At 38.7% G+C, this 57,671-nt stretch carries 52 protein-coding genes, 3 pseudogenes and 1 riboswitch (1 of these 56 running past the window's edge); of the genes and pseudogenes, 9 read left to right on the top strand and 46 right to left on the bottom strand.

Features of this window, described 5'->3' with window-relative positions:
• Positions 1–46: 46 nt before the first annotated feature.
• The gene (locus BSO02S_RS17090) at positions 47–316 is read right to left on the bottom strand and encodes a YfhJ family protein (protein WP_066070007.1); all 270 of its coding nucleotides are present in this window, start codon (positions 314–316) and stop codon (positions 47–49) included.
• Positions 317–443: 127 nt separating this feature from the next.
• Here BSO02S_RS17090 and BSO02S_RS17095 point away from each other — a divergent pair, with 127 nt between their 5' ends.
• Complete coding sequence (locus BSO02S_RS17095) at positions 444–620, top strand: small, acid-soluble spore protein K (protein WP_066070009.1); 177 nt, start codon at positions 444–446, stop codon at positions 618–620.
• 60 nt (positions 621–680) lie between these two features.
• On the opposite strand, the gene BSO02S_RS17100 is transcribed toward BSO02S_RS17095, so the two are convergent.
• Positions 681–1,004, bottom strand: coding sequence for a YfhH family protein (locus tag BSO02S_RS17100; RefSeq protein ID WP_066070011.1), 324 nt, complete (start codon positions 1,002–1,004; stop codon positions 681–683).
• Between the two features lie 89 nt (positions 1,005–1,093).
• Between BSO02S_RS17100 and BSO02S_RS17105 the strand changes: the two genes are divergently transcribed.
• Positions 1,094–1,771, top strand: a complete 678-nt coding sequence (locus BSO02S_RS17105) for an SDR family NAD(P)-dependent oxidoreductase (RefSeq protein WP_066070013.1) — start codon at positions 1,094–1,096, stop codon at positions 1,769–1,771.
• A gap of 4 nt (positions 1,772–1,775) precedes the next feature.
• Here BSO02S_RS17105 and recX read toward each other — a convergent pair whose 3' ends face one another.
• Positions 1,776–2,594: a recombination regulator RecX gene (recX, locus tag BSO02S_RS17110; RefSeq protein ID WP_066070016.1), complete on the bottom strand. Its 819-nt coding sequence runs from the start codon at positions 2,592–2,594 to the stop codon at positions 1,776–1,778.
• 77 nt (positions 2,595–2,671) lie between these two features.
• On the opposite strand from recX, the gene BSO02S_RS17115 reads away from it, so the two are divergent.
• The 3 genes from BSO02S_RS17115 (at position 2,672) to BSO02S_RS17120 (ending at position 4,155) form a co-directional block, all read left to right on the top strand.
• Complete coding sequence (locus BSO02S_RS17115) at positions 2,672–3,580, top strand: TIGR01777 family oxidoreductase (protein WP_066070020.1); 909 nt, start codon at positions 2,672–2,674, stop codon at positions 3,578–3,580.
• A 126-nt stretch (positions 3,581–3,706) separates the two neighbouring features.
• Positions 3,707–3,841 carry a YfhE family protein gene (locus tag BSO02S_RS26445; RefSeq protein WP_084375066.1) on the top strand — a complete coding sequence of 45 codons (135 nt, stop codon included), beginning with the start codon at positions 3,707–3,709 and terminating at the stop codon, positions 3,839–3,841.
• A gap of 128 nt (positions 3,842–3,969) precedes the next feature.
• A complete protein-coding gene (locus BSO02S_RS17120; protein WP_066070023.1) occupies positions 3,970–4,155 on the top strand; it encodes a YfhD family protein in 186 nt (61 codons plus the stop codon).
• 86 nt (positions 4,156–4,241) lie between these two features.
• Here the strand turns inward: BSO02S_RS17120 and BSO02S_RS17125 are convergent, their stop codons facing one another.
• The 21 genes from BSO02S_RS17125 to BSO02S_RS17225 all read right to left on the bottom strand — a co-directional run bounded on the left by BSO02S_RS17125 (position 4,242) and on the right by BSO02S_RS17225 (position 28,332).
• Positions 4,242–4,715 carry a DoxX family protein gene (locus BSO02S_RS17125; protein WP_066070026.1) on the bottom strand — a complete coding sequence of 158 codons (474 nt, stop codon included), beginning with the start codon at positions 4,713–4,715 and terminating at the stop codon, positions 4,242–4,244.
• A 266-nt stretch (positions 4,716–4,981) separates the two neighbouring features.
• Complete coding sequence (locus BSO02S_RS17130) at positions 4,982–5,665, bottom strand: glycosyltransferase (RefSeq protein WP_066070031.1); 684 nt, start codon at positions 5,663–5,665, stop codon at positions 4,982–4,984.
• 33 nt (positions 5,666–5,698) lie between these two features.
• Complete coding sequence (locus tag BSO02S_RS17135) at positions 5,699–6,919, bottom strand: glycosyltransferase (RefSeq protein WP_066070034.1); 1,221 nt, start codon at positions 6,917–6,919, stop codon at positions 5,699–5,701.
• A gap of 167 nt (positions 6,920–7,086) precedes the next feature.
• Positions 7,087–8,325 (bottom strand): homoserine dehydrogenase, encoded by a 1,239-nt coding sequence (locus BSO02S_RS17140; protein WP_066070036.1) that lies wholly within the window; start codon positions 8,323–8,325, stop codon positions 7,087–7,089.
• 107 nt (positions 8,326–8,432) lie between these two features.
• Positions 8,433–8,549, bottom strand: a riboswitch (SAM riboswitch).
• Positions 8,550–8,635: 86 nt separating this feature from the next.
• The gene (gene argH / locus BSO02S_RS17145; protein WP_066070039.1) at positions 8,636–10,012 is read right to left on the bottom strand and encodes an argininosuccinate lyase; all 1,377 of its coding nucleotides are present in this window, start codon (positions 10,010–10,012) and stop codon (positions 8,636–8,638) included.
• Positions 10,013–10,216: 204 nt separating this feature from the next.
• Positions 10,217–11,428, bottom strand: a complete 1,212-nt coding sequence (locus BSO02S_RS17150) for an argininosuccinate synthase (protein WP_066070041.1) — start codon at positions 11,426–11,428, stop codon at positions 10,217–10,219.
• A gap of 79 nt (positions 11,429–11,507) precedes the next feature.
• Positions 11,508–12,476, bottom strand: a complete 969-nt coding sequence (gene argF, locus BSO02S_RS17155; RefSeq protein WP_066070044.1) for an ornithine carbamoyltransferase — start codon at positions 12,474–12,476, stop codon at positions 11,508–11,510.
• Complete coding sequence (carB, locus tag BSO02S_RS17160; RefSeq protein ID WP_066070048.1) at positions 12,460–15,696, bottom strand: carbamoyl-phosphate synthase (glutamine-hydrolyzing) large subunit; 3,237 nt, start codon at positions 15,694–15,696, stop codon at positions 12,460–12,462. Before carB ends, argF begins: the two co-directional genes overlap by 17 nt.
• Positions 15,683–16,759 (bottom strand): carbamoyl phosphate synthase small subunit, encoded by a 1,077-nt coding sequence (locus tag BSO02S_RS17165; protein ID WP_066070051.1) that lies wholly within the window; start codon positions 16,757–16,759, stop codon positions 15,683–15,685. Before BSO02S_RS17165 ends, carB begins: the two co-directional genes overlap by 14 nt.
• 5 nt (positions 16,760–16,764) lie before the next feature.
• Positions 16,765–17,964: an acetylornithine transaminase gene (argD, locus tag BSO02S_RS17170; protein ID WP_066070054.1), complete on the bottom strand. Its 1,200-nt coding sequence runs from the start codon at positions 17,962–17,964 to the stop codon at positions 16,765–16,767.
• Positions 17,964–18,761: an acetylglutamate kinase gene (gene argB, locus BSO02S_RS17175; RefSeq protein WP_066070057.1), complete on the bottom strand. Its 798-nt coding sequence runs from the start codon at positions 18,759–18,761 to the stop codon at positions 17,964–17,966. The genes argD and argB overlap by 1 nt, the downstream gene beginning before the upstream one ends.
• 13 nt (positions 18,762–18,774) lie before the next feature.
• On the bottom strand, positions 18,775–20,004 hold the full coding sequence (gene argJ, locus BSO02S_RS17180; protein ID WP_066070060.1) for a bifunctional ornithine acetyltransferase/N-acetylglutamate synthase: 1,230 nt from the start codon (positions 20,002–20,004) through the stop codon (positions 18,775–18,777).
• Between the two features lie 51 nt (positions 20,005–20,055).
• Positions 20,056–21,093 (bottom strand): N-acetyl-gamma-glutamyl-phosphate reductase, encoded by a 1,038-nt coding sequence (argC, locus tag BSO02S_RS17185; RefSeq protein WP_084375067.1) that lies wholly within the window; start codon positions 21,091–21,093, stop codon positions 20,056–20,058.
• 209 nt (positions 21,094–21,302) lie between these two features.
• Positions 21,303–21,923: a response regulator transcription factor gene (locus tag BSO02S_RS17190; RefSeq protein ID WP_066070066.1), complete on the bottom strand. Its 621-nt coding sequence runs from the start codon at positions 21,921–21,923 to the stop codon at positions 21,303–21,305.
• Entirely contained in the window at positions 21,904–22,998 is a 1,095-nt protein-coding gene (locus BSO02S_RS17195) for a sensor histidine kinase (protein WP_066070069.1), read from the bottom strand. The genes BSO02S_RS17190 and BSO02S_RS17195 overlap by 20 nt, the downstream gene beginning before the upstream one ends.
• Positions 22,999–23,035: 37 nt before the next feature.
• Entirely contained in the window at positions 23,036–24,133 is a 1,098-nt protein-coding gene (locus tag BSO02S_RS17200; protein ID WP_066070072.1) for an ABC transporter permease, read from the bottom strand.
• Complete coding sequence (locus BSO02S_RS17205) at positions 24,130–25,248, bottom strand: ABC transporter permease (protein WP_066070074.1); 1,119 nt, start codon at positions 25,246–25,248, stop codon at positions 24,130–24,132. The genes BSO02S_RS17200 and BSO02S_RS17205 overlap by 4 nt, the downstream gene beginning before the upstream one ends.
• A 21-nt stretch (positions 25,249–25,269) precedes the next feature.
• The gene (locus BSO02S_RS17210; RefSeq protein ID WP_066070077.1) at positions 25,270–26,202 is read right to left on the bottom strand and encodes an ABC transporter ATP-binding protein; all 933 of its coding nucleotides are present in this window, start codon (positions 26,200–26,202) and stop codon (positions 25,270–25,272) included.
• Positions 26,203–26,454: 252 nt separating this feature from the next.
• Positions 26,455–26,880 (bottom strand): DUF4395 domain-containing protein, encoded by a 426-nt coding sequence (locus BSO02S_RS17215; protein WP_066070080.1) that lies wholly within the window; start codon positions 26,878–26,880, stop codon positions 26,455–26,457.
• A 135-nt stretch (positions 26,881–27,015) separates the two neighbouring features.
• A complete protein-coding gene (gene aroD, locus BSO02S_RS17220; RefSeq protein ID WP_066070083.1) occupies positions 27,016–27,780 on the bottom strand; it encodes a type I 3-dehydroquinate dehydratase in 765 nt (254 codons plus the stop codon).
• A gap of 15 nt (positions 27,781–27,795) precedes the next feature.
• Positions 27,796–28,332 carry a shikimate kinase gene (locus BSO02S_RS17225; RefSeq protein WP_066070086.1) on the bottom strand — a complete coding sequence of 179 codons (537 nt, stop codon included), beginning with the start codon at positions 28,330–28,332 and terminating at the stop codon, positions 27,796–27,798.
• Positions 28,333–28,724: 392 nt separating this feature from the next.
• On the opposite strand from BSO02S_RS17225, the gene BSO02S_RS17230 reads away from it, so the two are divergent.
• Complete coding sequence (locus tag BSO02S_RS17230) at positions 28,725–29,621, top strand: peptidylprolyl isomerase (RefSeq protein ID WP_066070091.1); 897 nt, start codon at positions 28,725–28,727, stop codon at positions 29,619–29,621.
• A gap of 168 nt (positions 29,622–29,789) precedes the next feature.
• Here BSO02S_RS17230 and sipW read toward each other — a convergent pair whose 3' ends face one another.
• The 16 genes and pseudogenes from sipW to BSO02S_RS17305 form a co-directional block, all read right to left on the bottom strand.
• On the bottom strand, positions 29,790–30,368 hold the full coding sequence (gene sipW / locus BSO02S_RS17235) for a signal peptidase I SipW (protein ID WP_066070094.1): 579 nt from the start codon (positions 30,366–30,368) through the stop codon (positions 29,790–29,792).
• 77 nt (positions 30,369–30,445) lie between these two features.
• Positions 30,446–31,135: an amyloid fiber anchoring/assembly protein TapA gene (gene tapA / locus BSO02S_RS26450; RefSeq protein ID WP_084375068.1), complete on the bottom strand. Its 690-nt coding sequence runs from the start codon at positions 31,133–31,135 to the stop codon at positions 30,446–30,448.
• A gap of 335 nt (positions 31,136–31,470) precedes the next feature.
• Entirely contained in the window at positions 31,471–33,084 is a 1,614-nt protein-coding gene (locus BSO02S_RS17245; RefSeq protein ID WP_066070102.1) for a M4 family metallopeptidase, read from the bottom strand.
• A gap of 135 nt (positions 33,085–33,219) precedes the next feature.
• On the bottom strand, positions 33,220–34,827 hold the full coding sequence (locus BSO02S_RS17250) for a M4 family metallopeptidase (RefSeq protein ID WP_174524258.1): 1,608 nt from the start codon (positions 34,825–34,827) through the stop codon (positions 33,220–33,222).
• Positions 34,828–34,944: 117 nt separating this feature from the next.
• Positions 34,945–35,538 (bottom strand): CalY family protein, encoded by a 594-nt coding sequence (locus tag BSO02S_RS17255; RefSeq protein WP_066070106.1) that lies wholly within the window; start codon positions 35,536–35,538, stop codon positions 34,945–34,947.
• 359 nt (positions 35,539–35,897) lie between these two features.
• The gene (locus tag BSO02S_RS17260) at positions 35,898–36,455 is read right to left on the bottom strand and encodes a PepSY domain-containing protein (RefSeq protein ID WP_066070109.1); all 558 of its coding nucleotides are present in this window, start codon (positions 36,453–36,455) and stop codon (positions 35,898–35,900) included.
• Positions 36,448–36,645, bottom strand: a complete 198-nt coding sequence (locus tag BSO02S_RS17265) for a hypothetical protein (protein ID WP_066070112.1) — start codon at positions 36,643–36,645, stop codon at positions 36,448–36,450. Before BSO02S_RS17265 ends, BSO02S_RS17260 begins: the two co-directional genes overlap by 8 nt.
• A gap of 204 nt (positions 36,646–36,849) precedes the next feature.
• Positions 36,850–38,574: pseudogene (locus BSO02S_RS28675) on the bottom strand (Xaa-Pro dipeptidyl-peptidase); the annotation flags it as partial.
• 6 nt (positions 38,575–38,580) lie between these two features.
• Positions 38,581–40,185 (bottom strand): annotated as a pseudogene (locus BSO02S_RS28680) (M4 family metallopeptidase); the annotation flags it as partial.
• A gap of 494 nt (positions 40,186–40,679) precedes the next feature.
• Complete coding sequence (gene nikC / locus BSO02S_RS17275; protein ID WP_066070115.1) at positions 40,680–41,579, bottom strand: nickel transporter permease; 900 nt, start codon at positions 41,577–41,579, stop codon at positions 40,680–40,682.
• 14 nt (positions 41,580–41,593) lie between these two features.
• Positions 41,594–42,601 (bottom strand): ABC transporter permease, encoded by a 1,008-nt coding sequence (locus BSO02S_RS17280; RefSeq protein ID WP_066070118.1) that lies wholly within the window; start codon positions 42,599–42,601, stop codon positions 41,594–41,596.
• 86 nt (positions 42,602–42,687) lie between these two features.
• Positions 42,688–44,313, bottom strand: coding sequence for an ABC transporter substrate-binding protein (locus tag BSO02S_RS17285; protein ID WP_066070121.1), 1,626 nt, complete (start codon positions 44,311–44,313; stop codon positions 42,688–42,690).
• 54 nt (positions 44,314–44,367) lie between these two features.
• Entirely contained in the window at positions 44,368–45,336 is a 969-nt protein-coding gene (locus tag BSO02S_RS17290) for an ABC transporter ATP-binding protein (protein WP_066070124.1), read from the bottom strand.
• Complete coding sequence (locus BSO02S_RS17295) at positions 45,317–46,330, bottom strand: ABC transporter ATP-binding protein (protein WP_066070127.1); 1,014 nt, start codon at positions 46,328–46,330, stop codon at positions 45,317–45,319. Before BSO02S_RS17295 ends, BSO02S_RS17290 begins: the two co-directional genes overlap by 20 nt.
• A gap of 267 nt (positions 46,331–46,597) precedes the next feature.
• Positions 46,598–48,211 (bottom strand): acyl-CoA dehydrogenase family protein, encoded by a 1,614-nt coding sequence (locus BSO02S_RS17300; RefSeq protein WP_066070130.1) that lies wholly within the window; start codon positions 48,209–48,211, stop codon positions 46,598–46,600.
• 177 nt (positions 48,212–48,388) lie between these two features.
• Positions 48,389–49,153: a MerR family transcriptional regulator gene (locus BSO02S_RS17305; protein WP_066070133.1), complete on the bottom strand. Its 765-nt coding sequence runs from the start codon at positions 49,151–49,153 to the stop codon at positions 48,389–48,391.
• 431 nt (positions 49,154–49,584) lie between these two features.
• Here BSO02S_RS17305 and BSO02S_RS17310 point away from each other — a divergent pair, with 431 nt between their 5' ends.
• Together BSO02S_RS17310 and BSO02S_RS17315 are read left to right on the top strand one after the other, a co-directional pair.
• On the top strand, positions 49,585–49,920 hold the full coding sequence (locus tag BSO02S_RS17310) for a DoxX family protein (RefSeq protein ID WP_244906742.1): 336 nt from the start codon (positions 49,585–49,587) through the stop codon (positions 49,918–49,920).
• A gap of 277 nt (positions 49,921–50,197) precedes the next feature.
• Positions 50,198–51,688 (top strand): peptide MFS transporter, encoded by a 1,491-nt coding sequence (locus BSO02S_RS17315; RefSeq protein ID WP_066070138.1) that lies wholly within the window; start codon positions 50,198–50,200, stop codon positions 51,686–51,688.
• Positions 51,689–51,777: 89 nt separating this feature from the next.
• Here the strand turns inward: BSO02S_RS17315 and BSO02S_RS28320 are convergent.
• Positions 51,778–51,930, bottom strand: a pseudogene (locus BSO02S_RS28320) (nitrous oxide-stimulated promoter family protein); the annotation flags it as partial.
• A 370-nt stretch (positions 51,931–52,300) separates the two neighbouring features.
• Between BSO02S_RS28320 and BSO02S_RS17320 the strand changes: the two are divergent.
• Positions 52,301–53,119 carry a PRD domain-containing protein gene (locus BSO02S_RS17320; protein ID WP_066070141.1) on the top strand — a complete coding sequence of 273 codons (819 nt, stop codon included), beginning with the start codon at positions 52,301–52,303 and terminating at the stop codon, positions 53,117–53,119.
• 51 nt (positions 53,120–53,170) lie between these two features.
• On the opposite strand, the gene nagE is transcribed toward BSO02S_RS17320, so the two are convergent.
• The 5 genes from nagE to BSO02S_RS17345 form a co-directional block, all read right to left on the bottom strand.
• The gene (gene nagE, locus BSO02S_RS17325) at positions 53,171–54,616 is read right to left on the bottom strand and encodes an N-acetylglucosamine-specific PTS transporter subunit IIBC (RefSeq protein ID WP_066070143.1); all 1,446 of its coding nucleotides are present in this window, start codon (positions 54,614–54,616) and stop codon (positions 53,171–53,173) included.
• 302 nt (positions 54,617–54,918) lie between these two features.
• Positions 54,919–55,410 carry a PTS sugar transporter subunit IIA gene (locus BSO02S_RS17330; protein ID WP_066070145.1) on the bottom strand — a complete coding sequence of 164 codons (492 nt, stop codon included), beginning with the start codon at positions 55,408–55,410 and terminating at the stop codon, positions 54,919–54,921.
• 367 nt (positions 55,411–55,777) lie between these two features.
• Positions 55,778–56,383, bottom strand: coding sequence for a methyltransferase domain-containing protein (locus tag BSO02S_RS17335; protein ID WP_066070148.1), 606 nt, complete (start codon positions 56,381–56,383; stop codon positions 55,778–55,780).
• Between the two features lie 225 nt (positions 56,384–56,608).
• Positions 56,609–57,265 carry an SH3 domain-containing protein gene (locus BSO02S_RS17340; protein WP_066070150.1) on the bottom strand — a complete coding sequence of 219 codons (657 nt, stop codon included), beginning with the start codon at positions 57,263–57,265 and terminating at the stop codon, positions 56,609–56,611.
• Between the two features lie 176 nt (positions 57,266–57,441).
• A protein-coding gene (locus BSO02S_RS17345; protein ID WP_066070153.1) for an MFS transporter crosses the window boundary here: on the bottom strand, positions 57,442–57,671 show its 3' portion. It continues 1,072 nt past the right edge of the window; only the last 230 of its 1,302 coding nucleotides appear in the window; the start codon falls outside the window, past its right edge; it ends in the stop codon at positions 57,442–57,444.

Below are 57,671 nucleotides of genomic sequence, written 5' to 3' on the forward strand. Positions count from 1 at the left end.
CAGTTTTCTTTGATAGTAAGTATTTAAGGGATATTCACTCACTTTTTTAATTTGATTTATTCTTTTCCTGATTTAAATATTGCTTATATTTAGGATTTTTAGCGGCAAATTCATGTAGCTTATCCCCGTAGCTTTCAATCCATTGCTTTACAATTCTTTCTGCTATTTCACTGCCCTTGTACTCTCTGCCAGCTTTTGCATAGGTGGTTTCAAAATCCTCCCAGAGAAGCTCCACCCAAGTTCGTGCCTGGCTATAGGATAGTTGATTATTTTTACTCAATAGCTGTTTTGTTAATCTTTCATGATAATCGTTCACGTCATCACCTCTTTACCATTTATTTTTATCATAACCCTTCAGTAAAAGGCGATACTAACGGTACGTGGAAAGCATTGAGAATGCTTTGCTTTGCACGTGTTTCTCATTCCCAAAATGGAGGTATATCATGAGAAATAAAGCAACGAATTTCCCTAATCAAAATAATAACAAGCTCGAGGGAGAACCGCGGGCGAAAGCTGAATATGCGTCTACAAGGGCAGACGGCACAATCAATACACATCCGCAAGAGCGGATGCGTGCATCTGGTGAGCGTGATGATGAATCGCCTCAGGTTTATAAATAAAAAGCGGCAGCACTCTAAAAAAGAGGCAATCCAGAGAATGATTCTCTGGTTTGTCTCTGATTATTTCAACCATTTTAATAGCGATATTGGTAAAGCCTCTTCTTTTCCATCACCCTTAAGCCGGTAACCCCATGCAAAAACGCCATTCATATAATCAATTTTAAAATATTGTCCAGGATCGCCTTCTAATTCGTAAATCTCCCCAGGTTTAAACGAATCAGGATTTATCAAGTATGCTTTGGCCATTTGTACCTTTCTTTCGAGCACTGCAAACTCATTAACCATCCCCATTTGTTCTGCCTTTCGTGCTTTTTCTTGAACCATAGCAATTTCCTGCCTTAACTCATGTTCGGTCATTTCACTGTAGCGTTTCTCCTGCTGCATCTTTTTCACTCCCATTTATCTCTTTATTTTAGTATAGTTATATTTATAAAATAAAGAAAGAAAGAACAAATGATAAAGGAGGCTTTTCAATGAAAACAATTATCGTAACTGGGGCCGGTTCTGGTTTAGGAAAGGAATTGGCTCGGCTTTACTCACAACAGGGCTATCACCTATTATTAACCGGAAGAACGATTGAAAAATTAATCAAGGCTAAACAGGAAATTGAAGTAGATGGCGGAAAAGCTGATATTCTTCAATTAGATATTCGAAATGCTCAGGAAGTTTCGAAAATGGCAGAACAAATTAGCCATTTATATGTGATTTACGGATTGATAAATAATGCTGGTGTTGGCCATTTCGGACCATTTTTGGAAATGAATGAACAACAAATAACTGAAATGTTAACTGCGAATGTTTTAGGGACGATTTTAATGACAAAGGCATTCTTGCCGTATATTCTGAAAAATAACGAAGGACGAATTATGAATATTATATCCACCGCTGGTTTGCGTGGGAAAGTAAATGAAGCGGTTTATGTTGCGAGCAAATTTGCCGTAAGGGGATTTACCGAAAGCCTGCAGAAAGAATACGAAGGAAGCAAAATTAAATTTAATGCAGTTTATATGGGCGGTATGGACACCCCTTTTTGGGATGAAAGCGACCATATTAAAGACAAATCACGCCTTAGCTCTGCAAAGGAAGTCGCAGAAACTATTATCCAACAAATGGATCAAGACACGATTATTATTGATACGAAAAAATCATGACGCTTTAGTCATGATTTTCTATTTCTAAGAGGAACTTTTCAATCAGGTCCATCGAAAAACCTTTCCGATATAATGCTTGCTTCATCTTCTGCTCATACTCATAGCCACTGAATTTATTATACTTCCGGGCGGCCTTTTCACCCTGAAATCTGATAGCCTCCATTCCCTCATCATTATCTTTATTCACTTCGGTTTCATTAACGGCAATATTAATGACTTCATAAGAAAATCCTTTTCTAAGTAGCAAATTCTCAAGTTTTTGCTTTTGAATTTTCAGCGATTCCTTTGCATTCTTTTGAAAAAACTTTTCGCTTATCTTGGTTGCCTTTTCAATCTGCTGTTCTAACGGAAATTCCTTTAAAGCTTTGACAAGGATTCTTTCTTCAATTTCCTTTTCCTTTAACTCCCTTTTTACTGCATTAGGGCCTTTATAGGTTGTATTGGCTTGCGTTCTAACATAAGCGAAAGCATATTCCTCATCATTTATGTACTTCTGAGCGATTAATCTATGCAGAATTTCATTAATAATCGGTTCATCAATTTCCTTTTGAATGAGATAATCTTTTATTTCCTTCTCCGCTCTCATCCTCCTAGCCAAGTAATTGATGGCTAAGTTATATGCCTTGCGAATATCATCTTGATACTGGATTTCCAAAAAGGAAAAATCGTCAAGCTCCATTCCCTTTTTCAATTGAAATTTGATTAAAACTTCAATATCGACACTAAAGGCATATTCCTCACCCTTACCCTTGCCGTAATCCATAAAAATATTAAAACGGTCTTGATTTTTCCGCTGTGTGGTGATTTTTGTAATAATGGCCATGTCATTCACCTCAAGATTACTTTACCATATTCTTCATTATTTATTGTACTATTAAGGTAAATAGGGGGCGGTAAAAAATGAAAATTGCCATCGCAGGCGGCACAGGTTTTGTTGGAAAGGCGCTAGTAAAAGAATTGGTGGAAAATAATCATCAGGTTGTTATTTTAACAAGAAATGTGGTATCCGTAAAAGGCAGCAGCAAAGTACGCTATCTGCAGTGGCTGAACGACAAGGCAAACCCACTCAATGATCTTCAAGATACAGATATCTTTATCAACCTTGCCGGTGAATCGATTAATAGTGGTCATTGGACAGAAAATAGAAAAGGTAAGATATTAAACAGTCGTCTAGACGCAGTGAAAGCTTTGTTAAACATAATGAATAAATTAGACCGTAAGCCCAAGGCTTTTATCAATGCAAGTGCGATAGGTATTTACGGAACATCCTTAGAAAAAGTATTTACTGAAAATGAAGAGCATGGATTAGGAAATGACTTCTTGGCAAATACGGTGAAACAATGGGAAAACGAAGCAAACAAGGCTTCTCAGTTAGGAATTCGCACTGTTTTTTGTCGGTTTGGCATTATCCTCGATAAACAGGAAGGAGCCCTTTCAAAAATTGCTTTCCCTTATAAATCATTTATCGGCGGTTCACTTGGAAATGGACAACAGTGGATGTCATGGATTCACATTAATGATGTCGTGAAGGGGATTGGCTATATTATTGAAAATGAGAACATCCATGGTCCAGTTAATTTTACAGCTCCACAGCCTGCCACAATGAATGAATTTGGTCAAACACTTGCATCGGTATTACATCGGCCCCATTGGCTTCCAGTTCCTCGCTTTGCCCTCCGCTTATTGCTTGGCGAAATGAGTACATTGGTTGTTGACGGTCAAAAGGTTTTACCAAATAAGTTATTAGAATTCGGATACCAATTTAAATATCCTGAACTCAATCATGCGTTAAAAAATATATTTTCTTAAAGTTTTTAGTATCATTCCTTCCGTTAAAGGTAAAAATGGAAAATGGTACATAAAGTGCTTTTGACTTTGACTTTTACCACTAAGCTTGATGACGATTAACAAAAAATGTTGAAAGGAATGAGCAAAATGGCGGAAAAGAAGAAAAAGGATAAGGATAGAGGGAAATACACTTTATCAAGTATGCAGGAAGTATCCTATCAACGTGAATTTAAAATGGCAGATCGTGCTGGCGGTTATACTGACAGAAAAACAAGACTTTAGTCAAGTCGGGTGCGTATGAATTAAGTGGAAGCCGTTTTTTTCCATTCATGACAACCTTTCGAATTGTAAAAGCTATAATGGAGAGCAATCAACTCTCTAAAAGCTTTCAATGAAAGGGGTTTTTGGCAATGGGTCGTTCACGCGGACAGAAATCACGGGATAAAAATAAAGGGTCACTTCCACAGGTGCCAAAGAACATGAAGTCGGATGGAATTGATGTAGAATATTCGCAAGAACTAGCTGATCATGCCGACCTTGAGGCGCAGGCACGATCAAATGCAGCTAACCAGCGCGCAAATAACCGTAAAAAATAACATGAAAATGGAAGCAGGTTTTGCCCTGCTTCCTAAAACTAATTTTGCTAATTCTTTTGACTACCGTTGTGCAGCTTTTGCTGCTTTTATATGACCTTTTTGAAATAGCCTTTGATAAATGGAACAGTGTAACGGTCAATTCCGAACAAGTATGCTCCTGCACCGGCGAATAATAGAACCATTGCTGCTGTATAAAGAATTGGGTTAGTGCTAGTTGTTCCTGCAAGCATAAAGTTTAGGTTCATAAAGGCTCCTGCAATTAGGGCTGGAATGGTTGCTAAACCGACGATTAAACCAAGTCCAACAAGTAATTCTCCCCAAGGAATCAAAACGTTGAAGATTTGAACATTTGGAACGGCGAATTGAGTTAAGAAGTCGGCATACCAGCCTTGTACGGCTGGGTGATCACCTGTTGCATTTGCAAGTGCCCCTTTTAAAAATCCTCCTGCATCAAACCCGCCTGTTAATTTATGATAGCCTGCTTCAATCCATTGTAATCCTAGCCAAACTCTTAATACTGTCCAAACAACTGCTGACTGAGGGGTTTTGTACCATCTCATCAGAATCATCTCCCATTAATTTTTTGTGAATTATTTCACAAATTAATATAAATGAATTTTTTCCCCTTTCGATGAGGGGCTTATCAGCTAGCTGTATCTTGTATTGAGGTTTGTGAATTGTTTCACTATCCTCTCTACACTTATAATATACTCTGCCCTTACTGAAATGACAACGACTTTCACAGTTTCTTAACATATTAATGTTAGAAATTTGAACAGAATGTGAAGAGGTGGCATTCAAATCATGATGCCACCTCAATTTAACTTCATTTCTTTTTTGACACAAAGGATTGAAAGTCATCCGTATAAGCAACTACTCTTCCCCATTCCATAAGATTCTCATCGGAAATCTTCCAGGTGTGTTTTTCTGGTTCTTGCCTGATGACCGCAAAATGATGGTGATCCGTGGAGTAGATCTGAAAACCTGCTTTTTTAGATTGTTCAATGAAATAATAATCCTCCGCCCGATTCACCTTTTTAAATCGAACGTTATGGAATACTTCTTTTCTAAACATTAATGTGGCACCGGCAACAGTGTCGGTAATGGAATTTTTTGTCCCTCGAACATGAATCAACGCTCTCTTATTTTTAAAATAAATATAATAGGAGCTTTTACCGACAATCGAAATATTTTTATCCTTAAAAGCATCCATTCCATTAGTAATGTAGTCGGGGCCATAATAGTCGTCGTCATCAAATTTTGCGATAAAAGCATCATTCGATTTCATCACCCCAAAATTTAAGCAATCGCCTAAAGTCGCTTTTTCTGGTAGTTGATATACCTGGATATTACGATAGGTCTCTGCCTTCCTGATCCATCGGTCAATGTCCATTGAATCCTTATTCAAAATAATAATTAGCTCTTTATCCTTCCAAGTTTGCTGCTGGAAATTTTTGAATACATTATCGATACACTCTTCTCGTATCGTACAAGTAATAATAGAAACCACTTTTTCACCCCTTCTAACTAGTAAGAAATGCTTTTAAACGCTCATAATTTTTTCTAAAAAATAGGTTAAATTTTTATACTTATTTATGGCTTTAAGATCATAGATATCATCTTGGAGCTCCTTTCTAGCTTCTGAGTCAAAGCCTGAAGCTCCTAAGATGTTGGTGTGAGGGATATCAACTTCGAGGAAAAGGATGATTGTTTCAAGGATGATGATGAATTTCTCCTGGAACCTTTGAAGCCGTTCATGGTTTGAATTTACGAGTAATTTGTATTCCTTTAATACCTTATTCATCATTAATAGGTTTGTAAGACCGGAAAGCTCCAGGCCAAGAATAAGGACATCGATGTCATGATGTTTGATCGTAAAGAGGCCAAAATTCCCAACTGCTTCTTTCCATTTTCCTTCCCCAACAGGATGCTCTTGGTGGTATGCCTGCACCTCACTAGTCACCATAAATTCGGCGCCCATTTTATATAAGCGGTAGCCTAATTCCCAATCTTCATAACCATAATGGAGAAATCCTCCATCAAACATCCCTGCATGAACAATAAACTCTTTGCGTGTAGAAACATTAGCTGTTATAAATGCCATCCAAGGAAACGCAAACCCTTCCAAATCAGCATCAAAGTTTTTTGTTATCTGCTGAAACCACGGGTATCCTTTTACCGCTAGATCCTTGAAGGTTTTTCTGGCAATATCACGTTTATCTAATAATGGATAGGGCTCATCAAGGGAATATTTAGCATCCTGGTATCGCGTATATATTTCTTGATAATTCTTTGTTATGTCTGAAATGGTGTTTATTTTACGCTTGGAGAAATCGGGGAACAGACATGAATAAAGAACTTTAGTATGCATCGCCCCGGACAAAATTAGGTTAGGTTTGGATTGGTGATACTTATAATGATTTTCGACAAAGTCGGGTTCAGTTATCATTTCCGCATCCAGAAAAATCAGAACGCTCCCCCTTGAGGAACGGATGCCTACATTTCTCACCTGCGCTCTTCCAAGCTTTTCTTTTGTGCGAATGTACTTAAAATGAAAGGGCGGGGAATAGTTTCTTAGATTTTCTTCGGTTTTGTCTGTTGACGCATCATCAAGAAAAATTACCTCCATTTTAGCAGCATTGAAGGTTTGGAGTTCAAGTGAATAAAGAGTAAATAAATTTAGTGGATACTTGTTAAATGATGGAATAATGATACTTACTTCAATATCTTGGTAGTCATTTCTTTCTGTGCTTGAGTCTAACATGATGCACCCTCTTCAATTTTCCTTTTGGTCAAGCTTTTACACAATATGTATACCAATCGAATTTGACTAAACTCTTCCCTAGTTTTGGGGGCAGAAATAATAATAACCATAAAAAAAAGAGCACCGAGATGCTTCTTTTAAATAAATAGCGTTCATTTTGATTTTTCCTATAAGGCTGATAAGGCTTTCGGCTTTAATTTAATTGCTGACTGATATTCCCCTAGGAATGGAAAATAAACAAGGTCTTCCTGTTGATTAGCAAGCTCCACAACATCTTTCTTTTCCGCCCTAATGATAAAGGTGTCCACAGAAGCCTGATCAAGCCATGTGATTAAAGGGTTGATCTTTGTCTTGGTAAGGCCGTGGACTAACCATGTTTCGCTGATTTGCCCCTTTTTCTGTTCAATTGGAACAGCTGCCATTTGTTTGAAACTTCTATCGTGGTAATGATTTTGGCAGACGTAGACCAAATCTTCGATGATTGCACTCGCTGTTGGAAACATCCCTGCCCCCGGTCCCTGCAAGGTAATTCTTCCCACAATATCGGAATGGACATTAACAGCATTCTCTACCCCTTCCACATGATAAAAGGGATGCTCCTTGCCGACAAGTACAGGTTGAACGCTTCCTGTTATTTGACCGCCCTCCCTATTAATACTTGCAACATGTTTAAATCTTAAACCCAGCTTTTCAGCTGCATCGATTAAATCACGAGTTACCGAAGTAATCCCCTCCCGCTCGACATCCTGCCAATTCGGTTCCTCCCCAAAAGCAATTCTGCTTAGGATCATGGTTTTATAAAAGGCATCAAATCCCTCAACATCATTTGTTGGGTCCGCTTCGGCAAAGCCGTTCTTCTGGGCCTGCAGTAAGGCTTGTGCGAATGACTGCTTCTTTTCACGCATTTCGGTTAGGATAAAATTCGATGTCCCGTTTAAAATTCCTTGAACCTGCTGGACGCGGTTAATTTTTAACAACTGCCCTAGCGTTTGAATAACTGGAATTCCGCCTGCTACCGTCGCTTCAAAGCCAACAGAAACTTTATTTTCCTGTGCAAGCTTTAACAGTTCCTTCCCATGATGAGCGAACATTTCTTTATTAGCCGTAATAATGTGACAGCCCCGCTCGATTGCCTTTTTTAAAAATGTTAAGGGCGGTTCTTTACCGACAATAGCTTCAACCACAACATCAAGCTGCGGCAGGCATAGAATTTCTTTAAAATCTGTGGTAACCAAAACATCTTCATTAATGTTTCTATCCTTTTCCTTGTTTCTGATGAGGACCGCAGCAACCTCAACCTTTTTTCCTAAAACAGACGCAAGCTCTTCCTCGTGGGATTGTATCGTCCGATAAACCCCTTCACCAACCGTACCAAAACCAAGGATTGCCACTTTAATGACCGACATGTCTATCCACCCCTTCAATTCGTATTAGACTTAACAAGAGCAATTTGCTTATATTAATATCTTATAAATAGGAAAAACCCTCTTCATAAGAAGAGGGTAGTTTCCTCCCCTTATCTGTCAGGTTAACGAATAACCTGCAGGAATTAGCACCTTTTCAAGGATTAATTACCTTGATGGTTGCCGGGCTTCATCGGGCCTAGTCCCTCCGCCGCTCTGGATAAGAGTTTTATTTATTTTTCATTAAATTTCCAAGTTATAAAAAGAATATTAGCTAAATTTTCTGTCAATGTCAATAGTTTCTTTTATCAGTTTATTTATGAAGTTTCCCTTCAGCCAGCTTAATTTGCTTTATCACCTGCTCTGGTGCTGTTCCGCCAAAGCTGTTCCGAACGGCTACCACATGTTCAGGGGCCAGTACCTTATATATATCATCTTCAAATAATGGACTGAACTCCTGGTATTCTTCGAGACTTAAATCTAGCAAAAATTTATTAGTCTGAATCGCATATAAAACAATTTTTCCAATGATTTCATGGGCCTCACGGAACGGCAAGCCTTTTCTAACTAAGTAATCGGCGATATCTGTGGCGTTGGAAAAGTCATTGTTAATTGCCTTACGCATGACGTCCTTGTTCACGGTCATTGTTTCGATCATCGGTGCCAATAGCATTAATGACCCTTCCAGCGTTTCCACCGTATCAAACATACCTTCTTTATCTTCTTGTAAATCCTTATTATAGGCGAGTGGCAAGCCTTTAAGCACAGTTAGCAATCCAATCAAATTGCCGTATGTGCGGCCAGTTTTTCCTCTCAGCAGCTCTGGGACATCCGGATTTTTCTTTTGCGGCATAATACTTGAACCTGTGCAGAACGAATCATCCAACTCCACAAATTGAAATTCCTGGCTTGACCAAATAACAAGCTCTTCAGAAAGCCTGGAAATATGCGTCATAATAATCGAACCAATCGACAAAAATTCAAGGATAAAATCGCGGTCGCTGACAGCATCCATACTGTTTGGATACACCGTTTCAAAGCCTAGCAGTTCAGCGACACGTTCACGGTTAATTGGAAATGTTGTCCCTGCCAATGCACCTGAACCAAGTGGAAGCCAGTTAACCCGTTTCAAAGAATCTATTAGTCTCTCCTTATCACGTTCAAACATCCAAAAATAGGCCATTAAATGATGGGCAAACGAGACAGGCTGGGCACGTTGCAGATGTGTATAGCCTGGAATCAACGTGTGTACATTTTCTTTCGCTTGCCCGATTAATGCCTGCTGGACATCTTCTAGCAATTTAATCAGTTCGGTCGTTTTTGTTCGTAAATATAGGTGCATATCTGTGGCCACTTGGTCATTTCGGCTGCGTCCGGTATGTAGTTTCCCCCCCACTGAACCAATTTTTTCAATCAAAAGCTTTTCAATATTCATATGAATATCCTCGTCTGCTACTAAAAACTCAACCTCGTTATTTTCTACCATCGTTTTAATAGAAAGAAGTCCACTCTTAATCTGTTGAGCATCTTCCATTGGAATAATGCCGGATTCACCTAGCATTTGCACATGAGCAAGGCTTCCCGCGATATCCTCTTTTGCAAGTTTTTGATCAAAAGAGATAGAAGCAGTGAATTCTTCGACCAATTTATTCGTTTCTTTTGTAAAACGTCCGCCCCATAGCTTAGACATGTGTTTTTCTCCCTTCGAACTGGGCTTTTTTTGTGTATTTTCGCATGAAAAAATTTTTATTTGCGATTATCGGCCTTTTATTTGCGAATCGGCAGGTTTTATTTGCGAATTCAGCCTGTTTATTTGCGAATTTTCCCCTTATATTTGCGAATCACAAAAATATACAGGCTACCCCCGAAATGCAATCTTCGGGGGCACTCTAATTTATTTTAGAACTGATTCTTTTTTATTAACTTCAGAATAAACTTTCGTCGGCAGACCCCAAAGTTTAATGAAGCCAACCGCCGCATTATGATCAAAGGCGTCGCCTTTTGCATAGGTCGCAAGCTCCTCGTTGTACAGACTGTACGGCGATTTACGGCCGACAACCGTATGATGCCCTTTATGAAGCTTGACACGGATGGTGCCTGAAACGGTCTTTTGCGTTTCCTCAATAAAGGCATCAAGTGCAGGTTTTATTGGTGAATACCAAAGTCCTTCATAGATAATCTTTGCCATTTGCTGTTCAACCTGTGTTTTAAATTGAGTAACCTCACGAGTCAAGGTTAGAAATTCTAATTCTTTATGAGCATTGATTAAAATTAACGCGGCAGGATTTTCATAGACTTCTCTGGATTTAATCCCTACTAATCTATTTTCGATATGGTCAATACGGCCAACCCCGTGCTTACCGCCAATCTCATTTAAGGTTTCGATTAATTGAACCAATGGAAGCTGTTCGCCATTAAGGGCAACTGGGACACCTTGAACGAATTCGATTTCCAGATATTCTGCTGCATCCGGCGTCTTTTCAATAGGATTCGTCCAATCAAAAGCTGCCTCCGGTGCCTCTGCCCATGGATCTTCAAGAACGCCGGCCTCACAGGCACGTCCCCAAATGTTAGCATCAATCGAAAATGGATTGTCTAAATCAACAGGAATTGGAATATTGTTTTCCTCTGCATAGGCTATTTCTTCATCACGGGTCATGCCCCATTCACGAACAGGAGCAACCACCTTTAAACTCGGATTTAATGCCTGAATGGAAACTTCAAAGCGAACTTGGTCATTCCCTTTACCAGTACAGCCATGGGCAACAGCAGCTGCGCCCTCTTTTTCAGCAGCCTCCACCAATAATTTTGAAATTAACGGACGAGATAATGCCGACGATAACGGATATTTCCCTTCATATAAACAGTTAGCCTTTAAGGCTGGGAGAATATATTCTTTAGCTAACAATTCTTTCGCATCAATCATAATGGCTTTAATCGCGCCAACATTCAACGCCTTGTTTTTAATCGCCTCTAAATCTTTTCCTTCACCTACATCTAGACCTAATGCAATCACGTCATAACCATACTTTTCCTGAATCCATTTCACGGATACCGATGTATCTAAACCGCCTGAATAGGCTAAAATAATTTTTTCCTTTGTCATCTCAATTCTCCTTATGTCAGTTGTGAATTTTTATTCAAACAATAGAATTATTATACAACAACTCGCATAAAAAATGAAACTATTTTGATAATAAAAGTTTTAAAATTGCCTTTTGGGCATGCAAACGGTTCTCTGCTTCATCAAAAACAACGGAATGGGGGCCATCAATGATCTCTCCAGTTACCTCTTCTTCCCTATGTGCCGGCAGACAATGCAAGAAAATAAAATCATCTTTCGCATATTTGCACAATTCCGCATTCACTTGAAATTCTCCAAACGCCTGCAAACGCATTGAAGTTTCTTCCTCCTGACCCATGCTGGTCCAAACATCTGTCACGATTACATCCGCATTTTTAGCTGCTTCAATTGGATCATTGGTAATCATAATCGTACATCCTGTTTGCTTTGCAGTTTTGATTGCCTTTTCAGTAATTTTTCCATCAGGTAAATATCCAGGTGGACTGGCAATGCTGACATCCATTCCCACTTTCACAGCCCCCTCCATCAGCGAATGGGCCATGTTATTATTGCCGTCGCCTAAATAGCACAGCTTTAAACCAGCTAACTTACCTTTATGCTCAAGAATGGTTAGTAAATCTGCTAATACCTGGGCAGGATGGTGCAGGTCCGTTAAACCATTAATAACAGGAACAGTTGCATGCTCTGCTAATTCTTCTACCGAATCGTGTGAAAAGGTTCGGATCATAATCCCATCGACATAGCGGGATAACACTTTGGCAGTATCGGAAATACTTTCTCCTCTTCCAAGCTGAATATCTTTAGAGCTTAGGAAAATAGCATGGCCGCCAAGCTGGAGCATACCGACCTCGAATGATACCCTTGTACGGGTGGAGGATTTTTCAAAAATCATTCCTAATACTTTACCGCTTAAAAATGGGTGTGGTTTCCCAGCCTTTTGCAGTGCCTTTAACTCTATCGCCTCATTGAGTAAATACAGAATTTCATCTGTACTGAAATCGGAAAGCTGTAAAAAGTCTTTTCCCTTAAATTGAAGTTTATTCTCGTTCCATTTAATTGCTTCTAACATGAATAGCACCTCTTTCTTCAAAATTGTAATACTCACTAACGGTCCGTACTTCGTAATCTGAAAGCGAATGATTTTGCAAGCCAATACTTGCTTCGATGGTATCAAGGTGTGTAAATACAGGTATTTTGTAGCGGACAGCTTGCTCACGAATTTGGAAACCAAATTTATGTTTTTTGCGTCCCTGATTCGGTATATTAATTACTAATTTAATGGACTGTTTTCGGAAAAGTTCATTTACATCTCCGTCATCCTTGATTACTCTTTCAATAGAAATTCCATGGCTTTGGAAAAATAATGCGGTGCCCGCTGTAGCTGCAATCCTATAGTTGGTTTTGAGAAGTTCCTTAATAATTGGTAGACTTGCAGTTTTATCCCGGTCAGAAATTGAACAAAAAATGTAATTATTTTCCGAATCTTCAACCATAGAAGGAACTGACTTATGGAGTGCCTCTTGATAGTTCAACCCCATTCCAAGTGCTTCACCCGTTGATTTCATTTCTGGTCCAAGCACATGGTCAACACCTTTAAGCTTACTCGAAGAAAACACCGGTGTTTTCACAGAAAAGTATTTAGGTTCTGGCAATAATCCTTGATTGTTTGATAAATCGCTTAACAAATCCCCTAATTGGACACCTGTCGCCCATTCAATCATTGGAATTCCTGTTACCTTACTAATGATCGGCACCGTTCGCGATGATCGAGGGTTTACTTCAAGCACATTGACTTGATCATCATAGATAACGAATTGAATGTTCATCATCCCAATGACTGGCGCTGATTTAGCAATTTTCTCTGCATACTCAATAATTGTTTCTTTTGTTTTTTTAGGTATGGAAATCGGCGGGAACACCGATATACTATCACCGGAATGGACGCCAGCCTTTTCGATATGTTCAAAAATCCCTGGGACCACAATATTTTTCCCATCACAAATGACATCAATCTCACACTCTAGTCCTGGCAAATATTTATCTACTAATAATGGCCACATCGATGCTTGTGAATTTTTCTCTAACTGAGCGATATATTGACTTAATTCCTCTACGGAAAAAATCGTAAACATTGCTTGGCCGCCAATGACGTAGGATGGGCGCACTAAGACAGGGTAGCCAAGAGTGGCTGCTGCTGCCATTAGTTCATCGGGATGGGACACAGATTTCCCTTCAATATGCGGTATGTTTAGGTCCTCAAGCAGTTGATAAAATTCTTTCCTATCCTCTAAGCGGTCGACGTTTTTAACGGTTGTTCCTAATATTTTGACGCCCTCTTCTTCTAAGGCATGCGCTAAATTAATTGCCGTTTGACCACCAAACTGGATCAAAACACCGTCAACTTTTTCTTTTTCAATGACATGAAGGACATCCTCCGCCGCTAGTGGTTCAAAGTAAAGTCGGTCAGCTACTGAATAGTCTGTGCTAACAGTCTCCGGGTTGTTATTAATGACCACTGCCTCGTAGCCTTTCTTCTTGAGGGCTTTTGCCGCATGGACCGAGCAGTAATCAAATTCAATTCCCTGGCCAATTCGAATCGGACCAGAACCAATGACTAGAATTTTCTTCTTGCTGGTAATTTCCACCTCGTCAAAGCCAAGCCATGTCGAATAATAGTAAGGTGTAACGGCATCAAATTCTGCGGAACAAGTGTCAACCATCTTATAGCCTGGTTTCCAGTTAAGTTCTTTCCACTTATTTCTGACCTGACTCTCTGGAATATGGAAAATTTGTGATAATAGCTTATCAGCAACATTATTTCGTTTTGCTTCTTTTAGCAGCATTAATGGAACATTGCTCCATTCATAGGCAGCAAGTTCTGATTCTAATGCAACGATTGAGCTAATTTTATGCAAAAACCATGGGTCAATTTCTGTCAACTGCTGAACTTTTTCAAGTGTAATCCCTCTTCGGAAGACCTCGGCAATGACGAATAGCCTTTGATCATTTGCTTTTTCAAGAAGTTCAAACAGGGACGCCTTATTTAAGGACTTATTGACGTCTAGGCAAAGACCGTAAACATTCATTTCCATCGATCGAATGGCTTTATTTAAGGCCCCTTCAAACGTCCGGTCAATCGCCATCACTTCCCCAGTTGCCTTCATTTGTGTTCCTAATGTGCGGTCCGCCTCAGGAAATTTATCAAAAGGAAAACGGGGTAGTTTTACCACAATATAATCAATCGCTGGCTCAAATGAAGCAAAGGTAGTACCAGTTATCGGATTCACAATCTCATCTAAATGATATCCAACCGCACATTTCGCTGCCATTCTAGCAATTGGATAACCAGTTGCTTTTGAGGCAAGTGCCGATGAACGGCTTACCCTCGGGTTTACTTCAATAATGTAATATTGATTGGATTCCGGGTGGAGCGCGAACTGGATATTACAGCCACCGATAATCTCCAATTCTTTGATAACTTTTATAGAAGAATTACGAAGCATTTGATATTGGACATCTGTTAATGTTTGCGATGGAGCAACGACGATAGAATCCCCCGTATGAACGCCAACAGGGTCCATATTTTCCATATTGCAAACAATGATGCATGTATCATTTGCGTCTCTCATTACCTCATATTCAATTTCCTTCCAGCCTTTAATACTTCTCTCTACCAGTACCTGCCCAATTGGACTAGCCGCCAAGCCTTTTTTCAGAACCGTTTCAAGTTCATCATCGGTATAGGCAAAGCCGCCGCCATCTCCCCCAAGCGTATAGGCCGGGCGAATAATGACGGGGAAGCCAATTTCTTTTACGAAGGATACCCCTTCTTCCAAGCTGTGAATAATCGCTGATTCAGGAATTGGTTCGCCGATTTGAAGCATCAGGTTACGGAACTTTTCTCTGTCCTCACCGTTTTTAATGGACTCAACAGAGGTGCCAAGAAGTTTCACCTTGTATTTTTCTAAAATTTTCTTTTCATAGAGCTGAACGGTTAAATTTAAGCCTGTTTGACCGCCAAGGGTCCCGATCACACCATCTGGCATCTCTTTTTGGATGATTTTTTCAATTGTTGCCACGTTAAGCGGTTCAATATATACCTTGTCAGCTATTGTCTCATCTGTCATAATCGTCGCTGGGTTGTTATTGATTAAAACAACCTCAATTCCCTCTTCTTTAAGGGCAATACACGCCTGTGTACCGGCATAATCAAATTCCGCTGCCTGGCCAATCACAATCGGGCCAGATCCGATGACAAGGACTTTTTTTAAGTTTTTATTTAGCGGCATAAACTGTCTCTCCTAATGAAGCTAACTGGTTAACAAAGTCTTTCAAAATATATTCTGTATCACTTGGTCCCGGATGAGCCTCCGGATGAAATTGAACGGTTTGGATTGGATAGGTTTGATGTGTTAAACCCTCTATCGATTTGTCATTGACATTGCGGTAGGTGACATGAAAAATGTTTTCATTAATACTTTCATCGACGACAACATAGCCGTGATTTTGGGCTGTGATTTTTACCTTTCCAGTAGTTAATTCCTTAACTGGATGGTTGCCGCCACGATGTCCATAGGCAAGTTTTTCTGTTTTGGCCCCGTAAGCAAGGGCTATAAGCTGATGTCCGAGGCAGATTCCAAGTGTTGGATATGCTTGAGTAATTTTTTTGATATCCGGAAACCATTTTTTTAGTTCCATCGGATCGCCAGGTCCATTGCTTAATAGAACACCATCTGGATTCAAAGCTTTAATTTTTTCATAAGGAGTATTGTAAGGCACAATCGTAACCGCACAATTTTCTGCTAAAAGGGCATTGAGAATCGATTTTTTAAAGCCGTAATCAATTAGTGCAACATGTGGTCCTCTGTTTTTGAAAAATTGTGTTTTCTTTGTTGATACTTTTTCCACCCATAATGGAGCTTTTTCAGTTTTATCAAATTCTGTTTCCTTTGTTCTGCTTAAATATCCTTTAACTGTTCCTCGGCTGCGGATAGTTTTTACGAGGAGCCTTGTGTCTACCCCCGCAATACCTGGAACTCCAGCCTGCTTTAGTTTTTCAGAAAATTTATTAACGGATTGATAATGGCTTGGTGTTTCACATAAATCGCCAATGACTACACCTGATAGTGCTGGTGTAATGCTTTCATCATCCATGACGTTGATCCCGTAACTTCCAATAATCGGATAACAAAAGGTGATAATTTGCCCAGCGTAGGAAGGATCGGTGATGATTTCTTGGTATCCAGTCATGCTCGTGTTAAAAACGACTTCTCCGAGTGAATCTTTTTCTGCACCAATTAGTACCCCCTCAAATACTTCCCCCGTTTCCAAAGTAAGGTAACCATTCTGCAAAATACTCACTCGCCTTTCTCGATACTTAGGAATGTTTTTTCCAATGCTTCAGTAAATTCATTAATTTCCGCTATTTTTACAGTTAACGGTGGTAATATCCGAACAACATTAGGGCCCGCTGTTAAAATTAAAAGATTTTTTGTTATGGCTTTTTGGACAATTTCTAAGGCATTGGTTTCGACAACCATCCCTTTTAACAGCCCTATGCCGCGGATTTCTTTTATAAAAGTGTACTTTGCCTTCAGGCCTTGTAGCTGCTTATCTAAATACGCTGAAATTTCTTTCACTTGACTCAATAAATTGCTTTCAATTATATGGGTAACCGTCGCTAGTCCTGCGGCAGTTGCTAATGGATTCCCGCCAAATGTGCTGCCGTGGCTGCCCGGGTCAAAGCCCTTTGCTGCTTCTTCTTTAGCAATGATCGCTCCGATTGGAAAGCCTGAGCCTAATCCCTTTGCAATGCTGATTACATCCGGTTCAATTCCATATTGCTCGTAGGCAAAAAGGGTACCGCTTCTGCCAATACCTGTTTGAATTTCGTCGACCATCAGCAGAATGTCGTTTTCTTTGCATATTTGAGCGAGTTTTTTCACCCAGTCTGGATTTGCAGGGATGACCCCGCCTTCACCTTGGACAAGCTCAAACAGTACCGCAGCCGGTTTGATAATCTGGAGTTTATCAAGTGCTTCACTGTCATTGAATGGCAGGTAGCTAAAGCCCGGCATTAATGGCGAAAACCCTTGTTGAATTTTTTCTTGTCCTGTTGCCGTTAAGGTAGCTAGTGTTCTGCCATGAAAGGATTGCTCGAAGGTGACGACTTCAGATGAGCAGTTTCCCTTGACCTTGTTTGCATATCTTCTTGCTAACTTAATGGCTGCTTCGTTTGCTTCTGCACCACTGTTGCAAAAGAAGACTTGGTCACCGCAGCTATTGGCGGTAAGCAACGCAGCAAGCTGCTCTTGGTTGGGAATGTTGTATAGGTTTGAGCAATGCCAAAGGTTTTGCAGCTGTTCTTCAAGTTTTTCCTTGACCGGGTCTGGAACATGACCTAGATTACAGGTAGCAATGCCCGAAGTGAAATCTAAATATTTATTCTCTCGATCGTCCCAAACATAACTTCCTTTCCCTTTAACAAGAGTGATTGGGAAGCGGCTGTAGGTTGCCATCACCGGCAGGATTTGGGAAACGGAAGTGTTGTTCGCCATTACGCTATCTCCTCTTCTAAGACAATTTTTGTGCCGATTTTTTTACCGTTTGTATAATCTATTAAGCTATTTTTCTCAAAGCCGTTGATGATTCCAACCTCTGGTATTTTATGAACCAGACCGTCAATCGCAGCCTTTACCTTTGGAATCATCCCGCCGTAGATGGTTTTATTTTCGATCATTGCTTCAATAATTGCCTTTGATACTTTATCTAACTTTGTTTTTGCGCCATCTTTTTCTACAAGGATTCCTGGAATATCACTAATAAAACAAAGATTTGCTCCTAAAGCTTTGGCAATCGCTGAAGCAGCAATATCACCGTTAATGTTGTATCGTTGTCCACTGGAATCTATTCCAATTGGAGATACCACAGGAATATTTCCTTGAGAGATGATTCCATCAAGAACCTTGTGATTGACTCCCGTTACTTCTCCAACAAAGCCTAAAGTCTTAGCATTTTGGGTAGGTATTGCTTGGAGTAAACTACCATCAACCCCACTAACTCCAATAGCATTGCCGCCAACTTCGATTATATTTCGTACGACCTGTTTGTTGACCGATCCACTTAATACCATCTCTACTACATCTAAAACCTGATGATCAGTAACTCTGAGACCATTCACAAAGTTGGTTTCAACATTTAAGCTTTTCAGTAATTGGGTTATAAGTGGGCCGCCTCCATGTACGATAATCGGTGTCCACTCTCCAGCTTCATACATCTTAACAACATCTTCATAAAATGACCTTGGCAGATTATCTAACACACTTCCGCCACACTTAATGACTAAATATTTCATCTTCAGTTCCCCCTTAAGTGCGGTAGGATGCGTTGATTTTCACATAATCATATGTTAGGTCGCATCCCCAGGCAGTTGCGCTGTGGTTACCTTGATTCAATTCAACAACAATTTTGACATTTTCTTGTTCTAGGTAGCTTTTTACTTCTTCTTCCACGATTGGGCAAGGCAATCCGTTTTCGAATACAGGATACTGTCCAAGTGAAACCTTAATGCCCTTCGGTTCAACAGGGACTCCACTATAACCAATCGCTGTCACGATTCTTCCCCAGTTTGGATCCGTTCCATAGATAGCTGTTTTTACAAGATTAGAAGAAATAATCGATTTTCCAACTGCTCTAGCGGCATCAATATTAAAAGCCCCGTCAACTTGCACTTCAATTAGCTTTGTGGCTCCTTCTCCGTCGCGCGCAATTTTTTTAGCGAGTGATTCACAAACAATTTGTAATCCTTGTTTGAAAATGCCCCATTCCGGATGGTCCTTAGTTAGTTGAATATTTTCCGCTAAGCCGTTCGCCATTACCAATACCATATCGTTTGTACTGGTATCACCGTCTACTGTAATCATATTAAATGTGGTATTTGTTACCTCTCTTAATGCATTTAGAAGATCCTCGTGGGCAACATTTGCATCCGTTGTAACGAAACCTAGCATTGTCGCCATGTTTGGGTGGATCATTCCTGATCCTTTGGATGTTCCGCCGATGCTAACCATTTTTCCATCTAATTTGAATTGGACTGCTATTTGTTTTGTGCAAGTATCGGTAGTTAAAATTGCTTGTTTAAAATTTTCTTCATCTGCATTTTCTTTTTTAAGAATTTGTTTAATTCCCATTTTGATTTTATCCATTGGCAACGGTTCGCCAATTACCCCTGTGGAGGTGACGGCAACTAGGTGCTCTTGGATCCCCAATTCGGAAGCAAAATCTGATTGCATTTCAAATGCGTCCATTAACCCCTGTTCGCCTGTGCAGGCATTGGCATTACCCGAATTTACGAGAATTGCTTGGATCTTATTTTCTTTAGAAATGCTTTCTTGTGTAACAAGAAGCGGAGCTGCTTGAAAAATATTTGTTGTATATACACCTGCTACTGTAGCAGGAACCTCAGAAACGATATAACCCAAATCTAGTCTTTTTCTTTTTACCCCGCAATGTATGCCACCTGCACTAAACCCTTTCGGCAGGGTTACACTTTCTGTTTCAAGAATAACAATCTCACTGCTTAATATTACCTGTGCCAATTAAAATTCCCCCTTATAACTAGGTAACTGCTAAGATATTAATCTTCCGTTTTATGGATACAATGGTATATCTGTGAGCCCGGTTCTCTCATCCCAACCGTTCATTAAATTAACATTCTGGATTGCCTGCCCCGCTGCTCCTTTTACTAAATTGTCAATCACTGAAATGATAGTAAGGCGGTTTGTTCTTGGGTCAACATGTAAACCGATATCGCAATAATTTGAACCCAGGACCTCTTTGGTTGAAGGCACATTCCCCGCTGCCCTTATTCTAACGAAAGGCTGGTTTTCGTAAAATTGATTATATAATTCAACTACTTCACTAGTTGAAATATTTCCTTTTAAGTTAACGTATATGGTACACATAATCCCTCTAGTCATTGGGACTAGATGGGTAGTAAAGGTAATCGTGATTGGGTTTCCACTTTCATCTTGTAAAACTTGCTCAATTTCTGGGATATGCTGATGTGCACCTAGTTTATAAGCTTTTAAGTTTTCATTTATTTCCGCATAATGGGTTGTTACTGAAAGGCCTCTTCCCGCACCTGATACCCCTGATTTCGCATCAATTATTATCGACTTTTCTTCTGCCCATTCTGTTTTTATTATCGGAATAAGACCTAGTGTCGTCGCAGTCGGATAGCAGCCCGGGTTGGCTATTAGATTGGAAGTTTTAATTTTTTCTGTATAGATTTCACATAATCCGTAGGTTGCTTGTTTTAGGTAGTCCTCGGTGGCTGGTGAATGTTTATACCATGATTCATATTCCTCGGGCGATCTTAATCGAAAATCCCCAGATAAATCTATACATTTAATCCCCTTTTCCAAGAGCGGTGGAACAAGTTTACTGCTCACTCCGGAAGGTGTAGCTAAAAATACAATATCGGTTTCGTCACATAATCTAATTGGATCAAATGTTTCAAGAGGTTGATCCACGATGTTAGATAGGTGCGGATAAATATCACTAAAACTAGACCCAGCTTGGGAGTTAGAAACAACAGAACCAATCTCCAAATGCGGGTGCTTATTAATTAACCTAACTAATTCAATTGAGCCGTAGCCGGTTCCACCGATAATCGCAGCTTTCATTTCTCCAACTCCCATGTTGCTTTATAATGAATTATTATACATAAACATATATAATTATTCAACATTAAAATAGCCTAATTTTCTGTTTTAATTGAAAATTTTCAGTTTAAATTTTGATAGCGCTTACAAAGTATTACTTAGAATTATTCAATTTTTATGCATTAAAATAAAAAAGCTCCTGCTTAAGCAAGAACTTTGATTTGTTACTATTAAAAATTCTTCAAATAAAAAATAGCCAGCTGCGTACGATCCCGTAATTTTAATTTTTCAAGGAGTCCTGTTGTATAATTTCGGATTGTTCCTTCACTTAAATAAATCCGCTCTGCGATTTCTTTATTAGATAAGCCTTCAGCAATCAGCTCAAGTATCTCCAATTCCCGGGGAGATAAATCAAGTTTCATTGGCGGTCTCTTTTCATCTTTAAGCATCGATGAAAGCGCACTGGCTACTTCTTTTTCAAAAACGAAATTCCCCTTTCCAACAGCCCTCAGACTTTCGATGATGCTATCTGATGGTTGATTTTTCAAAATATATCCTTCAGCACCGCTTTTAATCGCCTCTTTTATATAAGCGTCGTCCTTGAAGGTCGTTAAGATTACTACTTTAATAGTGTTAAAGTGTTTCTTTATCAATTTAGTCCCTAAAACACCATCCATCACGGGCATTCGGATATCCATTAGGACTAGGTCTGGCCGTTTCTTTTGACACATTTCAAATGCTTCCTGGCCATTGCCTGCTGTACCCGTAACCTCAAAATCATTTTCGAGCTCAATCAGAATCTTCAATCCATCACGAATTAATGCATCATCATCAACGATTAGAACCTTCAAATATCCCACTCCCCTCTTTCGGAATTAGGCAAACAATTAAAAAACCGTCATTGGCTGAGATCGAAAGACTGCCGCCAACATTCCGTACTCTTTCCTTCATTCCGCTTAATCCAAGTCCCTCTGACATTGTTTGACAACCAACCCCATTATCCTTTATATACATCCTCGTATATTGCTCAGTTGCTTCAATTTTTATATCCATTTTTGTTGCTTGTGAATATCGTGAAGCATTAGTTAATGCCTCTTTTAAATTCGCACTCATTAATTCCAGATGACTCGGCAGAATAGAATTGAAATCACCACTCATTTTTAGCTCAACTGGGCAAAAGCCGAAATGGTCGATAATGTTATTAATGTATTCTATGCCTATGGTTTGTTTTGGCTTGATATTATGTACTGTATTACGAAGTAACTCGATTGATTTTGCCAAGCCCTCAACCGACGTTTGGACCATCTCCATTGACTTTTCTTGATTCCTTGAATGAAGCTTGTAGGCCGCTTGAAGCTGGAATAAGATCCCGGCAATACTGTGCCCAATACTATCATGGATCTCCTGAGCAATCCGATTCCGCTCCCTTACTTCTGCAATATTAGCAACTTCCTTTGACGAATGGAGCAGCTTTGCCTTTGTATCTTCAAGTTCATACCGTAAACGCCGCTCATTATCTACTGTTTGTTTAAAGCGGTCTTGCTCTTCTTTCCCCTTATGAATAACATAAGCTAGTAAACTGCACAAAAGAACGATAAGAAGGTTTGTAAGGAGCAATTCATTCAATCTTAGTAAATAGAACATGCAAGCAACAGCTACACCAAACCAAGCGTACTTTCTTTTTATAATAAAGTCGTAACTGCAAAGAGCAAACAGAATCGAAAAACGGAAATCCATCGTAACGGCTGCACATGTTAACAGCAGCGTTACGATGGTTAGATACAAAGAATCAACGTATCTTTCTTTAAAAATATTTACGGCAATAATCACCAAGAGGAGAAGAAATGATTGGTAAGCTATATCATGATTCATTATCAGTTCCAAAATTAGGTATAGAATAATCGCTGCTTTTACAATAAAGTTCATGTCATCCCCTGCCAGTAAGCTTTTCCTTCATTATACTTTATTTAGCAATATCCGCCTTTCTAAATGTTCCTAACAGGAAGAAAATAATCGCAAATAAGATTAATATTAACAGTTCTTTTCCAAGTGAAAATAACGACTGTCCCTGCAATAGTTTTTCTATTCCTGTAATCACCCATGAAACTGGTGTGAAGTTGCTTAAAGTCTTAATGATATCTGGAGCAAATTCGAGTGGGAAGTAGGCCCCGCCAAGCATTGCGAGCGGTGCAACCAAACATATACCGATTAAGCACGCTTGAATAATGTTTTTGGAAATCGAGCTGATTGCCACTCCGAATGCTACAGTTACTAATGAAAAAAGGAGCAACAAGACAAAGATGGAAAATCCAGCACTACCGAGGTACAGTTTGTAAACATATTTTATAATCAGCAAAACAAAAGTTATTTGGATGAAGGAAACAAAGAGAAAACTGCCTGTAATCTGGAGCATATAGGTCCTTATTTTTACAGGTGCTGTTAGGGTGCGATAGAGAGTATGGTTATTCTTATTAAAAATAATGAACAAACCGACAATTAAGGAAGTATATAACATCGATATAATCAGATATCCTAGCACAGATTTCGTTCTTTCGGCACCTTCATTAACTGCTAACTTATGCACCAATTGAATAGCGCCAAGCTGGTCATAGTTTGTGAATTCTGTGTAGAAGGAATCGGGATTATGCTGTACTTTTTCCGCAACCATTTTGGCATGATTAAGCCATTGCTCTAAGAATGCACTTACCGGCTTAGAAAAGTTAGATTCTTTGACGGAGTAACTTGTAATTCCCTCATCTTTCCCATGAATAAGCCCATCTGTAAACCCCTTTTCAATCACAACAACATAATCAACTTTTAGTGTTTTGAGATCGTCATTTATTTTTCCCTCTTTTATATTTCGAATTTCAGCTTTTGTTTTTAGATTCCGGACTAAATCAGCTGTAAATTTCGTGTGATCCTTATCAATAATCGCTACTTTTACAGCAGGCTCCTGACCAATAAACCCCAACGTCATAAAGGCAAGGGGAAAGAGCAGGATAAAGAAGATCTGAACTTTATTGCGAAAAATTCGTTTTAAGGTATTGATAAAAATAGTCAAATAACTCTCCTCCTTCCAGTAATAAAAGTAAACGCCACAACAATAATCGTATATAACACTAATCCTAGAATATTCGATTGAGTGAAGGTACCTTCATAAATATTTGTGAATAAAGCCTTTTGCGCATAGGTGTTGGGTGAAAGGTAGCTTAGCATTTCAATGACTTTTCCTTCCATTCGTGAAAATCCACCGGATACTAATGTTAGAACGGTTCCAATTATAAAAATGCTTAGTGATGATGCCATTGTGCTTTTTGACAAGTAAGCGAGAATCATACCAAATGCGACAGCAATTGCTGAAAACAAGAATAGTACTAGTAGGATGAGCCATAAGCTGCCATCCCAATTGGCTTTATAGATGAATTTTGAAACGAGGAAAATCAATAAGGAAATGCCGTATAATGTCATCGTACTTCCTATTAATTTACCAAGAATCACTTTACTTGGTTGAATAGGAGCGGCTGCTAAACGCAGATTCGTATGGTTCCCCATATCCTTTGTAATCGCAAATACTCCAAAAATGGCTCCGAACAACAGGGATTGAAATAAGGCTGTTAGTGAATAGTAATCAATTCCACGTGGTATTTTTCCTTCCGTCACTATTTTCACTTCTTTAATAATGGATGAGGTTGATTTTTGCTGCATCTTCTTCCCATCAACCTTAATGAGGGTATTTCCAATATTAAAGGTACGGACAAAGCTTTCCAAAACTGGCTGAACGTAAGAGGTTTTCTCCTTGCTGTAAAAGTTAATTTTTACCTGTTCTCCATTTTTAAAGCTGTTTGACATTCCTTTTTCAAGATAAACCAAGCCTTTCAACTTTCCGGACTTGACTTGATCCATCCCGCTTTCAAGCGTTTTAACCTTCTTCACTTCTAAAACAGATTTTGTTTTTTTGGCAGTAAAAAATTCATTTAGGGAACTGTCTAGTAACCCCTCATCTTGACTAAAATAACCAACATTCATTGGATCAATTTTCTTTGGTGTATAGGCACTATCTAGTGCCTTTCCAAGAATAAGCATCATTAGGATTGGCAGTAAAATAAACGCAACCATTGCTTTTACATCTCTCACGTTACGAATGAATGTATAATAAGCAATCATTAATATTTTCATATCATTCACCTCTTCTCTCTATTAATCTCGTAGTGATCTTCCCGTAAGTGTCAGGAACACGGCTTCTAAACTTGGTTTTTCCACATTCAAGGATAGAATTTCTATACCTGCTTCGGCCAGGAGATTGATTACACGACTTACGTTATGTTCCCCTTTTTTTCCGACCACTTCTAAGCTATTCCCTTTGATGATGCATTCACGAATACTCGGAATTGATTTAATCTGCTCAACGAGTGAGTAGTTTACAGAAGATATTTCTATAACCAATTTTTCCTCGGTGGAAACCAGTGCAGTAAGCTCTTCCTTCGTCCCTTGTGCAATAACCCTGCCATGATCCACAATAGCAACCCTTGTACAGATTTCTTCAACCTCTTCCATGTAATGGGAGGTATAGATAATCGTCGAACCCATTTTATTCAATTCTTTGATGGATTGTAAAATATGATTTCTTGATTGTGGATCGATTCCCACTGTGGGTTCATCCATAATGATTAGCTTTGGGTGATGCAAGATGGCACAGGCAATATTTAATCTTCGTTTCATTCCGCCAGAGAATCCTTTTGGTCGGTCCCTCTGTCTATCGGTAAGCCCTGTAAACGAAAGGGCCTCAGCAATTCTTTCCTTCAAAAGGCTGCCTCTAAGTCCGTAAAGCCGGCCGAAGTAATCCAGATTTTCATAGGCCGTTAAATCTTCAAATAAGGCGATTTCTTGGGGAACGATTCCAAACTCCTGCTTGACTTCCATTTCATGCCGCTTGATCTCTTTTCCCAGAAACTTTACCTCCCCGCCATCATAAGGGGTAAGGCTCGAGATAATGCTGATTGTCGTTGTTTTTCCAGCGCCGTTTGGTCCCAGTAATCCAAAAATTTCACCTTCGTTAATGGCAAATGTTATATGATCTAATGCGAGGAAATCACCATATCGTTTAATTAGGTTGTTCACTTCAAGTAACATGCTCCCAACTCCCTTTTTCGTTTTTCTAATGTAATCATATTCCAAATCGAATTGGTCTTATAGTGACTGGAAGAATAAGTTCATGTGACATATGTCATATTCGAGGATGAAAAGTGAATCCCAGATTGATGGCATAAAAAAAACGGCCTAGGAAGGACCGTTAAATTTTAATGAAAAGAAATGAATTGAATAAAAACCAAACTTCTTTATTTACAACATTTGCTGCCCGTATAAGTCAGTAGTTATGAATGATTATCGGTTCGCTCGTCTGTAGGCATATTGCTTCCATTGGTAATGAATAAAGCAGCCAACACAAAACCCAAGGATGGCGACAAATGCTGCCACAGCAACAAGAATGGTAAATACATAGCCTATAGTGTTCCACCCAAGCAAAAAGCTAACAAACCCTATTCCGAGGCAGAGAACAGCAATCTTTTGGTTAAATTGTTGCTGCCCCCAATCTTCAGGAATATAAGCCCCTGGCCCTTTCCTTAGGAATAGCTTTGAAAGCTGTATTATCGGATTGAATCCGAAAAAAAGCCCGATTAGCCCTGAAATAAACGGTACTAATAAAAACCACTCCAGACCGGACACCCATGTTAACAGCACACTAATCACAATAACCCATTGGTTTGTTCTTACAAGTGGACGAGGAATGGAATAAATTTTATCTGACAATCAAATCCCCACCTTTCTTATTGGAATTATATGCTTAGAGCTAGTTTAACTTGATTAAATCCTCTTGTATAGGAAATGATTTTTGAAAAGGGTTTTTACAAAAAAAACACTCAGATGAGTGCTTTGCCATTTTATTTATAGGTTTGAATGTATTAGGTTTAAAACCCTCCGTAACTCAGTTACGTCCACTTGCCCGGGGGCAGAAACTTTTCTTGCAGCGCCAAAAGTAATCGCTGAGCCAAATACTTCCCCTGCCAATCGGCTGATGGCCCCTTTGCCAGACATCGACATGGTAACGATTGGTCTATCAGCATACTGTTCATTCATCGTGTTAGTCGCGTCTAATAGGATCAATACATCTGCTGGACTCTTTGGCATCACCGCAATTTTTGGTAGGTCTCCCCCTAATTCCTGTGCCTTTCGCAGTCGTGATACAATTTCTTCTTTTGGAGGAGTTTTGTCAAAATCATGATTAGAGAGGATAACAAACACTCTATGTTCATGAGCCCATTTGATTAGGGTTTTGACATCCTGTTCATTATTAAATAACTCCACATCAATGATATCTACAAGTCCTTTACCAGCAATTACCTTATTTAATTTAAAATAATACTCAGTGCTAATCTCTCGTTCTCCACCTTCTTCAGCACTTCGGAATGTAAAAATAAGTGGTATGTCAGCCACGATAGTCCGAATTTCTACAAGCGCATTTTCAACCTTCAGGATGTTTTCAACGTGTTCAAAAAAGTCAACCCGCCACTCAACAATATCTACATCCAGAGTTTTTAGATGCTCAGCTTCTTCCTTTAATTGCTGTAGAGTTTCCCCAACCATCGACACACAAATTTTTGGTGCACCTTCACCGATTGTAAGCCCTCTAACTGTGACCGTTTTTTTCATCATACACCTCTTCTCTCACATCAAATCTGATAATTTGTTAATAATTTGATTAGCAATCACATCTACATTCATATTATCAGTAACGACTTTCAAATGATGATTCGAATAGATTTCTTGCCTGTTATTAAATAGCTCTTCCATTTCTTTTACGGACTTCCCCTTTAAAACCGGGCGGCTATCAAGAATTAGGTCTAATCTGTCTTTCCAGCCTTCGAACGATAAGTCTAGAAAAATAACAATACTAGTAGACAAACTAACATTTCTAATTTCCTCCTGTAAAAAGGATCCACCGCCTGGAGATAAAACCTTATTCTTTTGATTACATAAGCTAAAGATTAAGCTTTTTTCTTTTTCTCTAAAAGCCTTTTCACCTAGTTTATTGAAAATTTCTGAAACTGGCATTCCAAATTCCTTTTCAATTTCTTCATCAACATCAATAAATTCACGCTGAAGTTTTTTAGCAACAAGCTTTCCAACAGTCGTTTTTCCAACACCCATAAAACCTATTAATATAATATTTTTTCCTTTTAATGAAACATCGATGTTATTCATAATGAGTAAATCCCCCTAAAGATAAAAAATTCCAGGAAACCATGTTAAATAATTATAATCTTTAATAATGCTTAAAAACAATAACCACTTTAGAGCTACGGTATGTCCTTAAGTTGCCAGAAAGCCGTTACACAGATTTCAAAAGGTGGTGTCCTTAAGAATTGGTGCGTAAATTCGTACTAACTTTTTCAATAAACTCCTGTACTCTCCATAGGGGCATCTGTTTCTAAAAAAATGCCATATAATACTATAGCAAATTTCCTCTTTTAGTAATATTAAATACTACGTTGATAGAAAATTCCTAATTTTTTAAATCCTCATTTTATACTAATCTCTTTTATGATACAGTAGTTATGTATATAAAAATTAACTAATAGAGAGGTGCTATATTAATGAAGAAACCCATTCTTGTTATGTCAATCGCCGCTGGATTGTTAGCGCTTTCCAGCTGTAGTAGTGCCACAAGTACCACTGCTGGAAAAATAATTGCAGAAACAAAAGTTGGAAGTGTTACAGAAGATGATTTAATTACTGAACTAAAAGCAAATTACGGAGATCAAGTAGAAGAAGCACTTCAATCAGTTCTTTTAACAAAAATTCTTTCTAAAGAATTTAAAGTAAATGAAAAAGAAATCAACGAAGAAATTAATAAAGATAAGGAAAAGATGGCTGAGCAGTTCGACCAAGCCATTCAACAAAGTCAATATAAGACATTTGAAAACTATAAAAGAGGGATTAAACTAAGTCTACTTTTAGAGAAAGCCGCTAAGAAGAACTTAAAAATATCGGATGAAGACTTGAAGAAATACTTTGAAACCTGGCAGCCTGAAATTAGAGCAAGCCATATATTAGTCCTCGACAAGGAAACCGCGAAAGAAGTCAAAGCAAAACTAGACAATGGCGGTTCATTTGAAAAGCTAGCTCAAGAATACTCCAATGACGAACCTACTGCTGTATGGGGCGGTGATCTAGGATGGTTTAAATCAGGTGAAATGGATCCGAAGTTTGAAGAAGCTGCCTACAAATTAAAGGTTAATGAAATTAGCTCCCCCATTGAAACTGTTCATGGATGGCATATTATTCAATTAACAGACAAAAAAGAAAAAGAGTCTTTTGAAAAGCTTAGAAAAGAACTTGAAAAGAAATATGTATTAGACCATGCGGATCCAAATGAGATAATAAGTAAAGCACTAAAGGAATCAAATATCAAAGTAAAGGATAAAGATTTAAAAATCACATTCGATACAATTCTAAAAAAGGTGTCAGAAAAGGATACTACAAAAAAATAAGAAAATATTGAAAATAACATCTATCAATGTAAAAGGATACTTTCTAATAAATCCCGAAAGTATCCTTCTTTCATTAAAGCAGGCGTATTAAATTATAATGTACCTTAATTAGTATGATCCCTTCACGAATCTTGTTTAGATATATTAACTGTTGATTTTTATCAAAAACTAAACTATATCCTCTTTGGTTACCACGTTTTTAGTTTTTCTATCAATTTCTTTTAGTCCAAAATAGATATTAAACGCTGCAAAACCAAGTAGCAAAATACCTGGACCAATGAGCAAGAGGGCGGAACCCTTTTTTGATTGTGCAAAATCTATGAAGTATCCAATATAAGGAATGGTAAATCCAGAATAAATAGCAACAACATTTTCAGATAGGATAGGATCAATATCTGGACCATCGTTGTTATCACCTTTGGTTTTATACAGGACATTTGGCCCACTAGTTGTAACTCCAATAATTCTATGAGTCACCAGAATTCCCTCTTTTGTTTTGAATGTGATAACATCATCTTTCTTAAGTACATTTCTTTCTTTTGAATTAAGTGGTTTCACCCCGATAATAGAACCTGTTAGAAAGGTCGGTTCCATTGATCCCGATAAGACAGTTTTTAGTTGATAGCCAAAGACCTGTGCCTCCCCTTTAGATGCTTTTGAGGAGATCACAAGAAATGCCATTAAGATTAAGTTTAAGAATAAAACTACTGTAATTATGTTGCTAATTACTTTTAAAATCTTTTTCAAACTTCCCACCTGCCTCATATTATATAATTGCAACTTTACCGGCTTGCTCCTGCATTATTTTTCTTTGATCATGTTTATTAATTATTTTCCCCTGTATTTATATTCTCTTCTGACATCTCATTTTCGGCTGTACTAGATTCATTACCTTTTTCAATAGAATTGTTTACCTCTTCTTGTTTTTCAGTGGGCTCGTTCCCCACTGTTTCGTTTGAAGAGTTTTCCTTAGATAATAAACGGACTTCAATTTCCCCACTCCAGAGTTCATGTACACCCTTACCAGGATAATCTTCATCAAAAATCTTAAAACTATAAAATCCGCTATTGGCTGGTGTAAAAAGTATTTCTTGTTCCTGACCCTTTGTAATTGGTATAAAGGTTAACGGTACTGATACCTTACTTCCATTTTTTGGATTACCTTTTTCTATAAAGTAAACCTCATACTTTCCATTTGTTTTCATTGTTTCCCCAGTGTTCTTGATAGATGCATATATATTTTTCCCATCAAATCTTTCACCAGTTAATTTTAATTTACTGCAATCTCCTTGACCGAGGTTTTCTGAACAACTAGGAACATCTACAATAGCCCATGATCCCGCTTGTATCACTCCAGTTACTGTACTAGTATCGGTAAAAAATGCATTCGTTTGACCAGTTATAGGAACAAATGCCCACAGGAATAAATAGAATACAGCTAAAAGTTTTACAAAAACCCCTATTAATTTATTACTCCTCCTAATTTCCCTTAATCGTAGGTTTCGTATCGTAATCCCTCCCCCAAGGTCCCGTTCCTCTCTTAATTGCTATCAATTATTATAAAGAACTATTAATCTTAGTTTATTTCATCATTATTATTTTGGAAAAGTTCAAATTCAACCATTTGTTCTTTATAAATGGTTGTTTTCGTTCGTTTCCTCAATATTACTCGAGCTGCCTCAATATTTTGTATTTTCCATTAATTTTTATTCTTACATTAATATTTCTTTCTATGTAAGTGATTTTCCTTTGCCAGATAACAATTTGTACTAAGATTTTTTTTCAATTCCTCCCAATAAAATAAAGAGTGCCCCAAAAAGGTCAGTTTCGAGACACCCCTCCTTAAATATTAATTAATTCCAACTGCAGTATACGCTTGTTGTACCGCTCTAACTTGTTTAGAGCTGGCTCCATATAAATCTGTTGCAGCTTGAATGGCAGCTTGTCTCATCATACTAAAGTTTGAACTTTGCGTTAAATAAAGAGTTAGTGCTCGGTAATAGATTTGTTCTGTTGCTTCACGGCCTACGCCTTGTACTGTTACACCATAATGGGTGCCGCCATCAGAAATCAGATATGCTGCCTTGTTATTAATACTACTATTAATATGAACGCCGCCACTATCTAAGGTGCCAATATATCTCTTGCTCCAATGGTCTGGTGAATAACCGCTTTCAGTTCTCACATCTACAATTTCAGCTGGATTACTCATTGAACGAATCGCGATTTTTTCATCTTTGTTTACAACAACATTTTCGCCGATCAACCAGTCATCTCTGTCAACCATTGCACCAAATATATCGGACATAGACTCATTTAATGCCCCGGATTCATTTCGATAGGTTAAATTGGCTGTATGTTGAGTAACACCGTGGGCCATCTCATGGGCTGCCACATCCAATGCAGCCGAATAAAATGCCCGTGTGATTCCATCACCATCGCCGTATGACATTTGTACACCATTCCATGATGCGTTATTCCACTTATCACCAACATGTACAGCAGAAATCAATTGCTGTCCTTTATTATCGACAGAATCACGCCCAAATGTGTTTTTAAAATAATCATAGGTCTTCATTGCATTTCCATGTGCATCCACACTTGCTCCATCATGAAAAGATTTAGACAAGCTTGTGACGAGGACATTTTTTCCGCTTGACTGATCATATGTGATAATACCTTTTCCTCGCGAAAACCCACGAAGCTCATACAATCCATCAATAAATTGAACATCCAACAGCTGTTTTGTACCAAGTACCCCCATTCCAAATGCACTTAGATCCTGTGCTGCATTATAATGATCCACAATATTTCCGTTTGTTGCATCAATGAAATAATGCCAGTATCCAACCTTAGGATTGCTAGTAGAGGCTTTGACAAGGTAGGTGTTATAAAATGCTCCATCATGTTCATAGATAAACTGTTCCGCATTAATTGGAGCATCGTATTGGTCCACTTTGCCAATTTTCTTTTCAATAGCTTCTTTAGTTATGTCAATTGCTTCATTTTTTGAAATTGCAGCCTCTATATTGATATTTTTATCCTCAAGATTAGGCACAACCTCGCCGAAGAATGATGTAACATTATCGCTTTTATCCAAGGCTAAAGTTGATTCAGAACCAAATATAGGAATTCCCTTATATTGCTCAACGAGCCTAAAGTGGTGAGTGCCTGTTCCTTGGTCCGCCTTTTCTTCTTTAACTTTAAAGTGGTTTTTCATGTCCCCTTTAATTTTAAACTTTTGGCTATTCTCAGTGAGGTAGGAAAAGGCAATATCTCTTTTGCTTAGCCCTTTTTTTGTTTTAGGAGCCCAGGTTTCACCGATGAAGGAAGGGGTACCATACTCAGAACTATAATGAATCTTTGATTCCTGTGCACTTACGGTTGAACCAGCTGTAGCAAACGTCCCAAGGGCAACGGACAGGGCCAAAGTAGAGGAAATCACATTTTTGTTTAATTTCAATTGTCTAAACCTCCAAAATAAATTTAAACTACTATTTTGCTAGACATTATCATAGCATGGGCAGAACTCTTTTTCCGAAATAAGAGGATGCCCCAAATGATTAAGTTTGAGGCACCCTCTTTCTTTTGTTTAAATTTAGAAAACACCTACAGCCGTGTACGCTTGTTGTACAGCTTTAACTTCTTTGGAACTAGCTCCATATAGGTCTGTTGCTGCTTGAATGGCTGCTGATCTCATCAAAGAGAAGTTAGAGCTTTTTGTTAAATATTTTGTAAGGGCACGGTAATAGATTTGTTCTGTTGCGTCACGCCCTACCCCAGTCACTGTAACACCGTAATGTGTCCCACCATCTGACATCAGATAAGCAGCTTTATTATTAATACTGCTATTGATATGAACGCCGCCACTGTCTAATGTGCCAGTATAGCGCTTGCTCCAATGGTCAGGCGAGAAACCGCTTTCAGTTCTAGCATCAACAATTTCAGCCGGGTTACTCATAGAACGAAGTGCTTTATTTGTTCCAGTTTTAATAAGCTTCTCTCCAATTAGCCATTCTGGATCATCTCTGTCAACCATTTTAGCAAAGATATCAGACATAGATTCGTTTAGAGCACCGGACTCATATGAATAGATTAAATTGGCTGTATACTCCGTTACTCCATGAGTCAACTCATGCGCAGCAACGTCTAATCCGCTGGCAAAATTGTAATAGTTCACACCATCCCCATCACCGTAAGACATTTGTCTTCCGTTCCAGGAGGCGTTATTCCAGTTGTTATTTACGTGGACAGCAGAAACTAATTTAAATCCTTTATCATCTACTGAATTACGACCAAAGGTCTTTAGATAATAGTCGTATGTCTTTTGTGCAAATGTATGGGCATTTACTGCTGCCCCATCTGTAAACATTTTACTTAGGCTAGTTACCATTTTGTTAGCGTTCTTTGCGTCATTGGTGACAATCCCTTTACCTCTAGTCGTATCGTTGAGTCCATATACCCCGTCAATGAATTGGGCTTCAAACATCTGCTTGTCGTTAAACACTCCGTTACCAAATGCGATGACTTCATCAGATGCATTGTATCGATCAACAATATTTCCGTTTGTAGCATCAATGAAATAATGCCAATAACCAACCTTAGGTTCAACAGTAGAAACTTTTACTAGATAAGTGTTATAGAAAGCACCATCATGTTCATAGATAAACTGTTCAACATTAAAATCACCATCATATTGGTCTACCTTGCCAATTTTCTTTTCAATACCTGCTTTTGCTATTTTGATTGCTTCAGTTTCAGAAATAGCAGTTTCTGTATTGATATTTTTATCGTCAAGATTTGGTACAACCTCACCGAAAAAGGATGTAACATTGTTATCTTTATCCAGTGCTAAAGTTGAATCAGATCCAAAAATTGGAATACCTTTATACTCCTCAACAAGTCTAAAATGATGGGTTCCTAATTTATTATCGGCTTGTTCTTGAATTACTTTAAAGTTCTTATTCATGTCACCTTTTAGTTTAAATTTTTTGCCATTTTCCTCAAGATAAGAAAAGGCAATATCCCTCTTACTTAGCCCTTTTTTCGTTTTTGGAGCCCAAGTTTCACCCATAAAGGAAGGCGTTCCATACTCCGCATTATACTTGAAATGTGGTTCCTGCGGACTTGCAGCCAAGCCACTTGACGCAAAGGTTCCAAGTGCAATGGATAATGCAAAAGCAGAGGAAATAACTTTTTTATTTATTTTCATTTAACTATCCCTCCAAGTTATATAACAATAAATTCAATTTGGACGATGAATCTTCAAGGACTACAATTCTATATTCTATGAATAATAGTCGGTAAAGGTTAGATAACTATCTTATTTTGCATCTCCAGCCATTTGAGAGGCAATAAACGTCCAATCAAGATTAAGAGTGTCACCTTGGAAAACGTTTTGATCCTTACCGTTATCAACGAAGTCAAACTGTACCCATAGGTCATTGACTGCTCCAGGTTCAAGTCCACTATTTTTCTTAAAGAATGGATCTAAAATGGACTTCTGAACAAGATCTGGGCTCATTGCTTTTAAATCTGCTAGTGTTGTTTCAAAAATAGGTTCATTTTCTTTGTCCCAATTCCATAAGAATCTAACCATAATGTGTTCCCCGAAATCTCCAGCACCATTATCACCTTTGGCATCAGTGACAGTATAGTCAGTTTTTAATTTCACGTCTTTGATTTTCAAGGAGCCTTTATTGGCTAATTTGAAATCACGCACCATCGTATCGCCAGGTTTAAGATCTTTAAGGTTAACAAGCACGCCAGGATCAACAGACAAATCCAAAGTACCTGCAGCAAATGTATTATGCGTTACTTCTGTATCGCTGAAATATGCATATGTACCCCCGCCGATTAATGATAGGCCGAGTGCTGCTGAAGCTAAACCTAAACCAAGTTTTTTCTTTATACTCACTTTATTTCCTCCTCTTCATCTTTTAAAAATAGTGCCGCCATCCCTGTTTGTTTAGCGAGTACGTACATTTCAAAGCAACTTTTATTTTTAATCAATAACCTCCTCTTTACTTTGTTAAAGGGTCGTTTAGTCTTCACTTTAGAAGAAACTACCTAGTTACTAAGCTTGAAAAAACCCATTAACATATTCTTAATTGCAGTTCAATTAATCCTTAATAGAGAACCACTTGGTTTTAGTATAAACTAGTTTACTATGAATTCAAACTTGCAAATATAGCTATTTATACTTTATAAAGAACACTTTTCTTCGATTTTCTAATTCATTCTCTATTTTTCTTTATTTTTTGAAAAATAAAAATTTTAATCTTTTACCTGATTATCGGAACTACTTGTTATTGAATTCAGCCTATCAAACGCCTTCACTTCCTGCGCGGCATTATAATTAACCACAATGCTACCGTTAATGGCATCAACAAAATAGTGCCAGTAGCCCACCTTAGGTTCAACCGTTGAAGCTTTTACAAGATAGGTGTTGTAGAACTTACCCTCATATTTATAGATATATTGCTCGGCAGTCACTTCACCATCATACTGTTTTACTTTTCCTATTTTTTTTTCAATTGCAGTTTTCGTTATTTTAATAGCTTCCTTGTCAGATATAACAGCAACTTTATTGAGGTCTTTATCATCAAGCTCAGGTAATACCTCTCCGAAAAATGCCATTACATGATCATTTTTGTCTAATGCGACGGTTATATCTGAAGCATAAATAGGAATGCCCTTATATTGCTGAATCAATTTAAAGTGGTGAGTACCGGTTTTATAATCAGCCTGTTCTTCTATCACTTTAAAGTGGTTTAATTGCAATTTGGGGCTTTTCTTTTTAAGATAGGCAAAGACTATGTCTTTCTTACTCATGCTTTTTTTTCGATTCCGGCGCCCAGTTTTCTACAAACAACAAAGGTGACATCTGCCCATCAATAGGTTCAATCTTTGGACACTGGGCTTCAATTTCCAGAGTAGTGGCAAGCGAACCAACCGTAGAAAATGTACCAAGTACAGCCGGATGGGCAAAACCAGTAGAAACCACTTTCTTGTAAATTTTCATATCATCGCTCCTCTTACAGGTCTATGATTCAATTAACTTTCTTTAACGAAATTTCAATTATATACTCTCACACAATAACTAGATAATTTTATACGTAGGATGTTATGGATATTGAGCCGGCTATCTGTATCATCAGATGTCGGCTCAATTTAAGATCCGGGAAATTTTCGTACCGCATATAAAAAATCCTGCTATCTAACTCTTTTACCTCTTAATTTCAAAATCTACTTTGTTAATTCCACCGACAATCGGTAAAATGAATTCGCTGCTTGTCGGTGTTATAGTGATTTTTGTTCCACCGGAAGGACGTTGAGTATAATCATAATCAGTGGCGATTATAACTAGACCGATCTTGCTTCCCTTTTTAAATACATAATCATCAGGCTGCATATCCCATTTAAATGTATATTCTTGATTTGGAACAAGTCGTTCTGAACGATCAGCACTTTGTAGGTTTTGCGGATCCATCCAGCCCCGCGTTACAATTGCCGGTTTAGAACCGCTATAATCAACAAGCAAGGCAGTCAAATTGGAAACTGGACGGTCAATGCTTCCTTTTAGGCTTACGACAGGTGTACCACTGATTCGTACATCTTCCGTAAGTGACGGAGTCATATATACAAGACGGTTCGGATTATCCAATTCAGGATTTGTAATTAACGTATCTGCTTTTTTCTTCGGATCATCGATTAGAGACTTCTTCTCATTTGGTTTATCAGCAACCGGCAAGCTGCTTAATGCACCTGAAGAACCTCCCTCAACCGTATCCAACTTGAATGTAACCGGAACGGCAGCTGCTTCTGGCCAATTAGATTGTTTCTGCCAGGTTTTGTCCTCACGTTGAACATCTACTGCAGGTTCGTCCATAGTTCCATTGTCAATCCCGTAAAGCCAAAAATCGAACCATTTGTTTTCAGCTTGTTTCCAATTGTTTGTCGAAGTACCTCCATGCCCGCCTTGGTGAAGCCACATCTTCCGTGGAACATTATTTTGTTCTAGAACTTTCCACCATTGGTCGAAATGTTTTGTCTTTACATTCCAATCGTTAAGACCATGAACAACAAAAACACTCGCCTTGATATTTTTTGCATCTTTGACAAAATTACGTTTATCCCAGAAGCTATTATAATCTCCCGACTTCCTATCTAATCCAACTGTAAATTCATCAATTAGCTTATGGCATACTTCAGGCATTTTTCTTGTCAATACAGCTGCTGCCATATTGTCAGCGTCCTCACCTTGATATCCTCCGGGTGCAATTACGGCACCATTTGACCGGTAATAATCATACCAGCTGCTAATTGCCGAGATGGGGATAATTGTTTTTAAGCCTTTAACGCCGGTTGTAGAAACAGCATTTGGCAATGTACCATTATAAGAAGTACCTGTCATTCCAACGTTTCCAGTCGACCAGTCTGCGGAAACTTCCTTTCCGTCAGCTGTGTATGCTTTTGCACTGCCATTTAGCCAATCAATTACTGATTTTGCAGCGAGAGTCTCGTTTTCATCTCCGGTTGTTGGACAGCCATCTGACTTTCCAGTTCCAATGCTTTCAGCTAGGATGACACCATATCCCCTCGGGACATAGTAGTTTCCAATTGAACCAAGGTTAGCCGGCTGAGCATTTGCTACTGCGTATGGTTTGCCTCCTTTTTGACCATTCAGTTCAGGTACCGGTGTAAGTTCAACATCAACATTATAGACAGGCACGTCTAAGATGCCAGAACGATACGGACTTATCTCATAAATGACAGGAACTTTAACGCCTGGCTCAGTTTTTGGCCTCATCACTTGCATGGAGATTCGGTCACGTTTGCCGTCACGATCACTGTCTACTGTAGTTTCAACAAACAGATTCTCAATGATTGCATCATCAGTTGAGTAAATAGGCTTTGTCATTCCGTTTTCTAGTTCAATTTTTGTTGAAGGATCATTCACGCCAACAGAAGTATAGGCGGATTGGACAGCTTTAACTTGTGCTGAATCACTACCGTATAAGTCTGTCGCAGCTTGAATGGCTGCTTGTCTCATCATGGTAAAGTTTGAACTGCTTGTTAAGTATTTTGATAGGGCACGATAATAGATTTGCTCCGTTGCATCGCGGCCAACACCTTTTACCGTTACGCCGTAATGCTTACCACCCTCAGAAATCAGATAGGCAGCCTTGTTATTGATACTGCTGTTGATATGAACTCCGCCACTATCTAACGTGCCAGTATAGCGCTTGCTCCAATGGTCCGGCGAGTAACCGCTTTCAGTTCTAACGTCAACAATTTCAGCTGGGTTACTCATTGAACGAAGTGCTTTTCTTCCATCTTTAACAATCTGTTCTCCGATTAACCATTCCTTGTCGCCTCTGTCAACCATGGAACCAAATATATCTGACATGGATTCATTTAAGGCACCGGATTCATTTCGATAGACCAAATTTGCAGTATGTTCTGTTACCCCATGGGCCATCTCATGGGCGGCAACATCTAATCCACCTGCGAAATTGTAATAGGCAACCCCATCGCCATCACCATACGACATCGTTTTACCATTCCATGAAGCGTTATTCCAGTTAGTATTTACATGGACAGCAGAGATTAGTTGTTGTCCATTATCATCGACCGAATTGCGATCAAAGGTCTTTTTAAAATAATCATAGACTTTCTGTGCATTGGCATGGGCATCAACGGCCGCACCATCTTTGAACATTAGACCAGCGCTCGTTACCATTTTATTGCTATTTTTCGCATCATTAGTAACGACTCCTTTGCCTCGAGTCGTATCATTAAGTCCATATACTCCATTAATTAGTTGTGCTTCAAACATTTGCTTGTTACCAAAAACGCCAGTACCGAATGCCGTAATTTCCTCTGCAGCATTATAGGTATCTACAACATTACCATTTGCGGCATCAATGAAATAATGCCAATAGCCGACCTTAGGTTCCATCGTTGAAACTTTGACAAGATACGTGTTATAGAACTTACCATCGTTTTCATAGATAAACTGTTCGGCACTGGCCTCCCCATCATACTGGTCTACCTTGCCAATTTTCTTCTCAATACGTTCTTTAGCTATTTTGATTGCCTCTTTATCGGAGATAGCTGCCTCTGTATTGATGTTTTTATCCGCAAGATCAGGGACAACCGCACCGAAGAAAGAGGAAACATTATTATCTTCGTCAAGTGCTAGAGTTGAGTCCGATCCAAATATGGGGATGTCTTTAAATTGCTCCATAAGCCTAAAGTGAGTGGTGCCCGTCTTTTTATCTGCTTGTTCTTTCGTTACTTTAAAGTGCTTTTTCATATCACCTTTTAATTTAAACTTTTTACTGTTCTCCTCAAGATAGGAAAAGGCAATATCTCTCTTACTTAGCCCTTTTTTCGATTCTGGAGCCCACTTATCCGCAATGAAAGACGGGGTATTATACTCTTTATTATATTGAATCTTGTATTCCTTATTTGTAGTAGCTGAAGCACCCGTACCCAGTGTCCCAAGAACAACGGATAGAGCCAAAGCCGAGGATAGGATTTTCTTGTTCCCCTTCAATTATCGCGCCCCCTAATAAAATATTATTCTAGTAAAAATTGATTGATTCAACGTACCAGCCTAATTAATTTTGCATTACTTCTTACTAACAGGAGTATGCATATGTACCCCCACCTTTCGCCTACCCTTTACCTTCACAAATTTAAGTTTTCTAATTCATCTAGCATTCCATTTTCTTGAAATCCATTAACCACCTCTCTTTGAATTGTTTTATAGGGTAATTAGTAACTCCTTTGGAATATAGCAGCTACCAATATCCGTGATATTTACATATCACACTTGTTCCTTATAGGGTTCAATAATGTTCCAAATAGAGAACAGTCGGACTAATTATAGTATTAATTTAATAGTTTTTCAACATGCCAATATACTTATTTTCCATTTATAAAGTCTTTTTGTCTTTTATAAAACATTTTCCCCTAAATCTTGTTATTCTAAAAACTTTCATTAAAGTTTTACACATAGCCAAAAAAAAAGACTCAGGTGAGAGTCTTTTATTGTTTCATTTTGGGATCGAGGATATCTCTTAGGCCATCACCCATTAGGTTAAAGCCAAGGACGGTCAGCATGATAGCCATCCCAGGGAAAAATAATGTCCACGGCGCTTGTGTGATGTAATTTCTTGAATCCGCAAGCATTTTCCCCCACTCCGGTGTTGGAGGCTGGGCCCCTAATCCAAGGAAACCTAGGGCAGCTGCTTCGATGATGGCTGTTGCAATTGCCAAGGTTGCTTGGACGATTACTGGAGACACGCTGTTAGGTAGAATATGCCTGAGAAGGATTCGAGTATCCTTCATTCCAACAGCACGGGCAGACATAATATATTCCTCTTGCTTCACGCTTAATACTTTTGATCTTATCAACCTGCCAAAGTTCGGAATATTAATAACTGCAATGGCAATTAATGCATTTTGTAGTGATGGACCCAAAACGGAGACCACTGCAATCGCCAACAGAATACTGGGAAAAGCAAGCATGATATCAAAGATACGAGAGATGATTGTATCAGCCCAGCGCCCATAATATCCAGCCACAATTCCAAGCAATGTCCCAATGACAACAGATCCTAATACCGAGAAAAAACCAACCCATAGGGAAATTCTAGCTCCATATAAAACACGTGAAAAAATATCTCTGCCAAAGTCATCAGTACCGAACCAATGCTTGCTGGACGGTGCCTGCATCCGTTCGGTCAATACCTGCGCTTTATAGCTGTATGGTGCCAGCCATGGAGCTATGGCTGCGATAATGATAAAAAAGATGACAATACCTAAGCCAATAACTGCTAATTTATTTTTATAAAATAATCTCCAGTTTTCCTTCCACGGAGGAGTCAGCTTTTCCTCGACAGGGATTGTCGCGATGTCCGCTGTGTTTTTTGCAAGTTCTGCCACGTTTGATCCCTCCTTTATTTGGTATATTTAATTCTCGGATCAACAAAGACATATAATAAGTCAACGATTAAATTAATGAGTACAAAGATGGCTGCAATGAGTAATATCCCTGACTGAATAACAGGATAATCACGGTAGCCGATTGCATCGTATAGGTATCTGCCAATTCCCGGCCAGCCAAAGATGGTTTCCGTTAGAATTGCTCCCCCTAATAACAGTCCTGTCTGTAAACCGATAACTGTAAGAACTGGGATAATCGCATTTTTTAAGGAGTGCTTGTACACCACCCAAAACATCCTTAGCCCCTTCGCACGGGCTGTACGAATGTAATCTGACTTCATAACCTCCAGCATTGAGGCACGGGTCATTCTGGCGATAATCGCCATCGGGATGGTGGCAAGTGCAATACTTGGAAGGATTAAATGCTTTAAGACGATTGCAAATTGATCAAATCTTCCTTGCATTAGTGTATCGAGTAAATAGAAATTCGTAATTGCTGTAATTGGATCTCTAACATTCTCTCTTCCGGTAGTAGGCAGCCAGCCTAGTTCAATCGAAAATGCCCACTGCTCCATCAGGCCAAGCCAGAAGATCGGCATCGATACGCCAATAAGTGCTAGTATCATTGCAACATAATCAAACCACGATTTTGAGAACCAGGCACTGATAATCCCGGCATTTACTCCAACGGTAATGGCAATGACCATGGCCACAATTGTTAATTCTGCGGTTGCTGCCAAGTAGGGCCAGATTTCTTGGTTAATAGGACCTCTTGTTTGTAATGAAACCCCTAAATCTCCTTGGAGCAATGATTTAATATAATCAAAGTATTGTATGTACCATGGCCTGTCCAAGCCTAATGCTTTTGTTAGATTTGCAATTGATTCAGCAGTTGCCCTCTGTCCAAGAATTACTTGAGCAGGATTCCCGGGGATGGCATGGATAATGGCAAAAACTATGAGTGTCATTCCTATTAATACGGGTATTAAAGATAAAACACGGCGGACCGTATACGTTAACAAGTATTTCACCTCGTTTTTCAAAAATAATCAAAGAGTCTTTGATTAATCAAAAGGGGAGGCAAGACTCCCTCCCCTTTATCCAGTAATTATTTAAATTCTACCTTGCTCAGACATTCAGAACCCGTTGGATGCGGAAGGTAATTTTGTAAGTCCTTCGCAGCAGCTAACAGTGGTGTAGAGTGTACAAGCGGCACCCATGGAGCATCTTCATGGATGATTTCCTGTGCTTTTTTATAAAGCTCATTCCGCTTTTCTTGATCAGTTTCCGTTTGAGCCTCGATTAAAATTTTATGCAATTCGTCATTGCTGTATTGGGCATAGTTGTTGCTGCCAATACTGTCTTTATCGAGCAATGTGTAGATGAAGTTATCTGGGTCACCATTGTCGCCAGTCCATCCAAGCATAAAGGAATCAAACTCACCTTTTGTTGCTTTTTCTAAATAAGTAGCCCAGTCAACAGATTTTATATTTGCTTTAATGCCAACTTTACTTAAGCTTTCTTGAATAACCTCTGCAACTTTTTGTGCTTCCGGCATGTATGGGCGTGCTACAGGCATTGCCCATAAGTCCATTGTAAAGCCTTTCTCCAGCCCTGCTTCTTTTAATAATGCTTTCGCTTTTTCTAAATCAAACGGATATTCTTGAATGGCATCGTTATATCCTTCAATAGATGGCGGCATAGGGTTTTTGGCTGGAAGTGCCTTACCACCATAGAATGCATCAATAATCGCTTTCTTATCGATTGCATAGTTAATCGCTTGACGAACAAGCTTATTATCCAATGGTTTACGAGTAGTTGTTAAACCAATATACCCAACATTCATTGATGGTCTTTCAATAATTTGCAATTTATCGTTCGCCAATACAGTCGCTTCATCCGAGTTATTTAGTCCATCCATCACATCGATCTCACCATTTGCAAGGGCATTAAGACGTGCTGTATTTTCAGGAATGACACGGAAGATAATTTTGTTTAACTTTGGTAAATCTTTTTGCCAGTAATCTGGATTTTTTTCAATAACGATCTTATCTTTTTGTTTCCATTCAACGAATTTGAATGGACCTGTTCCAACTGGGTGACTTCTAAAATCATCGCCCCACTTTTCTAAAGCTGTCGGACTCGCAATCGCAAACATGGACATTGCGATGTTCTTTAGGAATGGTGCTTGTGGTCTTTTTAATACAAACTGTACTGTATTCTCATCAACGGCCTTAACTTCTTTAATTACGTGCCCTTCATCTTTCTTAAATCCGCCAAACATCGTATAATAAGGGAATTTCTCTTCATTCCCGTTCATCCAGCGGTCGAAGTTGTAGACAACAGCATCTGCATTGAAATCAGTACCGTCATGGAATTTTACACCTTTACGAAGATTAAATGTGTAAGTCAAGCCATCATCCGAAGTTTTCCACTCTTCTGCAAGCCCTGGTTTAATTGTTGTATCCTGGTCTCCATATACCAACAATGTTTCAAATAAGTTTATCGTGACTTTAAATGTTTCACCTTCAGTTGTTGTGATTGGGTCCAATGAAGTGGAATCTCCACCGCGGCCATACACAAGCGTATCCTTTTTATTGACATTACTAGTGTCAGGATCTTTCTTTCCACCATCTGTTTTAGCGTCATCACTCGTTTTGCTGTTACAGCCAACTAAAAACATGCTGATGGCTAATAAAGAAATCAACAGCATCATAAAAGACTTTTTCTTCATAAGCTTTGTTTACCCCCTGTACTTTTTTTGTTTTTTTATCATTAATGCAGCATATCACTCGTTATATAAGTGACATGCAACAAGATGACCGTTTAGATTGCTTTCTCCAGGTCTAGTTGTTTTACAAATATCCATTACTTGTGAACATCTCGTATGAAAGGCACAGCCTGTAGGTGGATTCGCCGGACTTGGCAGCTCACCTTCGATCAAAATTGTTTTCTTCTTAATATCAGGATCTGGGATTGGAACTGCAGAAAGCAGTGCTTTCGTGTAAGGATGTTTTGGATTTTCGTATAGAATTTCACTTTCTGCTAACTCTATTAATCTACCTAAATACATTACGCCGACCCGATCACTGATATGTCGAACCACACCTAAATCATGCGCGATAAATATGTAGGTAAGCTGAAATTCCTTTTGAATATCCTTCATTAGGTTGAGAACCTGAGCCTGAATGGAAACGTCAAGTGCCGATACAGGTTCATCGGCAATAATCAACTTCGGTTTGGTCATCAATGCCTTCGCAATCCCAATCCGCTGACGCTGCCCGCCGCTGAATTGATGCGGATATCGTTTTGCATGATAACTGCTTAAGCCGACCACCTCGAGCATTTCCCTTACTTGTTTTCTACGTTCCTCTTTGGTCCCAATACCATGGACAATGAGCGGTTCCTCAAGGATTTGTTCAATCGAATGCCTTGGATTTAGTGATGCATACGGATCCTGGAAAACCATCTGGATTTCCCGACGGGTTTTTCTTAATTCTGATTTTGACATCCTTGTAATTTCTTTATCTTCAAAAACCACCGTACCGTCACTGGCCTCAATCAAACGCATAAGCAATCGACCGGTTGTCGATTTCCCGCAACCGCTTTCACCGACGATTCCCAATGTTTCTCCTTTTTTAACATAAAAGGAAACATCATCAACCGCCTTGACCTCGCCTTGTTTCCTTCCAAAAATTCCGCCAGTAATCGGAAAGTATTTTTTTAGTCCATTTACTTCAAGAAGTAACTCCGACATGTTTGTCACTCCCCTCCTTCAATGTATGTAGGAAACAGCGCACTTCATGTCCGTCTTTTTCCGACTTATATAGTTCCGGTGATTCTGTGCGGCATTGACCGAATGCTTCTTCACATCTTGCTGCGAATCGACAGCCATTCTGAATAGTTCCCGGTGCAGGGACCGTTCCTGGAATACTGTAGAGACGGTCTTTTTTGCCACGTAAGTCCGGCACAGATTTTAACAGGCCCTTTGTATATGGATGCTGCGGGTCTTTTAAAATTTTGTGAACGCTCCCCTGTTCAACGATTTGACCGGAATACATAACAATCACTCGTTCACAAATTTCTGCGACAACACCTAAATCGTGGGTAATTAGAATGATTGATGTATTGGTTTTTTTATTCAAATCCTTCATTAACTCTAGGATCTGTGCCTGAATCGTTACATCAAGGGCTGTTGTAGGCTCGTCCGCAATCAGCACCTTAGGATTGCAAGCCATTGCCATAGCGATCATGACACGCTGCCTCATCCCACCTGATAACTGGTGTGGATGCTCTTTCAGAATTCCTTCTGCCCTTGGAATTCCAACGAGCTTCAATAGTTCCATGCTTCGGACCTTAGTTTGTGACTTAGTAAGGTCAGTATGTAACCGGATGGCTTCCATTAGCTGATTTCCAATCGTAAATAATGGATTCAATGATGTCATCGGCTCTTGAAAGATCATTGAAATCTGATTCCCACGGATTTTTCGCCACTCTTTTTCAGAAATATTTATTAGATCATTTCCTTCAAAAATGATCTCGCCGTTATCGATTTTTCCAGGCGGTGCGGGAATCAATCCCATGGTCGCTAACGAAGTGACACTCTTACCGCTTCCGGATTCACCTACAATGCCAAGAATTTCTCCTTCTTTTAATTCGAAACTGATACCATCCACGGCAGGGACAAACTTTTTCCCCGATTGGAAAGACACTCTCAAATCGTTTAAACGAAGTATAGGTCTTTTGTCCAAATTTACACCTACTTTAGCTATTCTATTATTCATTCATTAAAGTAATTTCTAAAATATTAAAATTTAATGAACATTTGTAACCATTATTACATACCTAGTATAGGGGATTTTGTAGAAATTTGTCACAAGATTTTAAAAATTTAAAAAAGTAATCGACAAAATTCGCATACAAAAGGTATCAGCGCAAACACGAGGAAGCCAGTGGCAGAAAGAAGATAAAACCATCCAAGCTTCTCAATGATAGAACTTTACCATCCATTTTAATAGCTAGTTAATTTTATTTAGTGCTGTTTCCTGAAATGCCTTAAAGAATGAATCACAAAATTCATCCCACTCAGTAGCGGCTTTCATAGATGCCTCGCTTACATCACCTAAAACCGGCTTGTGCAGGAGGTCTTCAATCCGCTCTGAATAACCCTTGATTGTTTCTTCTAAAGCCCCTTCAAGCACACTGCCAACAAACTCAGCAGGAGTATACCAATCTGATACTCTTTGAAGATCCCGGTATATTTGTGTTAACAATAGATTACGCGGGCCTTCCCATTGTTCATTTACTACTACATCCCGAAAAATTCGCGGCAGCGAAGAAAATTCCTCCATCACCCCGTGGCCGGCAAAAATAGAAATGGCTTCACGTAATACGTCTGCGCCCTCATTGGTTACACAGATTTTTTGTAATAAAACAAGTTCTCTTAAATTGAATCGTTGTTTTCTTATTTCAATTGGCTGATCTGATTTAATTCCCGGATTGAGCGGTTTCCCTAGTTTTAAGAAGAGGTCATAAATCTTAAACGCACCAGCCGTCGTCCGCTCGGCAGCATTTTCAATTCGTTTTAACTTGCTCGCTGCAAGTGGATAATCTTTCACCTTTTTACCAAAAACCGTCCGGAAGTCACTATAAAGGTTCGCTTCTCTTGAAGCCCGGAGCATAAATCCGGCACAGGCAATCCCGATTTCAAGGCGTGATAAGGTAAGAACAATCCCCACTGCGATGGCAATTCCTTTATCCATTGGACCAATTGGGTAGGCCACCGCACCGTTATATTGAATTTCACCTGTTGGTACTTCCGCAGTACCCAACTTCCATTTAATTCGGTTTATTTGATAACTATTTCTCTTTTCCTTTTCTTTGTCACCTGGCAGCCAAGACGGAACAATGAAGGCAGATACCTTGTTGCTACCTGTTACTTTAGCGGTAACAACAGAATAATCGGCATGTGCGACAGAGCAGAAGAATTTATTTCCATATAATCTGAAGCGTTTCCCTTCTGGAACGGCTTCGAGAAGGTTGGCCGGAAGGTCGGACCCGCCTTGGATTTCAGACATATACTGGGCGCCAATCGCAAATTCCCCGGATAATCCTTCCTTCGTATGCTGTAAAATCCCATCAAGTTCTGGATACTCCCCATTCGGAAAATGATCAAGCAAGGCAATTAATCCGTGCGTACATGTCATCGGGCATGTCACACCGGCTTCTCCTAATTGATGGATTAACATTCTTTTCACAAAGCTTTCCCAAGGTCCAATCTTACTAGAGAAAAGGCCTTCACCAAAAACTCCTCGTTCCAATTTATGAACTTCCATCGGACGGACAACCCGATCAATTCGGTGATTGAAAGCATCATAGTGGAGCATATATGGGCGGACTTCGGGCCTGGCGGTTCGTTCAGCTAAACGATTCCATTCGCCAGAAACAGTTGGGGAAAACTTTAAGATTTCCTTATTGATCTGTTCATACCGCGAACCGGTAAAATGTTTCACCGCTTTTTGTAAAAATGGCTCGTCACGATACCAATCAAGGTTTTCACGATTTTCTAGGAAATCGTCAAAAGAATAGGTGTTTTTTCCTTTTGTTTCTGTTCCTTGGGAAGCTATGTTCATTGAATAATCACTCCTCTTTCATTAATAATTCTAAATATTCAATATTATTATAATATGTACGATTAGGAAAGGACAATTAATTCAAGACCCTCTAGGTGAGGATTACTTAATTTTACACAAAAACCCTGTCAGGCTGCTGCCTGTTTACAGGGTTTTTGTGTGTATTTACCAAATGATTTATTTTTTCATCCCAGTATAAATGTGAATGGCATCTCTTAAAAATTCAGCTGTCCCTGGCTGCGCTTTATCATAATAGGCAGTAAACCGTTCATCATCCACATACATTTGAGCAAGACCAGCATGGGCTTCCTTGCTGTATTCATTCCAATAGTAGCATAGCCATTGCTTGTGCAGGTCAGCGGCTTTTTGGGCCAACTCTCCTGCGGGGTCACCGGTTTTAAATGCAACAGCTAAGGTTTCCGTTACTTGGTCCGCTAATGCTGTGACTTCATCATGCTGCTTCTTGGTCATATTCTGAAGTTTGCCATTTGACTTATCAACCGTATCATCCCCATATTTTTCACGAATTTCTTTTCCATACTTTTCCTCATTCTCATCAATCATTTTTTTCTTAAAGCCTTCAAACTTTTCTTTATTTGACATGTTCATTCTCCCTTCCGTTAATGCGATGGTTTTATCCACATTGGCAATCAATAATTCTATCTGTTCTTTTTTCTCAAGGAGTTTTTCACGATGTTCTATAAGTGCGGCAGCACCATCAAAGGAAGGTGCGGTGACGATTTCCTTTATCCTATCTAAACTAACGCCTAATTCTCTGTAAAATAGGATTTGCTGGAGGCGATCCACTTCCGCCTGCCCATATATGCGGTATCCTGAAGAGTTAATTCTTGCCGGCTTAAGAATTCCAATTTCATCATAATACCTAAGAGTCCTCGTACTAACCCCTGCCAAACTGCCCAGTTTCTGCACTGTATACTCCATTCGTTCACCTCCTCATAACCTAACGATACACCTTCACGCAACGTCAATGTCAATCACTATTATGCCTATATTTTGGAGAAAAAAATGGTGCCTGACACCACAGAAAGGCATTTGTCCATCTCGGGTTGCTGGATCCGGTCATACTACATGGTGGAAATCCCCAACTGCCGATGCTCATGTTCCGATGACCCTGGCGATTATGATGATTGTTTACACCCATTTCATCTCGATTCGCATATACGGATTCAAGAAGTATGTTATCAGTTTCTTCAAGCCCTTCAAACCTCTTGTCGTCATCAATGTGATTGAGCAATTTTGCACGAGGCTTACCCTTGTTTGATTAGATTTCTAGTGATGGTTTGTCCTCCTTAAGCATACATTTTATAAAGGGGGGATTTTCCATTATTGCTACACAGTCAACTATTAAACTTTTGCGATATATAGTGGCCTACGTTTTTATTACTTCCGGATTAATGAAATTAATTAGTGCTGAGTTAGCCGCCGGTTTTATCAATTTAGGATTGCCTTATCCTCATAAAATGTTAAAAATCGTGGTCTTACTAGAGATTATTTGCGGAATATTAATTTTAGCCAATAAGGCTGTTAAAAAAGCTGCGATCCCTCTCATTGCTATCATGATTGCAGCCCTTCTATTAACAAAGGTACCATCCTTACACGCCGGCATTCTCCAATTTGCTTTCAACGCCAGGTTAGACATCGTAATGTTAGTAATTCTAATCATTATTTATAACCGGCACCCCAAATAAATAGCTGACTTTTACCCAAAAGTTAGGCACCGACAATTGTCGGTGTCTTTTTGTTTGTCTCTCACTAAATCTCGTTTTTTTTCCCTTTGTTATAAGGGAAATCAGTTTAATCAGAATCGGCTTATTATTTTAAAAAAACTTTCTTTTATTCAACCATATCCTCTTAATATAGTATTATCAAGGGTTTGGCTCTTTTATAACTTATTTGCCAAAAAAAAGTTTTTGACAATTCAAAACGACAGAAAGTATTATAATATAATATAAAGGAGGTTGTTTCATGTCAAACTTCAATAGACAGAAAATTGTGGATAGTGTACCACAAACAGGATTTTTCGGACATCCAAAAGGATTGTTCACACTTTTCTTTACAGAGTTCTGGGAGCGTTTTTCCTATTATGGAATGCGGGCAATTCTTGTATTCTATATGTATTACGAGGTCTCTAAAGGCGGCTTGGGGCTTGATAAAACCCTTGCGCTTTCAATCATGTCCATTTATGGATCACTTGTTTATATGTCCGGAATCATTGGCGGCTGGTTAGCTGACCGAGTTTTCGGTACTTCGAGGTCAGTGTTTTACGGCGGAGTATTGATTATGTTTGGACACATTGTCCTCGCCATTCCTGGCAGTGTCACAATGTTCTTCATATCCATGGTATTGATTGTCCTTGGTACAGGATTGCTTAAGCCAAACGTTTCAAGCGTTGTCGGTGAACTTTACAGTGAACAAGACAATCGTCGTGACGCAGGTTTTACCATTTTTGTTATGGGGATTAACTTGGGGGCATTTATCTCTCCACTAATTGTTGGAGCCGTAATGGACTATAGCTTCCACATTGGTTTTGGTATTGCCGCTGTCGGCATGTTTTTGGGACTAGTCATGTTTACTTTAACAAAGAAGAAAAACCTTGGACTTGCTGGTACAATCATTGCAAATCCAATGTCACCATCTGAAAAGAAAAAAACCTTTACTATTTTTGGAATAAGTGTAGTAATTATTGCTATTTTATGTTCTATCTTAATCCCAAGAGGACTTCTAACGTTTAAGACATTCATTAATATAGTGACAATTCTTGGATTTTTGATTCCAACTTTATATTTCATTGTCATGTACAAAAGCCCGAAAACAACAGTTGTCGAGCGTTCAAGAATTATCGCCTATATTCCGTTATTTATTGCATCGGTTATGTTTTGGTCGATTCAAGAGCAAGGCTCAACTATTCTTGCCAATTATGCGGATGAACGTACGCAATTAGATTTTGCAGGAATCCATATTTCACCGGCATGGTTTCAATCATTAAACCCATTATTTATTATCATCTTTGCACCAATATTTGCTTGGTTATGGGTTAAATTGGGGAAACGCCAGCCAACGATTCCGCAAAAATTTTCGTTCGCTCTGCTATTCTCAGGGGTATCATTCTTAGTGATTTTACTGCCAGCTTACCTTGGCGGTTCAAATTCTTTAGTAAATCCTTTATGGCTTGTTCTTAGTTATTTAGTTTGTGTATTCGGGGAATTATTATTATCACCTGTAGGTTTATCAGCGACTACTAAGTTAGCGCCAGCAGCCTTCTCAGCACAAACGATGAGCTTATGGTTCTTATCAAATGCTGCTGCACAAGGGCTCAATGCACAACTCGTTAGATTTTACAAACCTGAAACGGAAATGACCTATTTTGGTGTGATCGGTGGCGCCTCCATCGCGCTTGGTATTTTGCTATTTATGCTATCACCGAAGATTCAGGGATACATGAAAGGTGTTCGCTAATCTTTAATCGGGTTATGAACGCAAAAAGGACAAGACACTTAGCAATTAATGCGTAAAGTGTCTTGTCCCTTTTTTATTCAATAAATGCTTCACAGAACAAACCGATAATACAATAGCATCCAAGGGCCGGAGTAGCGCATGACAGCCTTCATCTTTAGGCGGTATTTCGTTTTATAGCAGTGCACAGTACAGTTGGAACAGGCGGCCTTTTCTTCGCCAAATCGGCACTGTGGGAGCCTTTTTAAGGCATAGTTATTTAAGTCCTGACATTCTTTGCATAATTCATGATGATGATGAAGTTTCCTTGGACACTATAGATCAATCATTTGTCTTGCCATCTTCGTCCCCCCTCGTGACTTACATATACTTCTTTATTAGAACAAACCACACCATCCTAGTTTCCCATGGGGGAGTCTTAACAAATTCGGGACAATTTATTGTTTCCATTGATGTAAGTTCTTCAAACGGTAGACCATCTGTGTTTTACATTGTAATATGGGTTATAAGGAGAAAAGAAAACGATATCAAGAAATAAATAGATTAATTTTTCCAAACAAATATAGGCGGGAATTCACTTTTTGAAAAGGTCCCAAATCGAGGAGATGGCGTTAATTGAAAATCAAAAAGATCCTGAATAACAATGCGGTTGTAGTTTCAGATAATAATGAAGAAAAGATTGCCATTGGAGCCGGGATTGCTTTTCAAAAGGGGAAAAACGACATCATTAACCCTAGTAAAATTGAAAAATTATTTGTCATGAAAGAAAATGAGAAATTCCAACAGCTACTTCTTCAGATACCAGAAGAACACTTCGCTCTTTCAGAAGAGGTTATCACCTACGCAGAAGAATACCTTGGCTCTAAATTAAATGAACATATTCATATCGCACTAACAGACCATTTGTCTTTTGCAATGGAAAGAATAAACGATGGCATTCATCTCCAAAATAAGCTCCTCAATGAAATTAAGGTACTATATCAGAAAGAATTCGAGATAGGTATGTGGGCAATCAAGTATATTGAAAAGAAGACAACTATTAAAATGCCCATTGATGAAGCGGCCTATATTGCCCTACACATCCATACTGCCAAGCTTCAAGGCGGTGATATGAAACTAATCATTAGGCAAACAGCAATCATAAGCGATATGGTCCAAAAAATAAAGGGATTTCTGGACATAGTGATTGAAGAAGATGATATATCCTACCAACGATTAATAACCCATCTTCGCTATAGCCTTTCTCGAATCAACAATTCTGAGCTTCACACAATGGACGATGAGATGCTGAAAATGTTAAAAAGGAAATTCTCCATTTCCTTTAAATGTGCTCAGGTAGTTGCCAAGGAGCTTGCACAAAATCATGGCATTTACCTGCCAGAACAGGAACTAGGTTACTTAACCCTTCATATTGAGAGATTGAGACAACGTTAAAAAGCTTGGATATCATTGTATCCAAGCTTTTTTAGATTCTGCTGTACCTTATTATTTGTGCAGCTTTTTCATTTCATCAGCAACAAATTGTACGGACGTTCCCACAATCACTTGAATGTTTTGTGGTCCAACAACGTTAATTCCCGGTACACCTGTAGCTTTAATTTTCTTTTGATCGACCGCATTCATGTCTTTTACTTCTAACCTTAAGCGTGTTGTACAATTATCAATAGCCTTCACATTTGCAGATCCGCCGAGACCTTCATAAATCTTAGCGGCAAGTACAGTAAATTTATCATCTTTCGATAGACTTACAGCACCTTCTTCATCTTCATCCGTATCTTCTTCACGACCTGGAGTTTTTAAGTCAAATTTTACGATGATGAAGCGGAACAAGAAATAGTAGATTACCGCAAATACAAGTCCTTGAACTAGTAACATATATGGCTGATTAGCAATTGGAATTTTTAAACTTAACAAAAAGTCAACTAACCCGGCGCTAAAGCCAAACCCTGCTGTCCAGTGGAACATAGCAGCAATCGCTAAAGAAAGACCTGTTAAGACTGCATGCACAAGATAAAGCATTGGTGCTAAAAACATAAACGCGAATTCAATTGGTTCTGTTACCCCAGTAAAGAATGCGGCAAAGCCTGCGGCTAACATCAATGACGCTACTTGCTTTTTCTTTTTCGTCTTGGCCGTATGATACATAGCCAATGCTGCGGCTGGTAAACCAAACATCATAACAGGGAAGAATCCTGCTTGATACATTCCTGTTACACCTTTTGTTCCTTTACTTGCCCAGAAGTTACCAATATCATTGATTCCCGCTACATCAAACCAGAACACGGAGTTTAAGGCATGATGTAAACCTGTTGGAATTAATAGTCGGTTGAAGAAGCCATAAAGCCCTGCACCAACTGCACCTAATTTACTAATAGCTTCACCAAAAGAAACTAATCCTGTAAAGATTACCGGCCATATAAAGAACAATACTGCCGAAACGACTAACATTGCAGCCGCTGTCATAATTGGAACCAGACGTTTCCCGCTGAAGAAGGCTAATGCATCTGGTAATTTTACATGACTAAAACGATTAAACATCGTTGAAGCTATGATACCGGAAAGGATTCCCACGAATGCGTTTCCAATTTTTCCAAAGGCAGGGTCTACTGCTTTTACATCAATTCCCTGAAGCAAAGCTACTGTGCCTGAAGATAGTAAAGTCGTCACAACTAGGTAGGCAACCAACCCACTCAGTGCGGCGGAACCATCTTTTTGTTTCGACATCCCGAGTGCTACACCGACAGCAAAAAGAATGGGGATATTGTCAATAATCGAGCCCCCGGCTTTAATTAAGAAGGCAGCTAACGGACTACCGGATCCCCAGCCAGTAGGGTCAATCCAATAACCGATACCCATTAAAATAGCGGCTGCTGGTAAGACTGCAACCGGTAACATTAATGAACTACCTAGTCTTTGAAAATATTTTTTCATGTAAATTCCTCCTTTTAAAAATTTTTAACTGTGCTTTGAACAATGAACCTTAAACAATAATCAGTATTGAGTTTAAAAGAATATTTAACTAACCAATGATAAGTGCAAAAGTAATTCTCAGTAATCCTTAACTGCCAAAGATAGTATAAACCGCCTACAATTATTAACCTGTTAACTCTATTGCCAGGACAACACCACCTTTAAGTTTGTTTGTATGAATGGGAGGGAGATAGAAATTACTGCAACCTTGCTATTCCTATTTCCCTCGTTATCAACCTTTTTTCAAAATCCTTGTCAGTCTATTACTTAGAGGAGGCTGTCAAGATAACGGTCTTTCCCTGGATGGCTTCCTTTTCCCCCGTGATGGTATATTGTTTATCACCATCGTGACTATTGGTAATCACAATTGGTGTTACAATGCTTTTTGCATGTTTACCAATGTATTCCCAGTCCACCTCAATCAGCAGCTGTCCAACTGAAACCTTATCACCCATATTGACAGCTACTGTAAAGCCCTGACCCTTAAGTGAAACTGTTTCCAAACCAACATGAATGAGAATTTCAGTGCCATCTTCTGCCCTTATTCCAATCGCGTGCTTAGTATCAGCTACTAGCATGATGGTACCATCTACCGGAGCATGTATATTTCCCGTTGATGGAATCACAGCAACACCTTCGCCCATCATCTTTTGGCTAAAAACTGGATCTGGAACTTCTTCAATCGGAATAATTTCACCGTTGACTGGAGTATATATTTCTAACGGTTTTGCTTTTTTAAATAGATTCTTAAACATTTTGAGTTACTCCTTATCTGTATTTATGATAAAAATCAAAGCCATTATTACTATTTTGTACATTGTTACCTATTTTATTTTTATATTATCCTAATTTGGATTGGTATCATCACATTTAGTGCTTTGTTGCAGGGAAAAGAACAACAAAAAAAGGCATGGGGGTACTATAAAGGATTACAAATCCATTTATTTACCACCATGCCTGATCGTATCAGTAACATGTGATCGATTATTAAACTAATAACTTTATAATAACACTAAACCTTAAAAAATCAATATGTAAGCGGGAACATATTTAAACAAGATATATTTTATTAGGCATTTTCAACTATAAAACTGAGTACAAAAGTCTCAATTAATGGGATGTTCATTCTAATCGATATATTAAAAATCTCTCATTAGGGTTGTTTTCGTAAACATATGGAATAATGACTTCTTTTTTCAGTTCAAAGGAAGTATGATTTTCTAAAAAATAGATATAATCTTCTGATGGATAATATAAAATTAGTTCTATTTCCCGATCAAAATTTTCCACCGAATGCAATATATTATTGATAACTTTCATGAAAATCTGTATTGAAAACGGATTAAAAAAGTAAAATCGATTGTCTAATGGGGCAAATTGGTATTCCTCTGCCAGGCAGCATTGAAAATGAATTTTATCTTTTCCCTTGTTCGTTTTCTTTAGATAATTTCTTTGATTTATCATTGCCTCTTGATAAAATTCCTCGTTCATTTCTATCCCTATTACTGTTGCATTAAATAAATGATGGATAAAGAAATTTAAGCGCCCTTTTCCACAGCCAAAGTCAACAATTTGATCATTGCTTTTTAATTGATAATGATTAAATAGTTCTTCCAGCGCGCTGTAGGGGGTTGGTTCATAGCGATGATAGTGAAAAGAACTGTTGAACCCCTTTTGGTCTCCTCCTGTTTTGATGTTCAGCAGTTTATCGTAATAATATTCTTTCATTGATTGCTCCTATTCATTTCAATCCACGCATCCACGTGGGTTGCTACAGTGAGAGATTTCGGGTACCTACAAATATCCTAGGTTTAAGACTATTGTAACAAATAAATGGTACCAATTGGCAGTTAATACTGACTAATTTAACTGTATTGTAAAAAAAGTACCTGACCCCCGGTGCATTAAAGCTTTACCGCTTCGGGGGTTAGGCACCTAATAAAAGTTTTGTTTCTAAAATTTCCTTTTTACTAGTTTGTGTTTTCCATCATAGATATATGATTCCATGTATTCATTTTCTTGATAGGATTTAGGATAAACGACGGTTAAATAAACATTATTTCCGCTTAATTTAACTGTTGCAATTCCTTTATTCAAGGCAAACGATTCGATGAACTTAACTTTCCCTACTCCATTTTTATCAAATGTAATGGTATAGGTTTTGGTGTCTGATTCCCTTGCATTGGAGCCATCGGGCATCGACCACCAGATTCCATATAGATTAATTTTCGCCTTATTACTGCTAATGAACTTTAAATTTAATCCAACCCCTGGCTTGCTGTTTGCGGAAGTAAACCATTTCCCACTATATTTCTTATAGTTTTTGGATGATGAAGTATTTTTAATAAATTTTAAGTTTTTGTTAGATATGTAAGCTGTTTTATTTTTAAAATGAACTTTTGACCAATTATTTTTGGTAACCGAATAGATTGTAAGGGAATTCCCTTTATATACCTTCCCGAATACCTTGTATTTTGTTCCGGGGCCACTATAAACTTTTGCATAGTTTGAGGTGACTACAGCCTTTTTTGCGGATGCTGCTTCACTCATTGGTTGGAATGAAGCCAAGACAAGTAAAAATGTCAGTAAGAATGCTAGTGATTTTCTCATATTTCCCTCCATATTCGTATTTTTTGCAACCCTGCCATTTTTATCTAACCACTACATTTTACCAAAATATAACACTATTAAACAATTACTTTTTTAAAAATTTTGGGTGCCTTTCACACCCGAAATTAGACGAATTTTGGCCATATATGAAGAGTCCTAGTGACCCAAAAGATTTCTTACAAAACCGTACTTGCTTTTCCCTTAACGACTTTGTCCTCTCCAAGTTCTGGATGTGCCTTTCTTACAACTGATGGTCTTGCAAGAATAAGTGTTACTCCTATGAACAGAGATGCCGATAAAAGAAGAATCCATTGAGCCGGAAAAATATCGTAAAGAAAGCCATATAGCACCATTCCTAATGGCATTAATGCCATTGACATTGTTTCAAGAATTGAAAAAACTCGAC

Source organism: Neobacillus soli NBRC 102451, assembly GCF_001591665.1.
Classification (GTDB): domain Bacteria; phylum Bacillota; class Bacilli; order Bacillales; family Cytobacillaceae; genus Neobacillus; species Neobacillus soli.

Bases quoted from the DNA above. Each gene is read 5' to 3' on its own strand.
- BSO02S_RS17095 (WP_066070009.1), top strand. From the start codon at position 444: ATGAGAAATAAAGCAACGAATTTCCCTAATCAAAATAATAACAAGCTC.
- BSO02S_RS17100 (WP_066070011.1), bottom strand. From the start codon at position 1,004: ATGCAGCAGGAGAAACGCTACAGTGAAATGACCGAACATGAGTTAAGG.
- BSO02S_RS17105 (WP_066070013.1), top strand. From the start codon at position 1,094: ATGAAAACAATTATCGTAACTGGGGCCGGTTCTGGTTTAGGAAAGGAA.
- recX (WP_066070016.1), bottom strand. From the start codon at position 2,594: ATGGCCATTATTACAAAAATCACCACACAGCGGAAAAATCAAGACCGT.
- BSO02S_RS17115 (WP_066070020.1), top strand. From the start codon at position 2,672: ATGAAAATTGCCATCGCAGGCGGCACAGGTTTTGTTGGAAAGGCGCTA.
- BSO02S_RS26445 (WP_084375066.1), top strand. From the start codon at position 3,707: ATGGCGGAAAAGAAGAAAAAGGATAAGGATAGAGGGAAATACACTTTA.
- BSO02S_RS17120 (WP_066070023.1), top strand. From the start codon at position 3,970: ATGGGTCGTTCACGCGGACAGAAATCACGGGATAAAAATAAAGGGTCA.
- BSO02S_RS17125 (WP_066070026.1), bottom strand. From the start codon at position 4,715: ATGAGATGGTACAAAACCCCTCAGTCAGCAGTTGTTTGGACAGTATTA.
- BSO02S_RS17135 (WP_066070034.1), bottom strand. From the start codon at position 6,919: ATGTTAGACTCAAGCACAGAAAGAAATGACTACCAAGATATTGAAGTA.
- BSO02S_RS17140 (WP_066070036.1), bottom strand. From the start codon at position 8,325: ATGTCGGTCATTAAAGTGGCAATCCTTGGTTTTGGTACGGTTGGTGAA.
- argH (WP_066070039.1), bottom strand. From the start codon at position 10,012: ATGTCTAAGCTATGGGGCGGACGTTTTACAAAAGAAACGAATAAATTG.
- BSO02S_RS17150 (WP_066070041.1), bottom strand. From the start codon at position 11,428: ATGACAAAGGAAAAAATTATTTTAGCCTATTCAGGCGGTTTAGATACA.
- argF (WP_066070044.1), bottom strand. From the start codon at position 12,476: ATGTTAGAAGCAATTAAATGGAACGAGAATAAACTTCAATTTAAGGGA.
- carB (WP_066070048.1), bottom strand. From the start codon at position 15,696: ATGCCGCTAAATAAAAACTTAAAAAAAGTCCTTGTCATCGGATCTGGC.
- argD (WP_066070054.1), bottom strand. From the start codon at position 17,964: ATGGCGAACAACACTTCCGTTTCCCAAATCCTGCCGGTGATGGCAACC.
- argB (WP_066070057.1), bottom strand. From the start codon at position 18,761: ATGAAATATTTAGTCATTAAGTGTGGCGGAAGTGTGTTAGATAATCTG.
- argC (WP_084375067.1), bottom strand. From the start codon at position 21,093: ATGAAAGCTGCGATTATCGGTGGAACCGGCTACGGCTCAATTGAATTA.
- BSO02S_RS17195 (WP_066070069.1), bottom strand. From the start codon at position 22,998: ATGAACTTTATTGTAAAAGCAGCGATTATTCTATACCTAATTTTGGAA.
- BSO02S_RS17205 (WP_066070074.1), bottom strand. From the start codon at position 25,248: ATGAAAATATTAATGATTGCTTATTATACATTCATTCGTAACGTGAGA.
- BSO02S_RS17210 (WP_066070077.1), bottom strand. From the start codon at position 26,202: ATGTTACTTGAAGTGAACAACCTAATTAAACGATATGGTGATTTCCTC.
- aroD (WP_066070083.1), bottom strand. From the start codon at position 27,780: ATGAAAAAAACGGTCACAGTTAGAGGGCTTACAATCGGTGAAGGTGCA.
- BSO02S_RS17225 (WP_066070086.1), bottom strand. From the start codon at position 28,332: ATGAATAACATCGATGTTTCATTAAAAGGAAAAAATATTATATTAATA.
- BSO02S_RS17230 (WP_066070091.1), top strand. From the start codon at position 28,725: ATGAAGAAACCCATTCTTGTTATGTCAATCGCCGCTGGATTGTTAGCG.
- BSO02S_RS17260 (WP_066070109.1), bottom strand. From the start codon at position 36,455: ATGAGTAAGAAAGACATAGTCTTTGCCTATCTTAAAAAGAAAAGCCCC.
- BSO02S_RS17265 (WP_066070112.1), bottom strand. From the start codon at position 36,645: ATGAAAATTTACAAGAAAGTGGTTTCTACTGGTTTTGCCCATCCGGCT.
- BSO02S_RS17285 (WP_066070121.1), bottom strand. From the start codon at position 44,313: ATGAAGAAAAAGTCTTTTATGATGCTGTTGATTTCTTTATTAGCCATC.
- BSO02S_RS17290 (WP_066070124.1), bottom strand. From the start codon at position 45,336: ATGTCGGAGTTACTTCTTGAAGTAAATGGACTAAAAAAATACTTTCCG.
- BSO02S_RS17300 (WP_066070130.1), bottom strand. From the start codon at position 48,211: ATGAACATAGCTTCCCAAGGAACAGAAACAAAAGGAAAAAACACCTAT.
- BSO02S_RS17305 (WP_066070133.1), bottom strand. From the start codon at position 49,153: ATGGAGTATACAGTGCAGAAACTGGGCAGTTTGGCAGGGGTTAGTACG.
- BSO02S_RS17315 (WP_066070138.1), top strand. From the start codon at position 50,198: ATGTCAAACTTCAATAGACAGAAAATTGTGGATAGTGTACCACAAACA.
- nagE (WP_066070143.1), bottom strand. From the start codon at position 54,616: ATGAAAAAATATTTTCAAAGACTAGGTAGTTCATTAATGTTACCGGTT.
- BSO02S_RS17330 (WP_066070145.1), bottom strand. From the start codon at position 55,410: ATGTTTAAGAATCTATTTAAAAAAGCAAAACCGTTAGAAATATATACT.
- BSO02S_RS17335 (WP_066070148.1), bottom strand. From the start codon at position 56,383: ATGAAAGAATATTATTACGATAAACTGCTGAACATCAAAACAGGAGGA.
- BSO02S_RS17340 (WP_066070150.1), bottom strand. From the start codon at position 57,265: ATGAGAAAATCACTAGCATTCTTACTGACATTTTTACTTGTCTTGGCT.